Source organism: Paenibacillus caseinilyticus, assembly GCF_027533645.1.
Classification (GTDB): Bacteria; Bacillota; Bacilli; order Paenibacillales; family NBRC-103111; genus Paenibacillus_G; species Paenibacillus_G caseinilyticus.
Map to the genome: position 1 here is coordinate 630,928 of NZ_JAQAGY010000001.1, position 56,311 is coordinate 687,238.

At 53.2% G+C, this 56,311-nt stretch carries 62 protein-coding genes and 2 pseudogenes (2 of these 64 running past the window's edge); 32 read left to right on the forward strand and 32 right to left on the reverse strand.

What is annotated here, in order from left to right; translation table 11 throughout:
* Positions 1–164, forward strand: partial view of a hypothetical protein gene (locus O9H32_RS02570; protein WP_269864209.1) — the end only. The gene continues 346 nt to the left of window position 1, outside the view; 164 of the gene's 510 nt are visible here — the last part of the coding sequence; its start codon lies beyond the left edge, outside the window; it ends in the stop codon at positions 162–164.
* Between the two features lie 103 nt (positions 165–267).
* Positions 268–558: a YtpI family protein gene (locus O9H32_RS02575; protein ID WP_269864211.1), complete on the forward strand. Its 291-nt coding sequence runs from the start codon at positions 268–270 to the stop codon at positions 556–558.
* 229 nt (positions 559–787) lie between these two features.
* On the opposite strand, the gene O9H32_RS02580 is transcribed toward O9H32_RS02575, so the two are convergent.
* Positions 788–2,134, reverse strand: coding sequence for a DRTGG domain-containing protein (locus tag O9H32_RS02580; protein ID WP_269864214.1), 1,347 nt, complete (start codon positions 2,132–2,134; stop codon positions 788–790).
* Between the two features lie 83 nt (positions 2,135–2,217).
* On the opposite strand from O9H32_RS02580, the gene O9H32_RS02585 reads away from it, so the two are divergent.
* Complete coding sequence (locus O9H32_RS02585) at positions 2,218–3,129, forward strand: phosphotransferase (RefSeq protein ID WP_269864215.1); 912 nt, start codon at positions 2,218–2,220, stop codon at positions 3,127–3,129.
* Positions 3,130–3,237: 108 nt separating this feature from the next.
* Positions 3,238–3,564 carry a hypothetical protein gene (locus tag O9H32_RS02590; protein ID WP_269864217.1) on the forward strand — a complete coding sequence of 109 codons (327 nt, stop codon included), beginning with the start codon at positions 3,238–3,240 and terminating at the stop codon, positions 3,562–3,564.
* Between the two features lie 392 nt (positions 3,565–3,956).
* Here O9H32_RS02590 and O9H32_RS02595 read toward each other — a convergent pair whose 3' ends face one another.
* The gene (locus O9H32_RS02595; protein WP_269864219.1) at positions 3,957–4,238 is read right to left on the reverse strand and encodes a hypothetical protein; all 282 of its coding nucleotides are present in this window, start codon (positions 4,236–4,238) and stop codon (positions 3,957–3,959) included.
* 240 nt (positions 4,239–4,478) lie between these two features.
* Between O9H32_RS02595 and O9H32_RS02600 the strand changes: the two genes are divergently transcribed.
* The 4 genes from O9H32_RS02600 to O9H32_RS02615 all read left to right on the forward strand — a co-directional run bounded on the left by O9H32_RS02600 (position 4,479) and on the right by O9H32_RS02615 (position 8,279).
* Entirely contained in the window at positions 4,479–5,255 is a 777-nt protein-coding gene (locus O9H32_RS02600; protein ID WP_269864317.1) for a DeoR/GlpR family DNA-binding transcription regulator, read from the forward strand.
* On the forward strand, positions 5,252–6,082 hold the full coding sequence (locus O9H32_RS02605; protein WP_269864220.1) for an HAD family hydrolase: 831 nt from the start codon (positions 5,252–5,254) through the stop codon (positions 6,080–6,082). Before O9H32_RS02600 ends, O9H32_RS02605 begins: the two co-directional genes overlap by 4 nt.
* Positions 6,083–6,444: 362 nt before the next feature.
* Positions 6,445–6,903, forward strand: a complete 459-nt coding sequence (locus tag O9H32_RS02610; protein ID WP_269864221.1) for a MarR family winged helix-turn-helix transcriptional regulator — start codon at positions 6,445–6,447, stop codon at positions 6,901–6,903.
* Entirely contained in the window at positions 6,900–8,279 is a 1,380-nt protein-coding gene (locus O9H32_RS02615; protein WP_269864223.1) for an MFS transporter, read from the forward strand. The genes O9H32_RS02610 and O9H32_RS02615 overlap by 4 nt, the downstream gene beginning before the upstream one ends.
* A gap of 163 nt (positions 8,280–8,442) precedes the next feature.
* Here the strand turns inward: O9H32_RS02615 and O9H32_RS02620 are convergent, their stop codons facing one another.
* Positions 8,443–9,657, reverse strand: coding sequence for an FAD-dependent oxidoreductase (locus O9H32_RS02620; protein WP_269864225.1), 1,215 nt, complete (start codon positions 9,655–9,657; stop codon positions 8,443–8,445).
* A 263-nt stretch (positions 9,658–9,920) separates the two neighbouring features.
* Here O9H32_RS02620 and O9H32_RS02625 point away from each other — a divergent pair, with 263 nt between their 5' ends.
* The 6 genes from O9H32_RS02625 (at position 9,921) to O9H32_RS02650 (ending at position 17,668) form a co-directional block, all read left to right on the forward strand.
* Positions 9,921–10,529 (forward strand): TetR/AcrR family transcriptional regulator, encoded by a 609-nt coding sequence (locus O9H32_RS02625; protein WP_269864227.1) that lies wholly within the window; start codon positions 9,921–9,923, stop codon positions 10,527–10,529.
* A gap of 465 nt (positions 10,530–10,994) precedes the next feature.
* Complete coding sequence (locus O9H32_RS02630) at positions 10,995–12,362, forward strand: YheC/YheD family endospore coat-associated protein (RefSeq protein ID WP_269864228.1); 1,368 nt, start codon at positions 10,995–10,997, stop codon at positions 12,360–12,362.
* Positions 12,363–12,422: 60 nt separating this feature from the next.
* On the forward strand, positions 12,423–13,691 hold the full coding sequence (locus O9H32_RS02635) for a YheC/YheD family endospore coat-associated protein (RefSeq protein ID WP_269864230.1): 1,269 nt from the start codon (positions 12,423–12,425) through the stop codon (positions 13,689–13,691).
* A 296-nt stretch (positions 13,692–13,987) separates the two neighbouring features.
* Positions 13,988–15,355, forward strand: coding sequence for a YheC/YheD family endospore coat-associated protein (locus O9H32_RS02640; RefSeq protein ID WP_269864232.1), 1,368 nt, complete (start codon positions 13,988–13,990; stop codon positions 15,353–15,355).
* Positions 15,356–16,558 carry a YheC/YheD family endospore coat-associated protein gene (locus O9H32_RS02645; RefSeq protein WP_269864234.1) on the forward strand — a complete coding sequence of 401 codons (1,203 nt, stop codon included), beginning with the start codon at positions 15,356–15,358 and terminating at the stop codon, positions 16,556–16,558. It abuts the gene before it with no gap.
* A 6-nt stretch (positions 16,559–16,564) separates the two neighbouring features.
* Positions 16,565–17,668 (forward strand): YheC/YheD family endospore coat-associated protein, encoded by a 1,104-nt coding sequence (locus O9H32_RS02650; RefSeq protein ID WP_269864236.1) that lies wholly within the window; start codon positions 16,565–16,567, stop codon positions 17,666–17,668.
* Positions 17,669–17,716: 48 nt separating this feature from the next.
* Here O9H32_RS02650 and O9H32_RS02655 read toward each other — a convergent pair whose 3' ends face one another.
* Positions 17,717–18,436: an HAD family hydrolase gene (locus tag O9H32_RS02655; protein WP_269864237.1), complete on the reverse strand. Its 720-nt coding sequence runs from the start codon at positions 18,434–18,436 to the stop codon at positions 17,717–17,719.
* 89 nt (positions 18,437–18,525) lie between these two features.
* Positions 18,526–18,981 (reverse strand): CBO0543 family protein, encoded by a 456-nt coding sequence (locus tag O9H32_RS02660; protein ID WP_269864238.1) that lies wholly within the window; start codon positions 18,979–18,981, stop codon positions 18,526–18,528.
* Positions 18,982–20,055: 1,074 nt separating this feature from the next.
* On the opposite strand from O9H32_RS02660, the gene O9H32_RS02665 reads away from it, so the two are divergent.
* Together O9H32_RS02665 and O9H32_RS02670 are read left to right on the forward strand one after the other, a co-directional pair.
* On the forward strand, positions 20,056–20,526 hold the full coding sequence (locus O9H32_RS02665; RefSeq protein WP_269864239.1) for a CBO0543 family protein: 471 nt from the start codon (positions 20,056–20,058) through the stop codon (positions 20,524–20,526).
* Positions 20,527–20,620: 94 nt separating this feature from the next.
* Positions 20,621–21,625 carry a DUF3231 family protein gene (locus O9H32_RS02670; RefSeq protein ID WP_269864240.1) on the forward strand — a complete coding sequence of 335 codons (1,005 nt, stop codon included), beginning with the start codon at positions 20,621–20,623 and terminating at the stop codon, positions 21,623–21,625.
* Between the two features lie 68 nt (positions 21,626–21,693).
* Here O9H32_RS02670 and O9H32_RS02675 read toward each other — a convergent pair whose 3' ends face one another.
* Positions 21,694–22,791, reverse strand: coding sequence for a DUF3231 family protein (locus O9H32_RS02675; protein ID WP_269864241.1), 1,098 nt, complete (start codon positions 22,789–22,791; stop codon positions 21,694–21,696).
* Positions 22,792–23,086: 295 nt separating this feature from the next.
* Entirely contained in the window at positions 23,087–23,992 is a 906-nt protein-coding gene (locus tag O9H32_RS02680; protein ID WP_269864243.1) for a DMT family transporter, read from the reverse strand.
* A gap of 102 nt (positions 23,993–24,094) precedes the next feature.
* Between O9H32_RS02680 and O9H32_RS02685 the strand changes: the two genes are divergently transcribed.
* Both O9H32_RS02685 and O9H32_RS02690 read left to right on the forward strand, forming a co-directional pair.
* On the forward strand, positions 24,095–24,787 hold the full coding sequence (locus O9H32_RS02685; RefSeq protein WP_269864318.1) for an ArsR/SmtB family transcription factor: 693 nt from the start codon (positions 24,095–24,097) through the stop codon (positions 24,785–24,787).
* A gap of 212 nt (positions 24,788–24,999) precedes the next feature.
* Positions 25,000–25,476 (forward strand): CBO0543 family protein, encoded by a 477-nt coding sequence (locus O9H32_RS02690; RefSeq protein ID WP_269864244.1) that lies wholly within the window; start codon positions 25,000–25,002, stop codon positions 25,474–25,476.
* A 66-nt stretch (positions 25,477–25,542) separates the two neighbouring features.
* Here O9H32_RS02690 and O9H32_RS02695 read toward each other — a convergent pair whose 3' ends face one another.
* The 4 genes and pseudogenes from O9H32_RS02695 to O9H32_RS02710 all read right to left on the reverse strand — a co-directional run.
* A complete protein-coding gene (locus O9H32_RS02695; RefSeq protein ID WP_269864245.1) occupies positions 25,543–25,734 on the reverse strand; it encodes a hypothetical protein in 192 nt (63 codons plus the stop codon).
* 138 nt (positions 25,735–25,872) lie between these two features.
* Positions 25,873–26,097, reverse strand: a complete 225-nt coding sequence (locus O9H32_RS02700; protein WP_269864246.1) for a DUF975 family protein — start codon at positions 26,095–26,097, stop codon at positions 25,873–25,875.
* Positions 26,098–26,116: 19 nt separating this feature from the next.
* Positions 26,117–26,266, reverse strand: a complete 150-nt coding sequence (locus O9H32_RS02705) for a hypothetical protein (RefSeq protein WP_269864247.1) — start codon at positions 26,264–26,266, stop codon at positions 26,117–26,119.
* 244 nt (positions 26,267–26,510) lie between these two features.
* Positions 26,511–26,895 (reverse strand): annotated as a pseudogene (locus tag O9H32_RS02710) (manganese catalase family protein); the annotation flags it as partial.
* Positions 26,896–27,323: 428 nt separating this feature from the next.
* Here O9H32_RS02710 and O9H32_RS02715 point away from each other — a divergent pair.
* Entirely contained in the window at positions 27,324–28,874 is a 1,551-nt protein-coding gene (locus O9H32_RS02715) for an RICIN domain-containing protein (protein ID WP_269864249.1), read from the forward strand.
* A gap of 496 nt (positions 28,875–29,370) precedes the next feature.
* Here O9H32_RS02715 and O9H32_RS02720 read toward each other — a convergent pair whose 3' ends face one another.
* Positions 29,371–29,667 (reverse strand): abortive infection family protein, encoded by a 297-nt coding sequence (locus tag O9H32_RS02720; protein WP_269864250.1) that lies wholly within the window; start codon positions 29,665–29,667, stop codon positions 29,371–29,373.
* A gap of 68 nt (positions 29,668–29,735) precedes the next feature.
* Between O9H32_RS02720 and O9H32_RS02725 the strand changes: the two genes are divergently transcribed.
* The 3 genes and pseudogenes from O9H32_RS02725 to O9H32_RS02735 all read left to right on the forward strand — a co-directional run.
* Positions 29,736–29,912: a transposase gene (locus O9H32_RS02725; RefSeq protein WP_406627241.1), complete on the forward strand. Its 177-nt coding sequence runs from the start codon at positions 29,736–29,738 to the stop codon at positions 29,910–29,912.
* 177 nt (positions 29,913–30,089) lie between these two features.
* Positions 30,090–30,752, forward strand: a complete 663-nt coding sequence (locus tag O9H32_RS02730; protein ID WP_269864251.1) for a copper amine oxidase N-terminal domain-containing protein — start codon at positions 30,090–30,092, stop codon at positions 30,750–30,752.
* A 65-nt stretch (positions 30,753–30,817) separates the two neighbouring features.
* Positions 30,818–31,288 (forward strand): annotated as a pseudogene (locus O9H32_RS02735) (IS30 family transposase); the annotation flags it as partial.
* A 93-nt stretch (positions 31,289–31,381) separates the two neighbouring features.
* Here the strand turns inward: O9H32_RS02735 and O9H32_RS02740 are convergent.
* The 4 genes from O9H32_RS02740 to O9H32_RS32845 all read right to left on the reverse strand — a co-directional run bounded on the left by O9H32_RS02740 (position 31,382) and on the right by O9H32_RS32845 (position 32,941).
* Entirely contained in the window at positions 31,382–31,894 is a 513-nt protein-coding gene (locus O9H32_RS02740) for a hypothetical protein (RefSeq protein WP_269864252.1), read from the reverse strand.
* Between the two features lie 182 nt (positions 31,895–32,076).
* Positions 32,077–32,586, reverse strand: coding sequence for a hypothetical protein (locus O9H32_RS02745; protein ID WP_269864253.1), 510 nt, complete (start codon positions 32,584–32,586; stop codon positions 32,077–32,079).
* Between the two features lie 71 nt (positions 32,587–32,657).
* On the reverse strand, positions 32,658–32,810 hold the full coding sequence (locus O9H32_RS02750) for a hypothetical protein (RefSeq protein WP_269864254.1): 153 nt from the start codon (positions 32,808–32,810) through the stop codon (positions 32,658–32,660).
* Positions 32,811–32,830: 20 nt separating this feature from the next.
* Complete coding sequence (locus O9H32_RS32845; RefSeq protein WP_406627247.1) at positions 32,831–32,941, reverse strand: HNH endonuclease; 111 nt, start codon at positions 32,939–32,941, stop codon at positions 32,831–32,833.
* Positions 32,942–33,551: 610 nt separating this feature from the next.
* On the opposite strand from O9H32_RS32845, the gene O9H32_RS02760 reads away from it, so the two are divergent.
* Positions 33,552–34,220: a hypothetical protein gene (locus O9H32_RS02760; protein ID WP_269864256.1), complete on the forward strand. Its 669-nt coding sequence runs from the start codon at positions 33,552–33,554 to the stop codon at positions 34,218–34,220.
* 1,095 nt (positions 34,221–35,315) lie between these two features.
* Here O9H32_RS02760 and O9H32_RS02765 read toward each other — a convergent pair.
* Together O9H32_RS02765 and O9H32_RS02770 are read right to left on the reverse strand one after the other, a co-directional pair.
* A complete protein-coding gene (locus tag O9H32_RS02765; RefSeq protein ID WP_269864257.1) occupies positions 35,316–36,077 on the reverse strand; it encodes a DNA adenine methylase in 762 nt (253 codons plus the stop codon).
* Complete coding sequence (locus tag O9H32_RS02770; protein ID WP_269864319.1) at positions 36,074–36,517, reverse strand: tyrosine-type recombinase/integrase; 444 nt, start codon at positions 36,515–36,517, stop codon at positions 36,074–36,076. The genes O9H32_RS02765 and O9H32_RS02770 overlap by 4 nt, the downstream gene beginning before the upstream one ends.
* A gap of 116 nt (positions 36,518–36,633) precedes the next feature.
* Here O9H32_RS02770 and O9H32_RS02775 point away from each other — a divergent pair, with 116 nt between their 5' ends.
* The 4 genes from O9H32_RS02775 to O9H32_RS02790 all read left to right on the forward strand — a co-directional run bounded on the left by O9H32_RS02775 (position 36,634) and on the right by O9H32_RS02790 (position 38,728).
* Entirely contained in the window at positions 36,634–36,936 is a 303-nt protein-coding gene (locus tag O9H32_RS02775) for a hypothetical protein (RefSeq protein ID WP_269864258.1), read from the forward strand.
* 59 nt (positions 36,937–36,995) lie between these two features.
* On the forward strand, positions 36,996–37,226 hold the full coding sequence (locus O9H32_RS02780) for a hypothetical protein (protein WP_269864259.1): 231 nt from the start codon (positions 36,996–36,998) through the stop codon (positions 37,224–37,226).
* Positions 37,227–37,843: 617 nt separating this feature from the next.
* A complete protein-coding gene (locus tag O9H32_RS02785) occupies positions 37,844–38,011 on the forward strand; it encodes a recombinase family protein (RefSeq protein WP_269864260.1) in 168 nt (55 codons plus the stop codon).
* 63 nt (positions 38,012–38,074) lie between these two features.
* Positions 38,075–38,728 carry a hypothetical protein gene (locus tag O9H32_RS02790; RefSeq protein ID WP_269864261.1) on the forward strand — a complete coding sequence of 218 codons (654 nt, stop codon included), beginning with the start codon at positions 38,075–38,077 and terminating at the stop codon, positions 38,726–38,728.
* A 254-nt stretch (positions 38,729–38,982) separates the two neighbouring features.
* Here O9H32_RS02790 and O9H32_RS02795 read toward each other — a convergent pair whose 3' ends face one another.
* The 7 genes from O9H32_RS02795 to O9H32_RS02825 all read right to left on the reverse strand — a co-directional run bounded on the left by O9H32_RS02795 (position 38,983) and on the right by O9H32_RS02825 (position 43,018).
* Positions 38,983–39,435, reverse strand: a complete 453-nt coding sequence (locus O9H32_RS02795; RefSeq protein ID WP_269864262.1) for a hypothetical protein — start codon at positions 39,433–39,435, stop codon at positions 38,983–38,985.
* A 99-nt stretch (positions 39,436–39,534) separates the two neighbouring features.
* Positions 39,535–40,008, reverse strand: a complete 474-nt coding sequence (locus tag O9H32_RS02800; RefSeq protein ID WP_269864263.1) for a hypothetical protein — start codon at positions 40,006–40,008, stop codon at positions 39,535–39,537.
* Between the two features lie 822 nt (positions 40,009–40,830).
* A complete protein-coding gene (locus O9H32_RS02805; RefSeq protein ID WP_269864264.1) occupies positions 40,831–41,145 on the reverse strand; it encodes a hypothetical protein in 315 nt (104 codons plus the stop codon).
* A gap of 162 nt (positions 41,146–41,307) precedes the next feature.
* The gene (locus tag O9H32_RS02810; protein WP_269864266.1) at positions 41,308–41,904 is read right to left on the reverse strand and encodes a DUF975 family protein; all 597 of its coding nucleotides are present in this window, start codon (positions 41,902–41,904) and stop codon (positions 41,308–41,310) included.
* An 18-nt stretch (positions 41,905–41,922) separates the two neighbouring features.
* Positions 41,923–42,492 carry a manganese catalase family protein gene (locus O9H32_RS02815; protein WP_269864267.1) on the reverse strand — a complete coding sequence of 190 codons (570 nt, stop codon included), beginning with the start codon at positions 42,490–42,492 and terminating at the stop codon, positions 41,923–41,925.
* Between the two features lie 34 nt (positions 42,493–42,526).
* Positions 42,527–42,793: a spore coat protein CotJB gene (locus O9H32_RS02820; protein WP_269864268.1), complete on the reverse strand. Its 267-nt coding sequence runs from the start codon at positions 42,791–42,793 to the stop codon at positions 42,527–42,529.
* Positions 42,794–42,814: 21 nt separating this feature from the next.
* Positions 42,815–43,018, reverse strand: coding sequence for a spore coat associated protein CotJA (locus O9H32_RS02825; RefSeq protein WP_269864269.1), 204 nt, complete (start codon positions 43,016–43,018; stop codon positions 42,815–42,817).
* A 147-nt stretch (positions 43,019–43,165) separates the two neighbouring features.
* Between O9H32_RS02825 and O9H32_RS02830 the strand changes: the two genes are divergently transcribed.
* Positions 43,166–43,846: a C40 family peptidase gene (locus tag O9H32_RS02830; protein WP_269864270.1), complete on the forward strand. Its 681-nt coding sequence runs from the start codon at positions 43,166–43,168 to the stop codon at positions 43,844–43,846.
* Positions 43,847–43,927: 81 nt separating this feature from the next.
* Here O9H32_RS02830 and O9H32_RS02835 read toward each other — a convergent pair whose 3' ends face one another.
* The 6 genes from O9H32_RS02835 to O9H32_RS02860 form a co-directional block, all read right to left on the reverse strand.
* A complete protein-coding gene (locus tag O9H32_RS02835; protein WP_269864271.1) occupies positions 43,928–44,812 on the reverse strand; it encodes a YitT family protein in 885 nt (294 codons plus the stop codon).
* A gap of 128 nt (positions 44,813–44,940) precedes the next feature.
* A complete protein-coding gene (gene ytvI / locus O9H32_RS02840; RefSeq protein ID WP_269864272.1) occupies positions 44,941–45,990 on the reverse strand; it encodes a sporulation integral membrane protein YtvI in 1,050 nt (349 codons plus the stop codon).
* A gap of 21 nt (positions 45,991–46,011) precedes the next feature.
* On the reverse strand, positions 46,012–47,400 hold the full coding sequence (locus tag O9H32_RS02845; protein ID WP_269864273.1) for a hemolysin family protein: 1,389 nt from the start codon (positions 47,398–47,400) through the stop codon (positions 46,012–46,014).
* A gap of 47 nt (positions 47,401–47,447) precedes the next feature.
* Entirely contained in the window at positions 47,448–48,584 is a 1,137-nt protein-coding gene (gene yfkAB / locus O9H32_RS02850; protein ID WP_269864274.1) for a radical SAM/CxCxxxxC motif protein YfkAB, read from the reverse strand.
* Positions 48,585–48,800: 216 nt separating this feature from the next.
* Positions 48,801–50,258, reverse strand: coding sequence for a bifunctional metallophosphatase/5'-nucleotidase (locus O9H32_RS02855; RefSeq protein ID WP_269864275.1), 1,458 nt, complete (start codon positions 50,256–50,258; stop codon positions 48,801–48,803).
* Positions 50,259–50,301: 43 nt separating this feature from the next.
* On the reverse strand, positions 50,302–50,769 hold the full coding sequence (locus O9H32_RS02860; protein WP_269864276.1) for a molybdopterin-binding protein: 468 nt from the start codon (positions 50,767–50,769) through the stop codon (positions 50,302–50,304).
* Between the two features lie 173 nt (positions 50,770–50,942).
* On the opposite strand from O9H32_RS02860, the gene O9H32_RS02865 reads away from it, so the two are divergent.
* From O9H32_RS02865 to O9H32_RS02875, 3 genes are all read left to right on the forward strand, one after another.
* A complete protein-coding gene (locus O9H32_RS02865; RefSeq protein ID WP_269864277.1) occupies positions 50,943–51,662 on the forward strand; it encodes a molybdenum cofactor biosynthesis protein in 720 nt (239 codons plus the stop codon).
* Positions 51,659–52,738, forward strand: a complete 1,080-nt coding sequence (locus tag O9H32_RS02870) for a ThiF family adenylyltransferase (RefSeq protein WP_269864278.1) — start codon at positions 51,659–51,661, stop codon at positions 52,736–52,738. The genes O9H32_RS02865 and O9H32_RS02870 overlap by 4 nt, the downstream gene beginning before the upstream one ends.
* A 93-nt stretch (positions 52,739–52,831) precedes the next feature.
* Positions 52,832–53,902 carry an HD-GYP domain-containing protein gene (locus O9H32_RS02875; RefSeq protein WP_269864279.1) on the forward strand — a complete coding sequence of 357 codons (1,071 nt, stop codon included), beginning with the start codon at positions 52,832–52,834 and terminating at the stop codon, positions 53,900–53,902.
* A 123-nt stretch (positions 53,903–54,025) separates the two neighbouring features.
* Here the strand turns inward: O9H32_RS02875 and O9H32_RS02880 are convergent, their stop codons facing one another.
* Complete coding sequence (locus tag O9H32_RS02880; RefSeq protein WP_269864280.1) at positions 54,026–55,159, reverse strand: C40 family peptidase; 1,134 nt, start codon at positions 55,157–55,159, stop codon at positions 54,026–54,028.
* A 399-nt stretch (positions 55,160–55,558) separates the two neighbouring features.
* On the opposite strand from O9H32_RS02880, the gene O9H32_RS02885 reads away from it, so the two are divergent.
* Positions 55,559–56,311 carry the 5' portion of an MSCRAMM family protein gene (locus tag O9H32_RS02885; RefSeq protein WP_269864281.1) on the forward strand. The gene runs 108 nt beyond the window's last position, so the window shows 753 of its 861 coding nt (coding positions 1–753); the start codon lies at positions 55,559–55,561; its stop codon lies beyond the right edge, outside the window.

A 56,311-nucleotide genomic window follows, 5' to 3' on the forward strand; every position in this document is an offset into this window, starting at 1 on the left:
CCGCCATGCCCGAGGTGTATGAGAGCATCCTGACCGAGAAACCGTATCTCGGCGTGCTCGACAGGGATTACATGGTCCTCGGAGTCCGGTGGATCGTGCTGACCCAGACGGAGCTCAAGGTGTGGGTAACCTTGAAGGAATGGAAACGCCTGCCTACGCCATGACGGCGCTCTCCCTGTTGATTTTGCAGGCCGAAATCGCTAAAGTGGAGAATGACTTCCCCCAAAAGGGGGACAATCCATCTCCCTTAAGGATGTGCTTCCCTCCATGCTTGCGAATATCCAGCTGGCGCTCAGCACGCTGATCGTCATCGCTCTGGCCTTCTCCGTCTATTACAGCTTCCGTTACCGCAGGGAGGCGGATCCCCGGCTCCGCGGCCTGTATTCTTCCCGGATGAATATCGCCATGGGCATCATGCTCGTCATCCTGGCCGTTACCCAGCTGTTCTTCCTGCATGATTCCGTCATGCGGCGTATCTTCGGAACCGTCTGCCTCCTGCTCGGCGTATTCAATCTTTTTGCCGGCATACGCAATCATATCCACTTCAGCCGGCTCTAATGCCCGTGATCCGTGCTGCTCCCTCCCGAACGTCGTTCACTTGGAGGAATACCAAACGGAACACCTGCTGCCTTGGAGCTGCTACCGGCACGCCGGAAACAAGCCAAAGAGCCCTTCCTCCGGGAAGGGCTCTTTGGCTTGGCGACTAACGGCTCGCGGCAGCGGGCAGCTGCAGGCACGCCGGCGTGCGGTACCGGAACTCAGGGAAAACACAGCAGACTCTCCGGCCCTAGGACTGGTCGAACACCTGCGCCGTCAGCATCGCCTTGGCTACGAGCACGCCGGCGTGGAACATCTCCACATCGATTTTGCCGAACTTGCGGGACACCTCGATGATCCGCGGCCGCAGCTCCACCTGGGAATCGATCTGCACCGGCCTTACGAAGTAAGAGGACATATTATCGAGCACGAGATCGCCCTTCTTCACGTCCTGTACGGCATGGTAAGCCGCCTGCGTCATCAGTACCGCGAGCACCCCTTCGGATACCGTGCCGAGACGGTTGGTCATCTGCGGGGTGATCGTGCCGCGGAAGAGAAGCTGTCCGGAGCGGTCCCGCTCCTCGGCGAATCCGGACCAGATCAGGTCCTCGAACGTCTCGCCGTGCTGGGGCTGGCGCTGGATGTGCTGCATCGCTTTGAGCACATCCTTGCGCGAGACGACAGCCATCACCTTGCGCCCCGCATCGACGATCGGCAGCAGCTCGATGCCCTCCCACACCATCATATGGGCCGCCGAAGCGACCGAAGTGCCGGGATGGGCCGTGACCGGATTCCGGGTCATCACCTTATCGACCGTCTGCCCCGGCTCCGCCCCGATGAGATCCTTGGAGGTGATCATCCCGATCACCCGGTTCCACTCGTCCACAACCGGAAACCGGCTGTTGCCGGTCTCCTCGTGCATCTTCTGCCAGTCGCGGAGCGTGTGGTGCGCCTTCAGGACATAGACCTGCATCGGGGATGGCACGATGTCCTCGATCAGCAGAATCTTCTTCTTGATGAGCCGGTCATAGATCGCCCGGTTGATCAGCGAGGCGACGGTGAACGTGTCGTACGAAGAGGAGATGATCGGCAGCTCCAGCCGGTCCGCCAGCTCCTTCACCTCCGGACTCGTTCCGAAGCCGCCTGTAATCAGCACGCCCGCTCCCTGTTCCAGGGCGCACATATGGGCTTTGGCCCGGTTGCCGACGATGAGCAGGGAACCCGGATCGATGTAGCGCATCATCGCATCCTGCTGCATGGCGCCGATCACGAACTTGTGCAGCGTCTTCTCGAGCCCCCCGCGTCCGCCGAGCAGCTCCCCGTCCACCATGTTGACGACTTCCGCGAACGTCAGCTTGTCCATATGATCGCGCAGTTTTTTCTCCACCCGGACGGTTCCTACGCGCTCTTTGGTAGCGACCAGGCCGATCGTATCCGCCTCCTTGATCGCCCTGTAGGCCGTCCCTTCGCTGACCCCAAGCTTTTCCGCGATTTTGCGGACGGAGATTTTGCTTCCAATCTTGAGGCTTTCGATATACTTTAGAATCTGTTCATGCTTGGTGGCAGCCTCCTGCCATCCCCCTTCATGCTCCGCCATCTGTCTTACCACCCTCATCTTCACTGTAATAGTGCTGTATTACCCCAGTATAACATAGCAGGTACAAAAAAGGAGGCAGCATCATGGCCGCACTCTGGAGCGCCCAACACGTTGCAAGCGAGGAAGAAGCCCGCCGGCTGATCGAAAGGCAGTTCCCGGAGCTGCGGCCGGTGCGGCTGGCCCGGGCGGGTGAAGGCTTCGACAACACGGTCTACCTCGTGAACGGCTCGTATATCTTCCGCTTCCCCCGCAGGGAAATCTCGGCGGAGCTGATCCGCCTGGAGCGGCGGCTGCTCCCTTGGCTCCTCGAAGAGGAGCTTCCTCTCTCGATTCCCGAGCCTCTCTATTACGGGACCCCGGGTGACGCCTACCCTTGGCCGTTCCTCGGATACCGGCTCGTCGAGGGATCCTGCCCCGGGCCGCTCACCCGGGAGCAGCGCATGCGCTCGGCGGAGCCTCTCGCGGCGTTCTTCCGCAAGCTGCACGCCCTGCCTTCCGGCCGGGCGCGGGAGCTCGGCGTGCCGGCCGACGAGCTGCGCCGTCTCGATGTCCCATGGCGCAAGCCGGCGCTGCTCGGGAATATCCGCAAGCTTGCGGAGTCCGGGTTATGGCACGACGAACGTCTGCATGCCTATGCGGAGGCGCTCCAAAGCCCCCGCCCGGAGCCTGGCGGGACAACCGTTCTCGTCCATGGGGATCCGCATATCCGCAATATCATCGTAGGGCCCACCGGCACCTTGAGCGGCGTCATCGATTGGGGCGATGCGCATCTCGGGCATCCCGCCGTGGATCTCTCCTTGGTCTACAGCTTCCTTCCCCCGGAGGGCCGGCAGCGCTTCTATTCGGTCTACGGTCCGGTCGATCCCCATACCGAGATCCTGGCCCGCTTCCGTACGGTGTTCACGCATGTCACCCTGCTGCTGTATGCCCAAGATACCGGGGACCCCCGGCTGATCCGGGCGGCATCCGACAGTCTGTCGCTTGCCCTGAGCTAAGCGGGTTCGCGGGGCCCGGACGCCTTTTACGAATAAAATGTACAAGAAAGACCGGACTGCCGCATAGGATGGTAACAGCTTTTACATACCCAGGAGGTGTCTTCCCCTATGCCGACGAGTGCCCAGCAGCCCCAGGCCATCTATGAAGCCGACACGACGGTCATCGATACGCTGCACAAATGCCGCGAACAAATCCACAGCATCTGCACGCAGCATCTGCACAAACCCGTCCGGGTGCATACGACCCACGGACAGTATCATGAGGGTGTGATCGTCCATATCGACGCTTATCACATCTATTTGCAGCTTCCTCCAGAACACAGCCGCGCCCTCTTTCCCGGGCCGTACGGTTACCCGCCATTCAATCCGTATTACAATAACGTGATTCTTCCCTTGGCGCTGTTCGATCTCCTGACGATCGCCCTGCTCGTGTAGCCCCGGAAGCTTCTACTACCCATAGAGCGGCGGCTGGCTTCCTTCGCTTATAAGAAAAACCGTCCGGATGCCCGGACGGTCCTTTCGAGTGCTTGTCCAAACGTTTGTGCGTGGGGAAAGACGGGTATGGGTTCCAGCAGCTGTTATTTACTCATCTATGCGTAACCCCACAATTTTATAAATTCTATAATAGCAAAAAAGCCCGCAGCGTCCTTTTTCCATAGGGACGGGCGGGCTTTTGGGGCTCCTGCGGACCCCTCTTGACCGGGTCCCGCCTCCCTTATTTGCGCACATGGGCTCCATGCAAGGATCCCCACCCCCGCGTCTCGGGCGCAGCGCGGATGGTCCCGGACGCATCCTTCCTTACGTGCCGCATGCAGCGCACACCCCCCTTACTTCTTAACCTGCAGCAGCTTGCGGCGCCCCTGCACCGCTTGTTCGAGCTGCCAGCGCTTCATCCGTTTGACCTTCAGCAGTTCGCGCTTCGTCTCCTCTTCCACCCCGAGCAGCTCGTGCAGATGCGCAGCCACGAGCAGCAGCGCGAAGGCGCACCACACTACGCCGAACACCGAAGGCAGCGACCATCCGCCGCCAAAATCGAGTCTCGGCACGGCAAACAGCAACATGCCGAGCGACAATCCCAGATACAGCAGGCTTCTCGTCCCTCTTCCCATCCTCATATCCCCTTCCACACGCAACTTGTACACTTATGCATATGCCGGCGGGCTGACGAATAGCACTGAAAGCACTGCAGGCAGGGAAGGTACGGAAGACTACGGAGGACACTGGTTCCAACTGACCCTCATGAATACTTACAAATACTTAATATTACTTAATTTCACTTGCAACAATTAAGCAATCGTGCATATAATGAGAACATGAACCGGAAACTCCCCCATAAGAAAGGAGCCTCCATGTACCAGGAAGAACGACTGCTTGCCATTCTGCAGCATATGCAGCACCATCACCGCATCTCGGTGGAGGACATCTGCGAGCTGTTCCAAGTCTCCCGCGACACGGCACGGCGCGATATCGTCAAGCTCGAGGAACAAGGGCAGATTCTCCGCACGCGCGGCGGCGCGCTTCTGCCCACCCTGAACAAGGATGTCCCCCGGTTCGACGACCGTCTCCATTCGGAGAAAGAGGTGAAGGAAGAGATCGGCCGCACCGCCGCTTCGCTCATCCAGAACGGGGATTATCTCTTCATGGATTCCTCCACCACCGTCCTGCAGGCCGCAGACCGTATCACAAGCAGCGACCATGTGATTGTCACGAATTCGATCGACATCGCGGGCGCCCTCTCGCAGCGGCAGGGCATGACGGTCCATCTGCTCGGCGGCGTCGTCCATCCGCGGCACCGGTTTATCTACGGCCCCCGCACCCTCGAGATGCTGAGGGACTACCAGGTGGACAAGCTGCTCATCGGCACCTCCGGCATTACGGAGAGCGGGCTGACGAACCCTTATGAAGAAGAAGGCTATGTCATGAAAGAAATGATGCGGCGCGCCGACCAGATTATCGTGCTCGCCGACCACACGAAGTTCGGGCAGCGCCAATTCTACCGGATTGCCGGGCTGGAGGCGATCGACATCTTGATCACCGACCGCGAGCCCGAGGCCTCCATGAAGCAGGCGCTGCTCGAACACGACATTCATATCATCCTTACGAATGAAGGAGCGGATCCCTTATGATCAAACTCATTGTCAGCGACCTGGACGGCACGATGCTGCTCCACGAAGAGCGCAAGGCGCGCCAGGAAGATCTGGACGCGCTCAAAGAAGCGGCGGCCAGCGGCCTCGTCATTGCTTTTGCATCGGGACGGATGCACCCTGAGATTCAGGCGGTCATGGAGCTCTTCGGCCTCCGCACCCACAGCATCTCCCAGAACGGCGCCTACGTCCATACGTCGGACGGCCGCCTGGTGCAGAGCAGCGCATTCGACACCGCTCTGGTCCGGGAGCTCGCGGAAGCTGCGGCAGGCACCTCGCTGCTGACCGTGCTGGCCGCCCCCGAGAGCTACGTCGTCAAGGAGTGGAGCGAGGCGGCGGAAGCGCTGAAGCCCCGTCTGATGGCGCCGCTGGTAGCCATGCCGGAGCTGCACGAGAAGCTCGGCCGGGAGCTTGTCTGCGGCAAGCTGTCTTACATGGGCGAGCTCGCGGAACTCAAGGAGCTGCAGGGCAGGCTGCTGGCGCGCTACGGCGACATGATTGATGCTTATATCTCGGACGTGGATTGTCTCGACGTCATGCCGCGCACGACTTCCAAAGGTACGGGACTGCAGGCCCTCCTCGCCGAGCTAGGACTGAAGCCCGAGGAGGCCGTCTGCTTCGGGGACTCCTTCAATGACCTGCCGATGTTCGCGGCTACTCCGCACAGCTTCGCGATGGGCTCCGCCCACCCGGACGTGCAGGCGAAGGCCGTTCGCACCGTGCCGTTCGTGGCTGACGCGCTGCAGTGGGTGAAGACGTACAACGCCTCGGCGGCGGGGCATCCGGTCCCCGCCGCTCCGCAGGATTGACCGGAGCGGCGGCAAGCGGCATTCCCGCTGCCCCGAAGGACGGCCTCCCGTCCGTCCCGAGCTATCCGGGAAAGCTAGCTGGAAGTTCGCGTATGCAGCCCGCAGCTAGGCTCCGCTTTGCATTAAGCCATAGCCTGCCCTCAGGCAAGAACCTACCTCTATCTCCAACCCGTGGTATCCGCGGGTTTGGAGTTTTTTTTCATTATAGGGCGGTCCGCAGCCTGGCCGCCCTCCCCCTCCGCTTCCTCCTTCGCTGCCGCTGAAGCCTAACGCTGGAACGCCCTGTTCTTCATCATATTTTTACTTGTTGTAACAACCATTCTGTAGTAAACTGTACAAACGTTTGAAGCCAGGAGGCCATCATGGACTACAAGGAATACCAGCTATCCGACTCCCTCGGCTATCTCCTCGGGAACGCCTCGCGCCTGATGAGCTGCCGGCTTGGCGCCCGGTTCCGGGAGCAGCATTATGATGTTACGTTCGAGCAGTGGACCCTGCTCGTGCAGCTGTGGAACGAAGACGGGCTGACCCAGTCGAAGCTCGCCGCCTTGACCCGCAGAGACCAGCCCGGGGTGTCCCGTCTGGTCGACAACATGATCAAGAGGGATCTTGTCATCCGTGAATCCCACCCGGAGGACCGGCGCAAGAACCGCATCTATTTGACCGCCAAGGGGGCGCAGCTGCAGAGGAAGCTGGTCGTCGAAGCGATGGCCAACAACGCCGATGCCGTCGGCGGGGTCTCCCCCCAAGAGCTCGCTGTATTCCGCAGCGTCCTGGACCGGATCATCGATAATATGCAACAGCCTAAGGAGGAAGTATGAATCAAGCGCAAACAGGAGAAAAACTAATCAAGGTGCTCGCCTTCACGATGGTGCTCAGCGTCATGAACGCCACCATGTTCAATGTGGCGCTGCCGACACTCAGCAAGGAATTCGCGCTCAGCGCTTCCCAGGTCTCCTGGGTCGTCACCGCTTATATCATCGTCTACGCTATCGGGTCGGTCACCTACGGCAAGCTCGCCGACAAATACCGCCTGAAGGATCTGCTTACCGTCGGCCTCTCGTTCTTCGCCGTGGGTTCCATCCTCGGCTTCGTGGCGACCGAGTACTGGATGATCATCCTTGCCCGCGTCCTCCAGTCCGTGGGTGCTTCCGTCATCCCGGCGGCGGCCATGATCATTCCCGTAAGGTACTTTCCGCCGGAAACCCGCGGCCGGGCGCTCGGTACCACATCGGCCGGGCTTGCGTTCGGTACGGCCATCGGGCCGATCATCGCCGGCTTCGTCACCAGCACCTTATCCTGGCGCTACCTGTTCTTCCTGTCGGTCATCTCCCTGCTGACGCTGCCGTTCTACCGCAAATACCTTGATGACAACCGGGGCACTGCGGGACGCACCGATCTGCTGGGCGGGGGGCTGCTGGCCGTCACGATCGCCATGCTGCTGCTCTCCATCACGAATTCGGCATGGATCTACTTCGGTCTCGCCGTGCTCTTCTTCGCCTTGTTCCTGGTGCGGATCCGGCGCGATGCGAATCCGTTCATCCAACCGTCCCTGCTCCAGAACCGCAAGTATGCCGCCGGACTGCTCGTCTCCTTCATCGCGAGCGGGCTCTCCTTCGGCATCCCGTTCTTGGCGCCGCAGATGCTGACGCAGCTCAACGGGCTGAATCCGGCCGTCATCGGCTTCGTGATGTTCCCCGGGGCGATCATCGCCTCCCTGCTCGGCAAGACCGGAGGCCGTCTCGCAGACCAGAAGGGCAACGTCTACCTGATCTTCTTGGCTATCGCCGCCCAGTTCCTGTCCTTCTTCCTGCTGTCGGTGACGGCGGGGATCGGCCCAAGCCTGCTGTGGATCTTCCTGATCTTCGGCAATATCGGCCAAATGTTCATGCAGATCGGACTGTCGAACACGGTATCCCGCACGCTGGCCAAAGAACAGACCGGCGTAGGCATGGGCTTGTTCATGATGGTGAACTTCATCGCGGGCGCCATCGCCACTTCCGTCATCGGCAAGGTGCTTGATGCCGGCAGAGCGCATGCCCAGCATGGGCTGAACCCGCTGCTTCTCGTGGCGGACGCCGGGGTATACAGCAATATTTTCCTGGTGCTCGCCCTGCTCGTGCTGATCAATACCGTGCTCTTCTACTTCTTCTTCGGCGAGCGGGCTGCCCGCCGCCGGGGCGAATCGCTCGGCTGAACCGGGTCACAGCGCTGCCGGATCATCAGCAGTCAGACAACGGCTCCAAGCCTCCAATCCACTTCCGTGGACTGGAGGCTTGTTTTCGTCAACTTATCGTGTCAATAGCAGATACTGCCGGATCCCCTGCACTCCTGAACCCCCGCTTACCCAACCTTCTACTCTAGCCCGCAGCCTGTCCTCCGGGACCTTGGGAGAAGTCGGTCTTGAAGGCCGGATTGACCGACATCTCGAGAATCGGATACGCATATCCCCGCATCGCCTCTTCATAGCCGGCGACCGCCTGCAGCAGAGAGAGCTCTCCGTGCTCCGCCTGGATCAGCCTCGCTGCCAGCTCTCCCGCATCCTTCAGCGCCAGATTCGCCCCGGCTCCGAAGGTCGGCGGCATGGCGTGGATCGCATCCCCCAGCAGCGTCACACGGCCTGTATCCCACGGGGCGGCTGGCTTCAGCACGCGGACGGACTGGGGGAAGATCGACGGAACCTCGACGCGCTCGATCAATCCCCGGAGCGGCACCGCCCAGCCTTCGGTCAGCTCGAGCATCAGCGCATGGAGCCGCTCCACAGACGCTTCCCGGAGCTCGCTGTCGGATAAGGGCAGGGGACCGAAGCCCCGGCTCAAGGCGATCATCATATACGGATCCACGGGATCGATCACACTGCCCGGCGCAAGCTCTGCAGCCGCTTCAGCAATGGGGCGCCGGGGCACGAACGCGCCGATCCCGGCGAAGGTGCCTGTAGGGTCTGTGGCGCCGATAAAACCGTCGAACAGCACCTCCGGCAGCGAAGCGGCAATCTCCTCGGTCAGAGGCGATTTGGCATAGATCGTCCGCATGCCCGTATCCGCCGGTTCGAGCTCCGGCATCAGCTGCCGGCGGACGGCCGAGTTGATACCGTCCGCCGCCACGAGAAGATCCCCCTCGGCGATGCTGCCGTCCGAGAGATGCAGCCGGACCCCCTGGCCGTCCTGCTCGAAGCGGACGGCTGCCGTGCCGAAGCGCACCTTCTCCTCCATCCCGCTGAGCAGAATCTGGCGCAGCGTCCTGCGGTTGACCGCCGTATGCGGGCGGATCGGATCGTTCGGTGGGCCGATGTGCGGACGGGCCGCCTTCTCCACCGCCTGGCTGTCGATCATGACAGCGAGCTCCCGGCGGGGATTCTTCCGTGACGTCTGCCTATACAGCTCATACAAGGACTCGGGCAGGCACGCGCGCAGCGCATTCCCCCCGTCCCCGTTCATGTGAAGACGATAGCCGGACTGCAGCACCCCCGCTTCCTTTTCGAACACTTCGCAATCGATTCCGGCTCCCGTGAGGCCTTGGGCCAGACAGAGGCCGCCGAGGCCGCCGCCGGCAATCAGCACTTTCAGCTTGGACATCTTATTTCCCTCCCGTGATGATATTGTGGGACTGCAGTCTCCACTACATTAACCAACACCTTGTATGATAAAATACATGATGTCAAAACCCATTATAAACCTGCTGCTGGAAGATTCAACCATCAAATTAGCCATACTTGTCAGCTAATCGACACCTGGATGCCAAACGTTGGATAACACAGGCAGAATGCCCGGTTGTCAGGTAGACGAGTCTTCTGCGAGCTCCCTATGCGGCATTTCCATACCATGAAGGAGGAGTTCCCATGAACGAGGAACGCATGGACCGCAGGGTCCGCAAAACCAGACTGGCCATTCAGCAAGCCTTCCTTTCCCTAATGAAGGAGAAGGGCCTGCAGGCCGTCACGGTCGGCGACATTACCGCGCGTGCCGATATAAACCGGGCCACCTTCTATGCGCATTACCGGGATAAGCAGGATCTGATCAGCCAGGCCATCGCGGAAGTGCTGGACGAATGGGTGCAGGAGGAAGAAGCAAGGTTGTCCGGCGAGGCTTCGGCGTTCGACTTCGAGCGGCTGCTCCCGATCTTCGTCCGCATGTTCGAGAATATCGCGAAGCACGCCGAATTCTACAGGGTGATGCTGGGTCCGGACGGATATCCGGGTTTCGCTGAACGTCTCGGTGCCCTGATGCAAAGACTCATTAAGGAGGGGCACAGCAGCGTACTGAGGCTGAGCGGGGCGCAGCCTCTCGTCGAGCCCGACATTTACCTCAGCTACGTCACCTCCGCCCAGCTCGGCGTCATCACCTACTGGCTCAAGGAGGGAGCTCGCTATTCGCCGGAATATATGGCGGGGCAGCTCATGCTCCTGTACCGGCTCGGCGCCGTTCAAGCCGCCGACTATTCGGGATAGGTGCCTGCCGCAGCCCCCACGGAACCCCCTCCCAGCCGGAGCCCTCGCCATGTCTGTTCTGCCCTTCAGGCGCCGGCAGACTGGATCCCAAGCCCGGGCCCTTACCTATTCAGCCGTTCCCTCGTCCCGGGGGACAGGACTAATCCAGCCGCCCGCGTGGCGCTTCCTTCCATGATAACTCCCTCCCCCTCGCCGGCAGGAGGTTCTGCCCTCCCTTCCCACGCCAGGCCGTCCTGTACCCCCTTCGCTGCCGCCATCCCTTCCAGCTCTTCCTCCATCTGCCGGAAGGGCTCTTTGCCATGGACCCCCAGACCCTCCCCCACCACCCGGCGTATATCTCCCGCACCCCGCAGTTTCTTTTCACCAAGGGATAAACGCCCTCATATGATGAAGTAGTTCGTTTGTTAATGTTCCAGGCGACTCGGGCAAAAGTAGGACTCCCGGGTGCCGGGAAGGAGTTCCGTCATGAAAAGAACAAAGGTAAAGATCCAAATCCAGAACTCCGGCCTATCCTCGGACGGCTCCGTAGTGATGCTCAGCGAAGCGGTTGCTAAAAAGTGGAAAATCCCTTTCCAGCAGACGCTGCAGGTGCGCTTCGGGTCGAGCCGGCAGGAGGTGCGAGTCGTACCTTTGTCACAGGCAGGTGCGCTTCGTCTATCGGGTGCGCTCGCTGCCAAATGGGGGCTGTTCAAAGACGATCAACTGTGCCTCCAGTATAAAGCGTCCTCCCGCACGCTCACCCTGGGTCCCCTTATCGGGGTGATGGTATCCCGGGTGTACGCAAGCTCTCCCGACAAGCCGTTCGGTGTCAACACGGCATTCTGCCGGGAGCTGACCGACGCCTGCAGGCTCTACGGCGCTTCCGTTTTCTTCAGCACCCCGGACGATCTGCAAGGCCAAGGGGATACGGTGCAAGGGTGGCGGTTCACCGGCACCTGGGAGAAGCTGACGTTCCCTATGCCGAACGTCCTCTACAACCGCCTCACCTCCCGGAAGCTCGAGAATCGGGAGAATGTACAGGGGTTCGTCAGCCATGCCAAAAACCGGCACGGCGCGGTGATGTTCAACGAGAAATACCTTAACAAGACCGAAGTGTTCGACGCTCTCCGCAAGGAGAACGGCCTGGGAACGTATTTGCCGGAGTCGCATCTGCTCCGCAGCTTCACTATGCTCAAATCCATGTGCGCCAAACATCCTACCGTATTCCTCAAGCCGATCACCGGCTCGCTTGGCAAGGGCATCATCCGGGTCCGCCGGCAGCCCACCGGCTCCTATCTCTGCCATTTCACCCACTTGAATGGAGCCCGCAAGCAGTCATTCGCCTCGCTCTCCCAGCTGTTCGCAACCATCGCCGGGAAGGTCAAGACGCAGAAGTATCAGATCCAGCAGGGCCTTACCCTGCTCACGGTCGGAGGCCGGCCGGTCGACTTCCGTGCCCTGGTCCAGCGGGGAGAGTCCGGTGAGTGGGGCATCACCTCCATCGTCGCCCGGATCGCCGGAGGGCAGCACTTTGTCTCCAACCTGGCCCGGGGCGGCTCGCTGTCGACGGTGAAGGAAGCGCTGGCGCGCAGCGGCTCTGCCGCCGCCTCCAGCGGGTTGCCGAAGCTGCGGAAGGCGGCCTTGAGTATCGCTAGAGGCATCGAGGCCCAGGTGCCGGGGCATTTTGCAGAGCTCGGCATTGACCTGGCTATCGATACCGGCGGAAAGGTATGGCTGCTCGAAGTGAACTCGAAGCCGTCCAAGGACGATAACACGCCGCTGGATACCGAACGCAAGATCCGGCCGTCCGTGAAAGGGCTGGTCCAGTACGCCAGGTTCGCCGCCAAGTTCTAGCCCGCTTCTGCCTGTGACAAGTGACGATGGACCGCACTATGGAGAGATGAGGTGAGGCTAATGCAGGATACGTATCTCCCAGGCTCCGTCCGCCGCTTCGTCGGCATCTTGACTTCCCGCACGGAGGGACTCCCGCCCTTCGAGAACCAGGGTTTCTACCGCCGGTTGATCCAGGCCGGACAGCCGCTCGGACTCTCCGTCTTCGTCTTCACGCCTCAGGATCTGCCGGAGGGCGGCGACGGCGTCACCGGTTACAGCTATAACGCGGCCGGCCAGCGTTGGGAGCGGATGGATTATCCGCTGCCGGGGGTCGTCTACGACCGCTGCTTCAGCCTGACCCGCGGAGCGTCCGCTCTCTACCGTGCCGCGCTCCGGAAGCTGCAGGCGGCACCCGGCGTACGGCTGCTCGGTACGCCGCTGCCGGGCAAGTGGGCCGTCCACCGGCTCCTGGAGCGGGACGGCCGCTTCACGGCGCTGCTTCCCCGCACGGAGCCGCTGAGCCTGAAGACCTTGGCCGCAGGGCTCCGGGAGCACGGTGAAGTGCTCCTGAAGCCGGAGGCCGGCTCGCAGGGCCGCGGCGTGCTGCATGTACGCCGAACGCCTCCCGGCACGAGAGGAGCTGCGGCCTTCTCCGTGCGCGGGCGGGATGCGGGCGGGCGCGCGGTATCGCGCGGCTTCGCGGATGCGGCCGCGCTGGGACAGTGGCTGCGCGGCTTCATCCGCGGCCGGCGGTATCTGCTGCAGCAGTACCTGCAGCTGCAGACGGAAGCGGGCGCCGCATTCGACGTGCGCGCCCTGGTCCAGAAGGACGGCAGCGGCCGCTGGCAGCTGACCGGTACTGCCGTGCGGCAGGCACCCGCGGGCAGCGTGACGTCGAACCTGCATGGCGGCGGGACTGCCGCAGTGGCCCAGACGTTCCTCGCCGCAGCCTTCGGCGCGGAGCGCGGCGCGGCGCTGCACCGCGGGCTGTGCCGGATCGCCGGCGAGCTCGCGGAAGCCGTCGAGGCGGGCCATGGCCGGCTCGCGGAGCTCGGCATCGACTTCGGTGTCGACCGGGACGGACGCCTCTGGGTGCTCGAGGTGAACTCGAAGCCCGGGCGAAGCGTGTTCTCCCGCCTCCACGATACGGGAGCGGCCGCCGCCGCCGTACGCCGGCCGCTCCAGTATGCAGCCTGCCTGCTGGAGACGGCAGCGGACCGTCGCCCTGATCTCAGCTTGCTATCCCGCGGCACCGGCGCAAGGCCCGCACCGCGGAACGCCGCTCCCACGTCCTCTCCCTGGATGGCGGACGGTATCCTCGGCCCAGGCGACCCGGCCGAAAGGCATTGAACGCGGACTCCATGATGCGTCTTTTCTTTGCCTCCGGCAAAGTTTGAATAGAAGGGGCACGGTCTGCACCTTCCCCTGTAATATAGGGCCAGGAACCAACCTCCCCCTGCCTGCTTGATCCCAGTTTTCTGACAGAAGCACGCCTGCAGCGCCCTCTCCGCATTCATGGCGGCATGCCGCGCAGCGCGGCTTACGATGGCTATCCCAGCGAAGTCCCGGTTTGCCTATGGCAAACCCCATGCGCTTATCTTTACGACGCCAGTTTTGCCGACGGCAAAACTCCCAGGAGGTTCAACATGAGCTTGACAACCTGCACGATTCATGTCACCCAGCGGCAGGAACGGGCCGTATATTTGACGAGCGAACTGGCACGGGAACTGAAACTGTCCAAAACCCGGACCGTGACTGTGAAACTCGGCAGCAAGAGCGTCTCCTTAAGCCTTAAGCTGCTCAAAAAAAGCGGCCATCACCTGTATTTGACCCCATCGGTATACAGCCAATTGAAGCTTCCCCGCAATGGTTCGGCGATGGCGACCAGCGCCACCGGCAAAGAGATCCGCCTCGGCCCGATGATCGGCATTCTCACCAACGTGGTCAAGAGCAGCAGCGCCCCTTTTGGCTCGCGTACGGAATTCATCCGCCAATTCATGCGCGTGGGCTCCGACAAGGCGTTCTACTTCGGCTTCTCGCCCCACGACGTCAACTGGTCGCAGGAGACGGTCAACGCTATTGTGCCGCAGAGCGAAGGAGGCTGGACGCGCAAGGTGCTCCCGCTGCCCGACGTCGTCTATAACCGGCTCCCGAGCCGCAAAGCCGAGAAGCTGGCTTCCATGAACGCCTTCAAGCAGCGCTTCATCCGCCGGGGCATCCCCCTGTTCAACTGGAGCTTCTTCGACAAGTGGGATGTCTACCATCTGCTCGAGGGGACCGAGGCGTTCCGGTATGTGCCGGAATCCAAGATCAATCCGAACAGCCTGCAAGTGAAGGAGATGCTCGAGAAGCACAAATTCCTCTATCTGAAACCGACCGCCGGTTCCCTCGGCATCGGCATCTACCGTTTAACTTATAATCCGAAGCGCGGCTATTATGCACGTTTCCGCAAAGGCGGCCGCAATGTGCTCCTGCGCTTCAGCAAATTCGAATCGCTCATGGCACTTGTCAACCGCCACAGCGGCAATATGAACGGCTACGTCATCCAACAGGGTATCCGGCTCATTGAGATCGATACGTGCCCGATCGACTTCCGTTTCCATATGACGAAGAACAGCAGCAACCAGTGGGTCGTTGCGGCGATCGGCGCCAAGAAAGCCGGCAAAGGCAGCGTGACCACCCACGTGCGGACCGGCGGCATGCTGATGACCCCCGAGCAGGTGCTGAAGCAGATCTTCGGTTCGCGGGCAGATACCGTGCTCTCGAACGCCAAGGAATCGGCGATCAAGCTCGCAGAAGACATTGAGACCAAACACCGGCATACGCTCGGGGAGCTCGGCTTTGATATCGGGATCGACCAGAGCGAGCGGATCTGGATGTTCGAGGCGAACTCCAAGCCGGGCCGTTCGATCTTCAAGCATCCGGCCCTGAAGGACCAAGGGAGGGCGTCCCTGCAGTATATCTATGACTATTGCCTCTACTTGAGCCGATTTCGGTCAAGGAGGGATTCCTGAGTGGACGCATTCCTACAGCAGAAGAAAGAGCGGAGGCCTACGATGGCCATCCTCACTCACGCGGATGAAAAAAGAATTTTTCGCGGGAATCGGGAAAATTTTGTCGATCTGATCCGCAAGGGAGAGGAGTCCGGCGTGCTCGTCTATGTCATGACGACCACCGACTTCAAACTCAGCGGCGGCAAGGCCATCGGCTATACGTACCATTCCGCCAAGAAGAAGTGGCAGCGTGAGGAACTCCCCCTCCCGCACGTGATTTACAACCGGATTCCTTACCGCAAGTTCGAGCTGATCCCCGAGGTGCAGCAGGTGCTCCAGACCTGCCTGCGCCATGGGCAGATCCACTTTTTCAACCCGTCCTTCTTCAACAAGTGGACGCTCTTCGAATGGCTGAACAAATCGAAGGAAACCCGGAGCGTCATCCCCGCCACGCTCCGTCTGTCCTCCGGGGGCGAAGAGATCGAGAAGCTGCTGGGCACCTACCCGATCCTCTACCTGAAGCCGATCCGAGGCAAGGCCGGCAAAGGGATCATGAAGGTAAGCCGGTCGGGCACCAGCAACCAATCCCGGATGTTCGAGCTGAGCATTCAGGAGAAAACCAAGAGCCATATCTCCCGGTACCCGACGGCCCGCCAGCTGTGGACCGAGCTGGAGCCGATGGTCGGCACCCAGGATTACATCGTGCAGCAGGGCATTACGTTATCCCACTATAAGCAGCGGCCCTTCGACCTGCGTGTCCTCGTACAGAAGAACGGCAAAGGACTGTGGACCGTCGCGGGCATCGGTGCCCGGCTCGCCGGCAAAATGAGCATCACGACGCATGTGCCCCGGGGAGGGTCGATCGACGATCCCGCCAAGCTGCTCGCCTACTCCTTCGGGACTACGACGGCGAAGCGCATCCTGATTCGGGCGAAGAAAACCGCCCTCACGGTCGCGAAGCGGATCGAGTATGCCAGCGGCCATGTCCTGGGGGAGATGTCGATGGACCTCGGGGTGGACAGCGATGGGCACATCTGGTTCTTCGAGGCGAATTCCAAGCCGATGAAGTTCGATGAACCGCCGATCCGCCAGAAATCGCTGGAGAATCTGATCCAATACTGCATCCATCTCTCCAAGATCAAACGGAGTGCGGCTGCCGGTGAGTCAGCCGCCTCCCTGAATCAACTGACAGGGGGCCGCCAGCCCAAACGGCGGAGGGGGTAATCTCTCATGAGCAAACAACTTGGCATCCTCACCATGTATTTGTCGGGACGCAAAATGGAGGAACTGTCGTTCTTCCGCAAGCTCTGTGTCACCGGCAGGAAGCTGGGGCTCGAGGTGCTGGTCTTTACACCCGATGATGTGGATGAGGACCGGACCCGTGTTCAAGCCATGACCTATGACGCCCAGCAGGGATGGGTGCGGCGGTGGTGTCCGTTTCCCCCGCTGATCTACGACCGCTGCCGCTACCATGGCGTTGATAACTTCCGCAAGCTGACCCGCTTCCGCAAACGGCATACGGCGCTGAGGTATCTCAGCCGCCCTCTGGCCAACAAATGGACCATGCACCAGACGCTCTCCGAGCATGAGCAGATCGCTCCGCATATGCCGGCAACCGTCCGTTACCGGAGCGTGAAGGATGTGCAGGATTTCCTGAAGGGGCACAGCGTCGTCTATATGAAGCCGAAGAGCGGAACGGGAGGACGCGGCATCGTCCGCCTGCAGCGGATGCAGGGCGGCGAAGCGGTCCTGCTGCAGGGAAGGGATCCGAACCGCCGGATACTGCCCTCGCAGAAAATCCTGGTCCGCCAGCTGCCGGTGAAGCTCAGCGGGTGGAAGCTGGAGGAGAAATACATCATCCAGCAGGGCATTCCCCTGACCCTGAAGGATGGGCGCGTGCACGACTTCCGGATGCTCGTCCAGAAGGACGGCGAAGGCTCCTGGCAGGTTACCGGGTGCGCCGGACGGATCGGACCGAGGCGGTCGGTCACCTCGAATCTGCACGGCGGAGGCACCGCCATTCCGATGGAGACGCTGCTCAAGAACCGGTTCGGCAACGACGAGAAGGTTGCCTCCATCAAGAAGACGGCCTACGCTTTGGGCCTGCATGTCGTGGAGCATCTGGAGAAGCAGTTCGGGATGCTGTGCGAGGTCGGCATCGATCTCGCGGTGGATCCCAAGGGCCAGGTGTGGCTGCTCGAAGTGAATCCGAAGCCTTCGCGCGAGGTCTTCTCGCGTATCGGCGAACGCGAGACCTACCGCCTCGCGATCACCAGGCCCCTGGAATTCGCACTATGGCTCTACAAACAAAAAATCAGCGGGGTTACCCGCTGATTTTTCTTGTCTCTTGCCTGTATTGTTATGCCGCTCATGCTGTCAGCCTTACTCCTGCAGCCCTTGCTTCTGCAGTCCCTGCTCCTGCTGCTGTCCCGGCAGCAAACCTACAATCTCCCGGAAATCGCGGATGCGCACATCCGCTTCGTCCAGCTCGCCTTCCTGGCGGAAGCCCGCATAATCGCAGCCGACCACGAACAATCCGTTCGTATGGCCGGCTTCCACGTCGGACGAGCGGTCTCCGACCATCCATGCGCTCGAGATGCCGTATTGATCCAGCAGCTTACGGACCAGATCTACCTTGGACCGCGTGCCGTGCTCGCCGGCACTGAACAAGCCTCCGGTCTCGAAGAGAGGCTCGAGGCCGCGGGCGCGAACCACGCCCTTGACGTAGCCTTCGAGTCCGTTGCTGGCGGTGAAGAGCCGGATGCCGCGGGCCCGCAGCGCCTTCAGGGTCTCCTCGACCCCTTCATACAGCAGCCCTTCGCCCCTCGCCATGCCTTCTACCTGGAATTGCAGCAGCAGCTCGTCGGCCCGGCGGTGTACCGCCGCGTCGGACTCCGGGATGACCTTCAGCCAGATATGCTCCAGCAGCATGCCGAGGCTCCCGAGGATAGATTCCTCCGGCGGCGTCTCTCCCTCATACAAGCCTTCGCTCCGAAGGCGGTCAAATGTGGCGTGATAGGCTGGAAGCAGCAAGGTTTCTGTTTGGAATAAAGTACCGTCGACATCGAAGATCATCGCTTCCGGCATCGTTCTCGCCGTCATTCATACGTCCCCCTCGTAGGTTAGTCGGCTCGCGAAACAACCCCCTGCAAGCACTCAACCTTCATAGAACCATGAGGAGAGGGGGCTTGTCAATGTAACCAGCGGGGCCCGCCGATCGTCGCACTGTCAAAATGCATCAGTCCGGCAAGGGGCACACGGAACAAAATCAGGAGGAGGGTCGTGATTCCTACCGACAGGACATACGCCAGCACCGGACGCCGCGAGTGCAGCCAAAGCATCGGAAACATCATCAGATCGAACCCGAAGGACCACCACCAGCTCCATCCGTGACCATAGGCAATATGTCCGGTATAGGCATACAACGCTTCGGGGACCGCGAAGTAGGCGACCCATTTGAGGTATTGCCTCAGAGGCAGCCCCCCCTCCTCCGGACAGCCTCTCAAAAAGAGAACGACGGAACAAGGGAAGACGATCAAGGTGTATAAGAGCTCGGTGTGGATAGGATAAAGCGGCACATCGGGCACGAAGGCCCAGAGCAAGTAATCCGTCGTGAACACGAAATATAGCACGTTTCCGCAGATCATATAAAGGACGGTTGGATGATATCTCTCTCCCTGTTCCCATCCCCGGACCTTGAGAAAGCAGGCCAGCGTCACCAAAGCAACCGCAATATGAATAAGCCGTTCCCCTCCTTTCCGAGCCGACGCAGAATAACACTGATCCCTACTAGGATAAACAATTTTTGTAAATTTTATATAAAAAAATCTTTAAAATTCCCGGACCCCGTACAAAACGTCTTCCGGGGGGATGTGGAACATCTTCATACCCCCTTGGAGGCGATGATGTGAACAATGTCCGCGAATGTATACAACCCGTCATCGCATACCATCGAAAGTAGGAAATAGCCCCAAAGGAGTGATTGTTATGGTTTTTGATCCTCAGTGGCCCCCGCAGCCGTGGCTTCAGCCATATTATCTGCAGCCCCCTTGGCAGCCCTGGCCTCAGCAGCGTTACCCGCTGCAGCCTTATTCATACCAACCTTGGCCGGAGCCTCCATACCCGGAACAGCCTTGGGAAGAGTGGCCGCGCCCTCAGGGGATGCCGGGCCATCATCCTGGACACCATCAGTTCGAGTCTTGGCTGTATCTTCCGGGTTTCCCTCCCCAGCACGGTTTTCCCCAACATCCCGGCTTTCCTGGAGAGAAGCATTGCCATGTGAGGACCATCGGCTATCCACCTGCGAACACTCCTCAGATTGTTGCACCGAACCCGCCTCATTCTGTTCATGATCTGCATCTGGGATGGCAGCATCTCTGGTTAAATCCACCCCACCCCGGGCACTCCGGCCCTCACGGCTGGATTTATGTAACCCATTTGGATCCACATTTTGATGCCGTTATTGGGTGTATCTACGTAGGAAGCAACCATTACCGGAGAGTATGGATTCCTAGAAAAAGCATCCATGCTCATTTCCGGTTTCATAGAGAACCCGAAGAGACCGCTGCAACGGAATAATAAGCGGGCCCTGTGAGAACAGGGCTTTTTGTGCGGTGTCTGAACCGTTATTGGGCCGCAAGAAAAAGCCTCACGGAATGAAATCGGTATACGTTGTTACGGACAGGGGGAATCTATAACCAAAAGAAGGGGGAATGGTGCGAATGGGGGTGTGGCTTCACTTGATCGCTTCGATTATTGTATTCAATGTCACTGCTTTCTTGATTCCCAAAACACTATCCAACTCGGAGAATTACGTAACCTCCCTCTTCTCCTTGCTGCTTGTGCTGGTTACAGATGTAACCCTGAACTTGAAGTATGATCTTTACGGTTACTTTAATGAAGGCGTAGACGGTGGAGGCTTCATCGCTATTTATGGAATCTACCCGGCCATAAATATTCTGTTCTTGAACCTTTTCCCTTACGAGAAAGGACTGATCGGCAGGAGCTTGTACTTTTTGTCCTGGTGGTTTTTTGCAGTCATTTACGAGTACTATGCCGTGAAAGTTGGTTGGTTTTATTATCATGGATGGAGACTGGAGTATTCCATCTTTGTTTACCCCCTTCTTTATCTTCTGCTGCTCTGGAGCCTACAGGTGGCTCGTTCTTTAAATCGAAATACCATTAAGGGATGATCGCCGTCACATGAATCGGAAACCACAAAAACTTATAGAATCAGAGCGATATTACAAATAATAAAAAAAACTAAATCCTTACGGGAGCTAAACTATGGACAATAAAAATTTAAAATTAACCTCAGCAGAAATTGGCACATTATGGGCGGAGTTTGTTAACGGAACTTCGGTTCATGTTATAAACAAATATATGTACAGCATCATTGAGGATCAAAAAATAAAAATATTATTTGAAGATGCCATAACAATTTTTGAACAACAAAAACAAGAAATATCAACTTTTATTAAGAATGAAGGATTCCCAGTACCCATTGGTTTCAGCGACCTTGACCTTAACGATGGGACCAAACGATTATTTTCGGACACCTTCTGTTTGTATTACTTGCATATCATGACACTTCACGGAATGTTAGGGCATGTCTCTTCACTCTCTGCTTCAGTCAGAAAAGATTTGCGCCAATTTTATGACAAATGTGATGATGACGGAAAGAAAATGCACGATAAAACGGTTGATCTATTACTAGACATGGGGCTTTTTCAAAGAGATCCCTACTTTTTCCCTGAAGAAAATCCCGAGTATGTTCTAGGGAAAAAATTTCTTGAAGGCTTTATGGGAGACAAACGCCCTTTAGCCGCTACCGAGGTTATAAGCCTCTCATTCAATATAAAGAAGAAAATTCTCGAGAAAACCCTCTCAATTGCGTTCAGTCAAGTTACCCGCTCAGAAAATGTGAAAAAGTTCTTAACCTCAGCACAACGGATCTCCGATGAACAGATTCAGAACTTAAGCGACATCTTACGCGAAGATAACTTGCCTGTACCCACATCGTGGGAAACGGAAATTACGACTTCAACCGATTCCCCTTTCTCAGATAAACTAATGCTGTACCACATGGGCTTTTTGGTTCAGACGGCACAGGCCTATCATGGAGTAGGATTAGCTTCAGCGATGCGAACAGACCTTGTTGTTCTATATGAAAAGATCATAACCAAAAACCTGGCCGTTACAAAAGATTGGTTTGATGTAATGACAGAAAATAAATGGTTAGAGCAACCCCCGCTTGCACCCAATCGTAAGAACATAGCAAATATTAAATAATACGACGATTACAGGGTTTCCCTAATGAAAAAAGCTGCCGGGTCCTTCCGGCAGCCATCAACTTTACTTCAGCTTCTAAGCGCTACACGATCAGGTGCTTGTGGTGGTTGTTCAAGCCAGTGGTTTTTTATCATGATTTTTGCACCGTCATCTGCATAGTTAAGAACTTCTGTCATGAGCCGATTATATGTAACTCCCAAATCTCTACGGAGGCTGCCAGCAATAGATGCTCCATAATTAGCAATACTTGTGGCATTCAAAACGCTCACGTGAAACATCATCAGCTTGTCGGAGAATGGCGGTTTGGTTGACGGACTGATTGTAGAATCCCAAGTACTTGGCAAGGGGATGTCATCATTCAATAATACTTCCCGAAATACACCCTCATGTTTTTCTGCAATCTCCTTTCCCCTCGCCATAAAATTCTTAACTTCTGAAGATCGAGCCACTTGGGCAAAACCTAATATAAATGTTCTCCCCATTGAATTTGTCTCTAAAGATTTGGAGATATGAGCCAGTTCGATGGAGGTGACCGGTCTATGGCGTCCCCATATTCCGGATAGGAAGGATTCCTCTTTTACATACTCCGTTTTCTCAGGAATGGGTATAATCGGGGAACGAATATACGCCCCCTTTTGCAATAGAAGCTCTGAAGCTTGATTAAATAAGGTAACAAGTAATTCTAAGGCCTTTGTAAAAAATTGTCTTGTATCCGCTCTTGCAGATAATTCAAGGGATACTGCGCAGTTTGCTGTACCCATAGCCGCCATGTATTTCATATATCGCAAGGCAAAAAGATCCGAGTAGATCCTTGGGGCATCCGAATGGTAATCATCCTCAGTAAATCCATCAGGAATAGGAATGTTATCCGTAGAGAAAATTTGTCGAACCCCCTCTACTATGAAGCTGATACTGCCTAAACCATTTTTTAAAACAGGATCCATTAATTTGTCCTCGTTCACTTTTTGAAAATGGTTCACAATACATCCCGACATGGTGTTTTGCATATATGCATTCCATAATACGGCGATTTCAGACGCGGTTAGCTTTGAGTTATGTTCCATTAGTTCCTCTCCTGCTTTTAAGAGTAGTTTGTTTATAATTTCTTCAATTAATAATAAATTTATCCTACCTGTGGCAGCTTTTATGCCAATAACTTTTCCCATTAACAAAACGTCCGGGCTTTTTGTGGCTGCGGTTGGCCAGCGCGAATAATAGGTAAACAGAGATGACTATCCGTAACCGTATAAGTGGCAGCCGCTTGTCATACAACTCCTTGCTTCTCAGCTACCGTTCTTTGTTCGCTACTCAAAAAATGGCTACTCTCCATCACAGTGTACATTGGAGAGCAGCCATTTTTTATTGTCACTACGAGGACTCGCTCAAGCGGGCGATCTTAAAACGCTAGAACTAAATTAGCTGCTAAAATCGTCGCTAAAGTCGTTCCCAATCACGAACGACTTACCCATTCGGCTTCGGCTGTAACCTTCCTTCTTCCTCATGATGCTGTTGCTTTTTACCGTAAGTAGTCCAATTCACAAGAAATATTCCAATGCAAATGCAAAATCCCCCTAAATACACATACGAATGTATTGTCTCGTTATGGATTATGAATCCCGAAAGTACACCGAAGAACGGGGCTAAGAACAGAAAGGCGCTTGTCTTCCCGGGATCGCCATGACTGAGCAGGTAATACCATGTCGCAAATTGCACAATCGAACCTAAGATTGCTAAGTATAATACAACCGACACAGAAGTTAGATTGGTCGTAAGTTGTGGCGATTCCATAGCGACACTAAACAATAACAGAAGGAGACCGCCAAATAACATTTGGTAAGCCGACATTACCCATGAATTAAATTGCGAACCCCACTTTTTCACCAAAATCGTGGCAATAGCCCAAGAAAGCGCGGATCCCAGCCCCAACCAGGTCCCTGTCGTTAACTGTAAATGAGATCCAAGCGATAAAAATACACCTGCAAATCCTATGAATACCCCAAGCCACTGAGTCATTCGATATTTCAAGCCTAGGAACCATGTTCCCAAAAATACGACTAGAAGCGGATTAACAAAGGTCAGTATAGAGGTCTCCCCCGACGGAATGGTACGCATGCTTAGGAAGATACATCCCATAACTCCAGTTGTCTGAAATAGTCCTATAATGAACAATTTCGACCAACTTTGAATAGATGTAGGCAACCGTTTCGTCCTGACGAATACGGCCATGATTAATCCAGCCATCGTAAATCGAATTCCCACAAGCAACAAAGGTGAGATATAGGATAATCCGATTTTTCCAATCGCAAAGGAAGATCCCATTAGAGAAGTGGCAAGTACAACAAGCAGTCCGAATATAAAACGATTCATGATTTCTCCTCTTTCTAAAGTTTGTAAGCATATGGTAGCATGAGAATACTTCGGTGGTCATCGAATCATAAGTGTAAGGGGGGAATAGTCCGAAAGATGAATATAAATTTGAAGCCGAACATCGTACAGGCTGCTAATTTAATTGGTGATCCGTCACGTCTTGCGATGCTAATTGCTTTGCTTGGAGGAAAGGCTTTACCCGCTACTGATTTAGCTCATGCTGCACGAATTTCACCACAGACTGCCAGTTCACATTTATCCAAGATGGTAGAAGGCGGCCTACTGATTCATGATTCATACGGGCGGCATAAATACTTTCGGCTTGCCAGCCCTGAGGTAGCACATGCGCTCGAATCCCTTCTAGCCATTTCGCCGCCCAAATCCGTAAGTTCGCTCCGCGAATCCGATGAACTTAAATCATTGCGTCATGCTCGAACTTGCTACGACCACCTGGCTGGAAAGATTGGCGTAGATCTAACCGATCGATTACTTAATATGAAGTATTTAGAGGAACATGGAAAAGATTATGTTATAACCGAAGAGGGTAAGGAGATGTTGCAGAATTTTGGCGTAGAGGTTAATGCGGAAACCAGAAAACGTCGGCATTATGCTCGCCAATGCTTGGACTGGAGCGAACGACGTCATCACTTAGCCGGAAGCTTGGGAGCCGCGATGACCAAAAGGTTGTTCGAATTAAATTGGATAGAACGTCTACCTAACGGCCGGGCTGTTCGAGTAACGGATGCAGGGAAAATAGGATTAACCAACAGTTTTGGGCTTACCTTTGAGCGTTAATAACGCTTACTGTCCCTAACTCTTGAACTAACCTCCCGTTAGCTTAATGAAGACAGGGAGCATATCATCCGATAGGGTGACTCATTCTGTAGTTGTCCGACACGTGCTCATGATATGAATTGATATTCGTATTCGACCGTCTCATATTAGTTTGAATATTGGTCATTTAGGATAGATTGACTAGTACTGAGTGATAAGGGGAGTTGCACTGAATGACCATAGATAAAATCACTTTGATCTTAATATGGAGCGCCACAATCATTTTGTTAATCGCATGCATCCCAAAAGATAAAGTCCGTGACGCCCATGTTATATTTCTATTCAAGCAGGTTTTAACCTGGCTCATTGGTCTACTCGTAGTAGAAAAGGGCTTAATTGAGTATCCAAACCGTGAGTTCCCGCACGCTTCAGGAACCAGCTTCTCATTTGAATACTTTATATTCCCTGCAATTTGTGTAGTGTTTAATCTGAGATATCCAGAGGGTAAGAGCACACTCTTTAAGATTTGCTGGTGGCTGTTTTTCCCTTCATGGATGACAGCTAGTGAAGTTATATTAGAGACTTATACGGACTTAATTCGATACAAAAATTGGACATGGTACTATACATGGATTTCGCTATTGGTGACTTTTTACATATCCAGACGTTATTACAAATGGTTCACCAAGAAGCCATTACCAGAAAATTGAATCAAGACCCTGCTACCCACATGATGAGGAATACTGCAGGAAGAGTTGACCTTAAGCTGCTATCATTTAACCAGCTATCACTGCTGCATTAATGTTAATTTTCTTTTGTAGTTCAACAAGGAATGTTGCGTTCGCTGCTTGTCTCGGCGTCAACCAGCTTTGAAGGCTGCCCATTTGCTTGATGCCCCAGCCATTCTGGCCAACCCATCCTCCTTTGAACAATGTTTCTGCATGAGCGACATCCTCTGTAGACTCCAACAAGTGATGATCTCCGTCAGATGAATCGGAGACCATCCCTTATTCAATATCATTTTCCACTCCCGCTGGATATACCCTTTCGCCCCCATCTGAAGCTGGAATGGAAAGGATAAGCCTCCACCCTGTTTCGTTTCGGCGTCAGCCTCCGGAATCATCCCTCTTGTGATACCCCTGCCCTTGCGACGCCTTCAGGTTCGTGTAGAAGTTGGCGTTCGTCACGGACATGTAAGGGCCAAGCCACAGAAAACCAATCCCTGCCGTCAACACCGCCAGCAGTACCCATCCGAGGAAACTAAGCCCCAGGACAAAATAGCGCCACTTGTGTCCCTTCATCATTTCCTTGCTGCGGCTAAGCGCTTCCATCGCCGTTAGCTCCGGATTGTCAATTCGGATATAATAGGCCATCGAATAGCGCGGCGACGAAGCCTGGAATAATGAGCAGCAGCATCCAGAGCAGCACGAAGAGCGTGGTGAGCAGGAACAGCACCAAGGCCGGCACGAACTTCACAAATCCCTGCAGCAGATCTTCCACGGCAGCCCCTTCTCCGCGATGCACCCGGAGGAAGTAGTAGGCCGAGCCCCAAGCGATCGGCCCCGAGATAACCAGGCTCAGAAGCTAACCGCCCTTCGGTATCCCGGAGACCAGGAGTGAGACGGCAATAGTAATCAGAGTTACCGCAGCTGCCTTCCACCAGTTCCCTCTCAGCTGCTCGAGCGCCCTGGTTTTCAATTCCGGTGATCGTTGCAATCCCTTCCACGTTGTCTCCCCTTCCCCTCTAAAACACTTTCTTCGCTCCCTGCTCCGCTTTGAGAATCTCCACCGCTTCGCGGAACCGCAGCGAATGCACGATCTCCCGCTCCCGCAAAAACTTAAGGGCATCCTGCAGGTCCACATCGTCAGTCAGGTCGATCAGCCACTGGTAGGTGGCCCTGGCCTTCTCTTCCGCCGCAATGTCTTCATACAGGTCTGCGATCGGATCTCCCTTGGCTTGGATATAAGCGGCCGTCCATGGCACCCCGGAAGCGTTCTGATAGAACAGCGCCCGGTCATGGGCCGCGTAGTGGTCATCCAGCCCGGCAGCCTTGAGCTGCTCCACCGTGGCGTCCTTGGTGAGCTTGTAGACCATGGTAGCGATTCATCTCGAGGTGCGCGAATTCCTCCGCACATCATTGATGGACGTAATTAATGAAGCGTATTTTATGATATCAATAATGATCGGTCGAGTTTCGTTACACCTTCAATAACTCCAGTTAAGAAGGACCACATCAAAATGTTCCACAAAAATTGGAGCACAAAGAAAAAACGGCTGGGCCCTTTGAACTCCAAGCCGGGTCAAACATCCTCACCTTCGATTCCAACAAAGTACATTTTCTTTCTATACTTTTTGGAGAGGAGCTGCTACCTATAAAGTACCAAAATGATAGAATCTTAATAAATAAACAATATAGAAAAAAAGGAAATATAATACATTTTGTAGTATGATATATTGTGAAAAATAGAATAAAAAACTGAACTTCTTAGGGGGTGATAAATATCATTTTTTCCAATTAAAAGTAAAAAATACTATGGGAATAAGAAAGGATTAAAGATGAAAAAAATCAAATTACTTTTAATGATTTGTTTTATTGTCGTTTTATTTTTCACTTCCTCTGCTGCTACATTTGCTAGCACTTCTGTAAATATCGGATCAGACGTTATTGTTAACAAATTTAATACAATCGATGTTGATCCTGGAATCTCTGTTGATCCTCAAGGGAATTTGTGGTTTGTGTATTCGGATGGCTCAAGTATATGGCACATCTTCAAGGGAACAACTATGGACAATTTGGTTGAACAATATTCATTTAATGCGCAAAATGCAGTAAGTAATGGATTTAGCAAACCAAATGGGGATGATAGATACTGGCCCTCCGGCTTATGGATAGTTCCTGAAAGCGGGAGATTTTACACAACTGTTCATGTAGAATTTAATTATGGAAGTTGGAGGAACCAAGGATACACTGGACCTATCCAGCATTTTCGTAGAATTGGCGTCGCTTATTCAGATGATCATGGGCGGACTTGGACCTATCAAGGAGATATTATAACAAGTCAGCATCCAACAAATCCTAGTTCGGGAGCCTATCCTGATGATTCCTACAACTATGGAGTTGGAGACCAAAAGCTATTTGTTGACTTAGCTGGAGGGTATTATTACGTCTATTATCAAACGGCATGGTTATCAAAAAATCAGGATAACAGACAATCACAGATAAAAGTCGCCAGAAGTCCTTTAGGGTCAAATATGGCACCCGGATCATGGAAAAAATATTTTAATGGAAGTTGGAATGAGCCAGGTATCGGTGGACAAGATAGCGTTGCTTTACCTGGGAATGTGAATGATAGTGGAGTTGTTGTTTGGAATAGTTATCTTAATAAGTATATGGCTATTACAAACGGTGATGGTGGAGGTAATATAGCAATAGCTAGCGATCTTAATAAGCAAGATTGGAGTTCACTAGGTAGATTTGCCGATAGAAGCAGAATCCAATGGTATAACTTCCCTGTCGATAGTAGCAATGCACGAGATAGAATGATTGTGGGGAAGACATTCAGATTGTATTCAGCACAAAATAATTATGATGGCATTCCTACAAAATATATGGATGTAACAATCGAAAGTGATGACAGAGAACAGAAATTTGAACAAAATGCCTTTTACAGAATTATAAATCAAAATAGCGGAAAAGCATTGGAGCTTTTAAATGGGGCAGGTCAGAATATTATTCAATGGGATATAGGCGGCGACGAAAAATATTATCAACAATGGAAAATACAAGAAACAGGAAAAGGTTTCTATAACATAATTAATAGACAAAGCAACAGAGCAATGGCAGTTGATGGAGGTTACAATAATAATTTTGCAAATGGTAAAGAAGTAATTCAATGGGAGTATGGAAATTGGATTCTTGATCAACAATGGACCATTATGGATATAGGCAGTGGCCGTTATAGACTTATTAATAACAATAGTCAAAAATCTCTAGGCATTGCTGGAAGTTATCCCACAAATTTAAACAATGCTCAACATGCAATTCAGTGGGATAGTGTACCGTGGGCAGGAGACCAACAATGGAGGATCGAAAAAGTACCCAACTAATATTTACTGATGTAATCGAGACTATCGTTGGGCTTGGCAGAAGGGTTTCCAGATGCAACAGGGTGTGAGCTCAATAAATGAGGGGACATATATTATTGTCCCCTTTTTGCTTTAATCAAAATCGCACCTCTTCTCGCGCCACGGTTCACCATACGTGATGCAAAGTAACCATTATTAACTGTATGCCGCGGTGCTTCACCATATCTGTATTCAACCAACGTTTCTCGGTAGTTGAATACAGGTTTTTTACGAAGCTTTGTCTTCTTTTCAAACGAGTAGGCGATACGTATGAGGGTAGATTCGGAAAATGCTTTCCCGCAAAAGTGATGCCAAATGGTCTACCATTCGCTCTATTCCCAGAGGGGATAGCTACTGACGATAACAGCTGTTGCACATAGATCCGTTACATATAAGCTGGGAATATATCACACAAAATAACCCAGACATGACTGAGTCGATCTCAGATGCTGTCTGGGGCTATTACAAGATTGTGAGATCATCCAGAACTGCGATCTCCCACAGCTAAAACGAAGTCAGCCATTGTCATAGCTGAATTTACAAACAACCTGGCATGATGCTCTGCGATTTTTATGCGCTTGGCTCCGATACCATGGGAGTCACTGCCCTTGTTTCTCATTTCAGCAATAGCGGAAAGAATCTTTTCCAGACCTGAGAGTAACCCGTTGATGCGCTTGTCGATTTCCTTGTTCTGATGCATATTATGAAGCTGTTTAACCTGATTGTATAGCTTGCCGATATCCGCTCTCAGTTGGCGTTTCGCCCCTTTTTTCAATCACATAGCAAAAAACTTCTTCCAGCAAAGTTCTGGACTTGGTAATGGCATTATCATAACTTTCATCCATGACATCCTGCATTGCCCGCCAATGGGATAATATTAAGGACCTGCTGCCAGCCGAAAGAAAACCACAAGGAGGGAGACCCCCGAACGACCATCGCCAGATACTGAACGCCATGCTGTGGGTAGGGCGCACCTGTTCGCCCTGGCGGGATTTACCGGAATACTACGGCTCCTGGTAGGTTCATTGATCCTCAACTCCATAAGAACATTTGATCGTATTATATCCAGAAATATGGATCAACACAACTAGATTTCCTTGGACAATTGGAGAACACTCACTAAAGAAAACTTTACTCGTTCAAATTTGAGGGTGCTGATATACTCTCAGTATTCAAACTTAGGGAGAGTGCCAAATAATGAAAAAACTGACCGTCTCACTCGCATTTGCTGCTACAGCACTTGTATCCGCTGCCGTAGGTGCATATGCTGCTTCAGACATCAAACTTATCGTCAATGGAAAACAATCATCCACCGCCGTCGAAATTATTGATGGCTCCAGCTATGTTCCATTGAGATCCGTTGCTGAAATGCTTGGTGCAGATGTTAAGTGGGATGGTGATGCCCGCACAATTACTATTGCAGGTAAGGACTACAAGCCGCAGGAAGCCACTACTCCAGTTAAATCTTACAGTGTAAACGTTGATCTCGCTAGTGGTCCTATGAAGATGAATATTTCCAAAGTCAGCTTGGACCCTGTGTATAAAGAAAATGAGTACTCTACTCCTGTCAAGGCTGTTGTCTTTGAAGTTAAGGTAGAGAACACTTCAAGTGAAACTTTAACCTGGCATGTACAGTTTGGAAAAATTGTAACGAACACAAAGGAGCAGGTTCAGGGAGGTTTTCACTCGGATCAAGTCGGTGGAGAATTCAATGGCAAGGTAATTAAAACGGGGAAAATTGTTTTCGAAGTGAAGGAACTGGAAGGCATCACTAGCCTGAACTACATAACTAGCGGTGCTGTAAATAAAAAATATGATCGCCTCAGTGAAGATATTAAGACTGATATTGTACTTAAATAAGAAAGAGGTCCCCCGCCAGTTATGGTGAGGGACTTTTTCGCTTCAATGGAATTCATTTCCACAAGTTCGGCCACTGGGAGCTGGATACCGCCCTGTCCAGTCGCGGAAAAAGCAAGGCTTGTGCAGCTACGTTCATTGAACGGAAGACGCGAAAGTATATCGCATTAAAAATCCCGGATCGCACTGCATACTCCATGGAGGTTGCATGCGGTTTGGTAGCAAGCCATTACCCACAACCTGCCTTTCTAGGCGCTACCGTAGACCGTGGCAAAGAGTTTGCCTGCTACAGCTCTTTAGAAAACCTGCTCGGCATCAAGGTCTACTTTGCCGCCCCCTATTCGTCCTGGCAACGCGGGTCCAATGAAAACAGCAACGGCCTGCTACGCGAATTCTTTCCCAAAGGTCACGACTTTGCATCCGTAACGGATAATGAACAAGCGGAGGCGGTTCACCTCATTAACCACCGTCCTCGTAAATGCCTCAGGTGGCGTTCAGCTCACGAAGCCTTCATGGATGAGATGTCGCACTTGGCTTGACAATCCGTCTTTTGAAAAAAGTCATGTTTCATTTGAGAAAATAAAAAAGAGCCGTGACGATGATACACCACGACTCCTTGAGAATCCTAAGTATTATCTTCCGGCTGTATCAGAAGCCCAGACAGGATACCAGACACTTTGATCTGTAGTACCTTTTGTATTATAAAGTACTACATTCCCGTCATCTTGAACTATCATGACCTGTCCATAGTATTCAGTACCCTCTGGGTATCGACCACTAGCAATACTCCATTTGTAGTTATCAGAAAACCAACTGAGTGAATTGTAGAAAGAAGACGTGTAGCTTACCACGATTTGGGGCCCTACCTTCAAAGTATTGGCAGGAAACATTAGTTTGTCAGTTTTTACGCTCCAGATAGGAGTGCCGCCATTCTTATAAAGCACCAAATTTCCATCTCTTTGCATTACAAGAGAAAATGTACCATTATTAGATTTTAACGATTGACCAGCCTCTAGAGTACCTCCAATGGATAAAGCGTTTTTGGAGTAATATACAGGATCATTAAGACCTAACGCAAAAGCCGACGAGAGAATGGAGAATTGAAGCATAAACACTGCAGATAAAATTAAAGCTAGTTTCTTCATACAGAGCCTCTTTTCTATATGTATAGTTTAGTTGCTCGTAAATTATATCAAATTTTATTCAATCATAAAGTTAAATTTAGTTGATTTTTGGATATAAAAGAACAAAATGGTTAACATGTTCATTAATAGAACTGTCTAAATAAAGTGCAATTATAACCTGGCGAATACCCGATCCATTATCTTCAACGGATACGATGAGTGACCTTCCAGATGAAGGCGCATGGCCAGGTATCTTTCGTACAACGTTTTTCTGAAGTTTCTTTCATGACTTCATTCAAGCGTTCAATCTCTGTTAATTTCTTATCCATCTTTATCGCCGCCTTAATTACCAACTTAGCGATAGTTAATTTATTAAAGGCGTTTTTTGTGGCTGATCCGGACGAGATCCATCGGTTGCGAGCCTCGCTTCTCCAGGTCTGTAATGACCATCTGTAGCCCCTGTTCCATTCGGATAGGTCCGCCGATATCATCCCCATACAACCCCTGGCTGTGTATACATGACCACCGATATCAACAGCAAACATCTGACCGAGTGCCGATTCGAATGTGTCGAAGCAACGGACGAAAGGGTCTTGGTTCCAGTCCGGCTCCTTTTCGATTAAGGACATGACTTTGGCCGTCCGTGCTTTTCGTGTTCCCCTGCGGTGCAGCTCCCTAGCGATCTTATGTTTCCATACATCGATCTTCTTCACGAGCAACCCTCCTTAAACTCAGACATGCTTTTACTTGATCCAGGACGGTTGCAGCCTCGTTGTACAAAAGCTTATTTCGATGAAAGGACGGCCAAGAGTTCCCTTATGACCAGATAGTTCTTATCAGCCCGTTCGGGAATAACCATGTCGCCTACCTTAATCTCGTGTTTCTTTGCTGCAGCGAGCTCAGCTCGTACAATCTGTCTCACTTCTTCTGGGTTCATTGGTCAACAGACCTTCTAATTTAATGAGTACCGTGTATTCTGTTGTGACAGGCATCGCAGAGACTAACCAGATTATCGAGCTGCAACCGCAATGCCCAAGCTTTACGCACCTCTTTGATGTGGTGAACCATAACCGCCGGGGTGAGGCGCTGTTCCTGCAAGCAGTACTGGCATGAATGATTGTCCCAGATCAGGGCAGCCTGTCTCGTCGATAACCAAGCCGAGGACTTGTAGAAGGACACGAGCTTAGGGTCCCTGGCCTGTTTGTCGTACTGCCTGACGGTTTGTTGTTGGTGATTCTTGCAGTAACGGCCTTCAGTCAACTGAGGGCACAAGGGGTAGCCGCATGGTCTTTTGGCTTCTTACTCATGCCGTTCTCTGTCCAAGATCCGCCATCGTTTGCCCCCCATCTGCTGTCTTGCTGCTTCCATTCGGTGCCGTTTCTCCTCCGACTCAGCGTTAAACCGAGTTATCTCCTTATGAGTTGCAAGGAGCCCGGTCAAGATCCAGTACAAGACAATGCGGCGTAAAATCACACGGATTCCTCCCCTCTAAAATAAAAAAAGGCTTGGAATTCAGATCAGCCATCTTGGCCCCATACCAGCGTAGCTGTCATCAGATGCACACATATAGCAAAAATCGTTAAAAAATATATCAAGATTTGGATAGCCACTATCATTTTAGGGGTGGTAGCATATACTTGTATGCAATGTAGTACAACCCAAATTTAGGAGGTATAGTATGTTACTGAAGAAAACAAAAGCATTTATGTTACTGGCCTTATCCATCGTAGCACTGCATGTATCGCCATCGGATCGTGTGGAGGCTGCTGAAAGTTATGCTTGTGACGGCAGCCCTGGGGTTTATATTTATCAAGATGGTAATTATTCTGGGGCATGTTATCGTGTAGGTGTTGGTGATTACGCAAATGCAGCTTCTTTGGCAATTCTTAACGACTCTGCTTCTTCCATTAGGATGGTACCGTTGAATAATAATACATATTATGAAGCTACTCTTTATGAGAACGCCAACTATACAGGAGCAACAAGTACAATTAGATTTGGGTCCGAGCAATTAGGGCAAGATCGGATCGGTAATGATAGGCTCTCTTCTATGAAAGTAAAAACCATAACTGCCGATGAATATGATGGTGTATATTTATTTGAACATGCCGTTTACCATGGGGATTGGATAAAGCTTACCGCACCTACTCCAGACCTTGCAAAATTAAACTTTAATGATAAGGCCAGCTCCGTTCACATAGTAGGAAGATATTCAGTGGGGTTATATCAGGACGTTAACTTTACGTATAGATCTGCAGGACTCACAATGAGTTGTCCGTATCTAAATGGTCTTTCTCCAAATAATATGAATGATAATGTCAGCTCGGTCCTTATTCAGCGATATTAATAATGCAAACAGGTGTTAATAACGATACGGGGATCCATGAAGCCCGAGGGGAAAGCATCCCTTCGGGTTTTTTCGTGTCTTCAAATAAGCCTACCCTAACAGGAGCTGGTGCCGGACTGCCCGGCCGCGACTCTCCGTATCTCACTAGCCGGGAACCTGAAGGATCCAGCGAACCGGCCCAATACCAGCATAGCTAACACAGGCCGCAAAGTAGGCCAGGGAAAAGTTCCTGAAAGAGCCATTTTAGGAACTTTGGGCATGCATTATAGCCACCGGTTTCCATATGCTTGCACTTGATGATAGCTACGCTGGCACTACCTCATCTTCTTATGGAAGAGTTGGGCACTAGACAATTGCTTTGCCATACTGCCTTGCTCTTCAAGCCACGCCTCAAACTGCTCTTCGTACAACTCTACATCTGTCTCTGGGACCCATTTGATCACTCCTTTTGTTGCTGCTGAGTTACCCATAACTTATATTCTGGGGAACTCGGGAAGGCTGCATTTTCCCAAGTCTGACGTGGTCTCTTTTTTTTATGTTGTTCAATATTCAAACGGTGTTCGTTCCCTCTGTAACCTTTCCACTTTGCAAATCGTTAGTGATTATAAAAACTGTTAAAGGTGGAATTTATACGAAACCAATTCCTCTGTGTATGTTGGGTGTTGCAAGTCTAGCATTTAGCATCGCTGGAAAAGACCTTTTGCAATGGGCTCCAACAATAGGGTGGTCTTTTGCAATTTTCTTTTTCTCAGCAGCAGGCTTTACAGCACTCAAAAATCGAAAGTAGCTACCCATGTATTTGATTATTCAAACTGTCCGTCGGGTAATTCGTAAATCCCTTTTAATCATTCTGCAAATTCTCTGCGTTCCGTCCATTGTGACTTTCCTTCTGCACCGTCTTTCTTGATATGCATCCAGTTTACGTATTGATTTCCGGAACTCCGTGTTTCGATGATGTTCACGCGGCGCTCTACTTGGCGCTTTCCTTCCATTCCCCAATAGGTAACGCCTCTTTTGCACAGTAGCCCTCCCATGTCCTTCGTTACTCAGCGAATGTTCGTCAGAAAAGCGTCATTTGACCGTTGTCAAAATTCATTAGCAGGAGTTCCTCTGCCCCCGTCCGACCCTGTCGCCTCCGACCACTTGCTTGTAAGCATCGAAGCTTTCACGCCACCAGTCGCCGTAGATCAACGGGTCATCGTAGTAGGACAGGACGACTTTACCCTTCACATTTCGGAGGAGCTCTGCCAGCTTCCGGTGATCGTCCTCAGTAAATCCGCCGGCGTAATACTTCTCACGGCCAACATAGGGAGGATCAACGTAAAAGAGCGTATGCTCATCGTCGTATTTCGGGATCAATTCCAGGAAGTCCATTCGCTCAATCATAACGCCCTTCGTACTTCGGCAAAGTCTTCGATTGAGCCCGCAGGCGGTAAGGTAGCCCCCTGCCGGGCTCTGGCCAGACACCGTGGAATGCCTCCAGCCGGTTTGAGGCACTTGCTCCACATTCCCCTTTGAGATGCCGCAGCGGTTCATGTAGAACCATCGTTTCACTCGCTCGTACGGATCCTCCGGCAGGGGCTCGCGCTTCCATCGCTCGTAGAGGCTCCGGCAGTATGGCAGCGCCTCGCATTCTGTAGCTAGCCGTTCCGGATCTAGAATGCTCTGGAGCAAAAAGTTCACGACCACGTCGTCAATAACGTTATACCCCTCATGCGTGACCCTCGGCTTCTGGGCAATCACATGAGCAGCCCCGCCGAACGGCTCGACATACTTCCGATGTGCCGGGAACCGTCTGATGATGTGCGCTGCATATTTAGACTTGCCGCCGAACCATATTAGGGGACTCCTAGTCACAAATGAAAACCTCCCACAACCTCGTCGATGATGTCCTGGTTGATGCCTATATACCGCAGGGTGATCGACGGAGCCGAATGATTGAAAATCTGCTGCAGCAACGCCACGTCCTTATAGCGCTTGTAGAAGTGGTACCCGAACGTCTCCCGCAACGTGTGTGTACCGATTTCGGACAATCCGACTTCCGCGGCCGCCCGGTTGAGTATCCGGTATGCCTGGACCCTCCCGATGTTCTGCTTAGTCCGATAGCTCGGAAAGGGTGGATCGCTGTCCTTCTTTCCCATGATGTACTCGTTGATGATCTCGCGCAGTTCTGCATTGATTGGCAAGCGCCGCATCTTCCCGTCTTCCGTTCCTGAGTCGCGCTCTGACTTCCGCCGGAGCACCGTCTTCATCGTTTCAAGCTTTTCCACACTTCTGATAGGCTGGACAATCTGTATGGCTCACCACTCCTTTCAGGTACGCAGGATATTCATTTTGATACTTTATACAAGCTACCTTCGTCCAAACAAAATTCACGATCTGGAATACATTGTAAGTGGAGGTGTATGTAACGATGGCCAAATATTTGCATACTGGATCGTTTAACTATCCAACTGCTGGTGTGAAAACGTTAGTTGTGGTCCCTATAGGGGTTGACGCAACACTCGCGATTGCTAACAATTCAAACCAGCCCTTTACTATCTTACTGAGTGGGGCCGTTACTGTTGCTGTAAAACCGTATGGGATTGCTCGAATTGGATTTGGCAGTGGAGGCTTTAAAACAACTGTTGCAATAAGAACTAAGGGAGCAAGCAATGGGGCGTTTATTGTTCAACAAACCGCATCCACATTAAGTAGAAGAAAACAAGCACGATGAAAACTATCGACCATTCGCTACCTCTCTGAGGTAGCGTTTTTGATTCTTCAAATACGACCGTGAATACTCAAGCACCACAAGCCCAATCTTTAATTGAAAGAAATGTAAAAGTTGGTGAATCCTTCACTCCCCATGGCTGGGGATACACTTCTAGTCCTCCAGCTGTTTTAGGGTCAATACGCTGGACATATAAAGAAGTCAAAATTACTATATTTCTAGCAGCTGCTCCTGGTGATACGATAATATCTGCACCAGGAAAACCTGACTATCATATTCATGTTACAGAATAATTTAAAATCACACTCTCTCTTGACGTCACAAATAACTCTTCGGCACCTTTAGGGGTGCTTTTTTTATTGGTAAGGAGTTTATAATTACGTCCTTCCTATTCATTTAGTTGTATCAGGAACATCGAACGCCTATATGATCCTCTAGGCATACTGGTACCTTTCGCTTCATGAACATCGTGTGCCCAATCTGCTTTTCGAGCTCGACATACTTGCGGTACAGATCAGGATTCTGTTCTGCGCCATCTGTAAGCCATTAATGCTGCCCATGATGCAGAATAGCAATGACTGTCATTCATTTCTGGTATATGCCCAAAATGGCTGCTGGCCGGCGTTAGCTATGCTCTGGAACACCTGGTCCGTCGTAAGGTTCGAATATCGGCATCCAGTCCCATACATCCCGGTGCCGGCAGCTCTTGTGATCCGGGATAACGGACTTGAGCATGGCGTACATAGCTTGCGAGTCCTTTCCACCTAAGTGCGATACAAAAAATATCGCTCCCTGCTGGATGAGGCTAGCTACTTCATTTGGAATCTTCAGGGGAGCCTTTCTGAACGTTCCGAGATGATTAATCTTCTGGAGGATGTAGAGGCTGGCAAGTGGAAAGGCGTGCTCGTTCGTGAAGGTAGAGCGTCTCGCTCGGGGAAATACCATGGACCAAGGGATCGTCGCACGAACCTTCAAGTATTCGTCCACACTCATTATTACGCCTATGAGGACTTACGATCCTAACAACCTGAACGATGAAGAGTATTTCGAATTCGGCCTGTTCATGAGCCGCCGCTAATTCAAGACAATCAATCGCCGGTTGCAGGGCGGGCGCATCAATTCTATAGAAGAAGGCAAATACGTGGGGAATGTTGCCCCCTATGGCTATCTAAGAAAAAAGCTTCCAGGTAAAGGATGCACCTTGGAACCACATCCGGAGCAAGCACAGATCGTGCAGATTATCTTCTCCCTCCATACAGATCCAAACCCGGACACTCGGTTAGGGACGGCACGTATCACCCGGTATTTGAATGAGGAGCTGAGGATACCGACCCTTAAGAACAGCAAATGCGGATGGATTGTTGCGGCCATAAATGGAATATTACGCAATCCAAAAAATCCAGACTCACTTATTTGCACAACTCATAATTGCAAAAATGTTAGCTCGTATTTTCATAAGGTAGAGGAGAAGCTGCTTCAGGCGTTAAAAATCATATTGTTCGGCATGAAGCAGGCTGCTGAAATCCAAGCCCTTCCCAATGAAAGCGAGGCTGAGAAAAGAAACCTCCAGCTGAAGTTATTAAAAGATCAGGTCAAAGTTTTGGAGAAAACCAAAAATGAGTTAAACTTGCAGAAAGGAAACCTGCATGATCTGGTAGAAACAGGAACTCCAAAAAGAGCAACGCCGTGCCAGCTCCCAAAAGGAGATCATTCCTATTATGGAACATGTGCTGAATGCTTATTCTGTGGCAGAGACACCTGCAGAAAAAAATGCATTATTGAAATCCATCATTAGCCAGATCACTTATCGTAAAGAAAAAGGCGGTAGATGGAGCAGTAAAGCTCAAGATGACTTCACCTTGAAGATATTCCCCGTTACTGAAACAGATAACGCGCCTGCCCGTTAAATGGACAAGCGCGTTAGACGTTCTCAGACCTCTTAATTGGGACAGCCGTTATAATAAAGTGGATACTTGACCGTTACAAAAGGAGCCACAACTTGATGAGGCTCCCTTAAACTATAATCTATATTCTTATCGCCCACCTGTATTACTTAGCCCAGACAGGGTACCAGCCTTTAACAGGGTCTTTGGTGTTATAGAGAACTAGATTCCCATCATCTTGAACTACCAGAGTGTCGCCAGCAAGATTGGCTGGAGGATTGCCTTGATAGTGGGCATTACTCCATGCTTGATTGTTTGACTGCCACAAATATTGACCTGCCCAAATAGACGAGACTTTACCATCTGGAGAAATTTCCAGTCCTTGATACGCACTAGATGTATCAGCTTGCCACAATGTTTTATGCTCAACAGCATCATATAATTCTAGACGAGTTATCATAAAAGCTAGCATGTACCTTCCATTACTCGACTCTAAATATTCATTTCTCCATAAGAATTCACCTTCTCTGAGTACATTTTCACCGTGTTTTGCATAACTAGAAGTACTAAAAGAAAACAACATGGATACAAGTGCAAATAAGAATACCAACTTTTTCATAAGTATACCTCCGTTTTAGATGCTTATGTGGCAAATAAAGTTTTATTGTGACACAAAAGAGCCGCGAATTGATGCGACTCTGCTAAAAATATAATCCTCTTAACGTCCGCCTGTATCACTTGCCCAGACGGGGTAAACATCATTTGGGTTATCAGTGTTATAAATAACAACATTTCCATCACCCTGAACTACTAGAAAATCACCATAATAGTTTGTTCCGGATGGGACCCGACCACTTCTCTCGGTCCAATTATAATTACTTGAGATCCAATTTACACCTTTGTAAAATGGATAATCCCCCTCTAAATATGCCTGTCCATCAAAGCCGAAAGTATTAGCTTCAAACATACTATTATCAGTTTTTACGCTCCAAATCGCCGAACTGTTATCCTGATAAAGTACAAGATTACCATCGTTCTGCATGACGAGGGTGAACCTGCCGTTTTGAGACTGTAGTGATTCACCTGCACGAATTTTTTCACCAGGGAATAATGTGTCCTTTGCAAAAGCCGCAGAGACAAGTGTGAGTTGAAGCATCAAAGCCGCAAATAATAATAATGAAATCTTTTTCATAAAAAACCTCTTTTCTGTATTATTATATTTACTCATTGATTATATCAAATAATTACCTATTAAGTTTATTATTTACTATTATTTAATAGTTAAACTATTATTAAATCATTATGCACGAGCGTGTCAACGTCGCGATCACCGATGCTGTTGATCTCCCGAGCCCACGGTGGCTAAATCGATCCAGCTCAACTGCGACAGCATATTTCTGCAGATGGATCTTATTGAAGAGCCTTGACGGCTTGATCGCTCCACCTCATAAATGATGTTATTTTATTGGATTTAATTCACGTCTAACCATGATGTACTAATTCTTCAGTGCCGATGTCGGTAATATTGTTTGAGGACCTATATAATTGCTTACTATTTTTTTACGGTGATTCCAAGCTTGGAAGACTTGAGTCGAGTACTGATGCGGATTGGTTTATTTTCGAACCTAATCCAAGTACTATCTTCCTTGGAGCTACAGCACTTGTGACTTTGGTTGCACCTAAAGGGTATCCATATAATCTTCGTATTCTGACGAGTACGGGAGCTGCTGTACCGAAGCAAAAGATAAAGTTAAGTGAAAATTTTTCTCAATATATGATTTATTTAGGCCCATGTACTTCCTATAGATTTAGTGTTGAAAGCTGGGATGGTAATAATAATCCTAACTTCGATTACAATCTGTCAGTCCAATAATTCTCCTCCCGATGGTACTACTTTTCGATAGCTTTTATAAAGGATGTTCTCCGCAATAGCGTGAGAATGTCCCTTTTTCTATTCTCACGGATCAGACCTGTTGATTAACCAAATTCTGTTGATTTATTTCTTTGAACCTTATTAAGTACAAGGTTCGATTGAATGACCCAGTTGCTGGGCAGCATATAACTGACCGTACACTGCATTTTGTGTGGTGCCGAAGAGAACAGGTTTCGAGACATTTCCCACGCTCCCCGTCTTGAGTTTGCCATCACAAAGCAAGCCCAGTTCGGCACTGTTGCTATCGTCCGCGTTGGGCGTACATTCAATCGCTGCTTGTCTCGGCGTCAACCAGCTTTGAAGGCTGCCCATTTGCTTGATGCCCCAGCCATTCTGGCCACCCCATCCTCCTTTGAACAATGTTTCTGCATGAGCGACATCCTCTGTAGACTCCAATAAGGGATGATCTCCGTCAGATGAATCGGAGACCATCCCTTATTCAATATCATTTTCCACTCCCGCTGGACTCTTTCGCCCCCATCAGAACCTGGAATGGAAAGGATGAGCCTACACCCTGTTTCGTTTCGGCGTCAGCCTCCGGAATCATCCCCTCTTGTGCTACCCCTGCCCTTGCGACGCCTTCAGGTTCGTGTAGAAGTTGGCGTTCGTCACGGACATGTAAGGGCCAAGCCACAGGAAACCAATCCCTGCCGTCAACACCGCCAGCAGCACCCATCCGAGGAAACTAAGCCCCAGGACAAAATAGCGCCACTTGTGTCCTTTCATCATTTCCTTGCTGCGGCTAAGCGCTTCCATCGCCGTCAGCTCCGGCTCGTCGATCCGGATATAATAGGCCATCGAATAGCTCAGCGCCGCGACAATGCCCGGAATAATCAGCAGCAGCATCCACAGCAGTACGAAGAGCGTGGAGAGCAGGTACAGTACCAAGGCCGGCACGAACTTCACAAACCCCTGAAGCAGATCGTCCACGGCGGCCCCTTCTCCGCGGTGCACCCGGAGGAAGTAGTAGGCCGAGCCCCAAGCGATCGGCCCCGAGATAACCAGGCTCAGCAGCGAACCGCCCTTCGGTATTCCGGAGACCAGGAGTGAGACAGCAATGGTAATCAGCGTTACGGCAGCTGCCTTCCACCAGTTCCCTCTCAGCTGCTGAAGCGCCCTGGTTTTCAATTCGGTGATCGTTGCAATCCCTTCCACGTTGTCTCCCCTTTCCTTCTAAAACACTTTCTTGGCGCCCTGCTCCGCTTTGAGAATCTCCACCGCTTCGCGAAACCGCAGCGAATGCACGACCTCCCGCTCCCGCAAAAACTTAAGACCATCCTGCAGGTCCACATCGTCCGTCAGGTCGATCAGCCACTGGTAGGTGGCCCTGGCCTTCTCTTCCGCCGCAATGTCTTCATACAGGTCTGCGATCGGATCTCCCTTGGCTTGGATATAAGCGGCCGTCCATGGCACCCCGGAAGCGTTCTGATAGAACAGCGCCCGGTCATGGGCCGCGTAATGGTCATCCAGCCCGGCAGCCTTGAGCTGCTCCACCGTGGCGTCCTTGGTGAGCTTGTAGACCATGGTAGCGATCATCTCGAGGTGCGCGAATTCCTCCGTACCGATGTCGGTTAGCAATCCAATGACCTTATCGGGAATCGAATACCGCTGATTGAGATAACGCAGGGCCGCGGCGAGCTCCCCATCCGCTCCGCCGTACTGCTCGAGCAGCAGTCTGGCCATGCGGGGATCGCACTTGCCTACCTTCACCGGATACTGCAGCTTTTTCTCATAGATCCACATGCGCCCTCACTCCTTCCCCCTTGTAAGCTCCATCTCAGACCTGCCAGGGCCACGGAACCTCCACCCATTCCCAAGGCTCTCGGGTAAAGCTGTGCCCGTAGGACATCAGCGGGCCGAACACCTGTTGAAACCGGTGGGCCAGACCCATACGGTGCTGGGCAAATTGGTTGTACTGCGCCAGGGCCTGCGGATCCCCTGGATGGGTATCCAGGTACAGCGTAAGTTCCACGAGCACAAAATCGACGGCCTGCAGCTCCTGAAGCTGGACATAAAACTGCTCAGGCATAGCCTTGCGTTCCATACGCATTCCTCCTGTCCAGAGTTAGGTATTCTTTCGTTCATACGGGCTGTAGAGGGCGGGCCACAGCGTTCCCCGGCATAAGGCCTCGTGGGGCGGGAACTGCGGCAGACCGGGCGGCTGGTAGCGGATATAGAGATTCGGCGGCGTTGCGTAAGTCTTCACCGTGATCGGCGGGCAGGGGTCGCAGGGACCGATATAAGGGAACCAAACTTTGACCTGATCCATAGCGGGGCGGGCCTCCTTTTGCATGCTCCCAACATTTATACATTGTTGGCTTGTCCATTATGCGTATAAAATGACATCGTACCGATATACAAGAGGACAACATTCAAATTCGCTACTTCCAGCGAGGAAAAGGAGACGCCTGCCCTAATGAAGAATGCGATCACCAAGATGATTCTTACGTCCGCCGCCGCCGCTGTCTTCGTTACCGCAAGCCCAGCCTTCGTTCCTCCCGTTCAAGCCGCTGCGGCCGCGTTCACACCCTTGTACCAAGGTATGACTTCGGATGCCGTATCCCAGCTTCAGCGCGACCTCAAGACATTAGGTTATTTTACTTACCCGACCATTACGGGATACTACGGCACGGTAACCGCCGATGCGGTTCGTGCCTTCCAGACGGCCTACAGCCTCCCTGTCACCGGCTCGGTGGACGCTACGACACGTGCACGCATCGACTTTGCGCTGGTCCGTAGATCCATCGTGACGGACTCCTATCAATATATCCGCGTCCCTTACCTGTGGGGCGGTGCAACACCGGCCGGCTTTGACTGCTCCGGCTTCGTCTATTACATGTTCACCACTCATGGCGTACCGATGACGCGCACCACTTCGGCCACGATGGCTACCATGGGCACACCGGTCGACAAAGCCAAGCTCGTCCCGGGCGACCTCGTCTTCTTCACACTGGGTACCCCTGGGATCGTCTCCCATGTGGGCATCTATGTCGGCAACGGCGAATTCATTTCGGCCCTCAGCTCCGTAGGCGTTTACGTCCAGAAGCTGGACAACACGTACTGGGGACCCAAGTACCTGGGCGCCCGCCGCTTCTAATCTCTTAGAAGAACATACAAAAAGCGGGACCGCGATAATCGCGGTCCCGCTTTTTGTATGCCCTCTAAGCCCTCTAATGCTTCAGTGGATGTCCTTCTTCTTGAACCTGCCGCCCTTCACATCGTGAATATTACCGACAGCAAGGAAAGCTGTAGGATCGAGCTCCTCGACGATGGACTTTAGCTTCGCTTCCTCCAGCCGGTTGATCACGCAGAAGATCACACGCCGGCTTCCGCCGGTAAAGCCGCCTTCCCCATTCAAATAGGTAACTCCCCGCCCGAGACGCTGTATAATCGCCTCGCCGATATCGCGGCTGTTCTCGCTGATAATCCACACGGCTTTCGACTCGTCGAAGCCTTCGATGGTGATATCGATCATCTTGAAGGCAATATAGTAGGCAATGAGCGAATACATCGCATGGTCCCAGCCGAAGACGAATCCCGCGCTGCTCAAGATGAACAGATTGAAGAACATGACGATTTCGCCAACGGAGAAGGGCAGCTTTCTGCCGAAGAGAATGGCCAGGATCTCGGTACCGTCTAGCGATCCGCCCGAGCGGATGACCAGGCCAACGCCAATGCCGAGGATAATGCCCCCGAACACCGCAGCAAGCAGCGGGTCCACGGTCAAGGCCTGAACCGGATGCAGCAGCCAGGTCCCGATGGACATCAACGTCACGGCGTAGAGAGTGGATAAGGCGAATGTCTTGCCGATCTGTTTATAACCCATGATCAGAAAAGGCAGGTTATACAGCAGAAGGAAGAGGCCAATCGGAAGCGCGGAGAGATGCGAGGTAATGATCGAGATGCCGACGATGCCCCCGTCGATAATGTCGTTGGGCACCAGGAAGATTTCGAGTCCTACGGAGACCAGAGCGGCTCCGAAGAAGATCAGAACGGCCCGCCGTATGATTTTGGCCAGTGAAGTTTTCGTATGCTGCTTGGCCGCGGGAAGCTGTGCCTCCATCCATTGTCCCCCTTGGTTCGTTACGCCTGCTGCACGGCACCAGCTCCTGTGGGCTGAACTTAACCCCAAGACCAATACCCCGAGCGGCATAACAACACGTCACATAACTTGAGGCTGTGCAGTGATGCCTATCCGTCGAGCTTGATATTGATCTTGAGGAGGCCTACGCGGCGCAGGGCCGAATAGACGATCACCATGACGGGACCGAGGATAAGGCCGATCGCCCCCATGAGCTGGAACCCTACATAGATGCTGATGAGTGCAGCCAGCGCGTTGATGCCTACCGCGTCACCGATAATCTTCGGTTCGATAATGCGGCGGAAGATGAGAATGACAAGGAACAGCACAAGGAGGCCGATGCCTAGGTGCGAATCCCCCACGAGGAAGCTGTATCCCGCCCAAGGGAACAGGACGGCGCTGACGCCGAGCACCGGAAGAATATCGACGAGCACAATCAAGAGTGCGATGGCCATCGGATAGTCGACGCGCAGAATGAGCAGACCGATCAGCGTGACGATATAGGTCAGCAGGGAGATGATGAACTGGGCCAGAATGAACCCGAAGATGGCGCGGCGCAGATCCACAAGTACGGTGGCGACTTTGGAACGCGAGCCCGGGTCGAACAAACCGAGGAACGACTGGTACAGCTTCGGAAGGCTCAATGAGATCAAATACAGGCCGATTACGAAGACCACAAAAAAGATGAACAGGCTCGGAATCGTCTTCGCGACGCCGATGGAATACCGCGACACGCCGGCAAGGATGCTCTTCAGGCTCTCCGTGACCGCACCGACACCTGAACCGAGCCACTTTTGGACCTGTTCCGCCATACCGGCAGGAAGCGCCTCATAGATCAGCTCGGTTTTGGCCGACGTGTCATTGAACAGCGCAACGGCGTTATTGAGATAGTCGGGAGCATTCTTTGAGAGCTGCACGAGCTCCGAGACCATTTTGAAGCCCACAAGGTAGACGAACCCTAGGAATAAACCGGTATACAGGGTGCAGGCGATCACCGCCGCGGGAATCCGTCCGAACTTCAGGTATTTCACCATCGCCGTGATGACCGGTTCGATAAGAATGGCAATCAAGATAGCCAGCAAAAAGGGAAAGCCGGTGGTAAACAGAGCGTAGAGCAGCACGGCGCTTAAAGCGCAGAAAAGCAAAGTACGAAGCGGCATCTAGCGAGTGACCTCCCAGTCCTATTCTTGTTCCTGATTAGTACCTGGCGGCTCCGTCATCAGTATCCGGTCCGGCAGCTTCGGTTCGGTCGTAATCTTGACTCTCAGCACCCGAAGCCGTTCGGTCTCGGTAATCTCATAGACGAAGCCTTCATAGGCATACTTGCGGCCGCGGGCAACGGACCCTTCCAGCTGCTTGAACAGCCAGCCGCCGATGGAGTCGACCTCGTCGTCCACAATGCCGAGTGCGAGCATATCGTCGAGCTCTTCCAGAAGCACCCGGCCGTCTACGGAGTAGCCGTCGCTGAGCTTCTCGATCTCCGGCTTCTCGCCTTCGTCGAATTCGTCGTGCATCTCGCCTACGATTTCTTCGAGAATATCTTCCGCCGTCAGCAGCCCTGCGGTACCGCCGTATTCGTCGATAACCACGGCCAGCTGCGACCGCTTGCGCTGCATGAGCTTCAGCACATGGGAAATTTCCATCGATTCCGGCACCATGAGGACCGGCCTCAGGAAGTCTTTTAATTCGTGCGCTTTGTCGGGCTCCGCCGTCAGCAGATCCGACATATGAACGAATCCGACGATCTCGTCTTTGTCGTTCGTTGCCACCGGATACCGGGTATGCTTCGTTTCGTAGACCATCTTCAGGTTCTCTTCGAAGCTCAGCTCCGTGAACAAGCAGTCCATATCTGTGCGAGGCAGCATAATTTCACGGGCGACCCGGTCGGAGAATTCGAAGATATTATCGAAGAGGGCGAGCTCGTCTTTGTCGATATGCCCGCTGCGTGCACTCTGGTCCATGAGGATACGGATTTCTTCCTCGGTATGAGCCGCTTCGTGTTCGGTGGCAGGCTGGACGCCCACCAGCCGGAGCAGCCGGTTGGCAGCTCCGTTCAGCAGCCAGATTACGGGATAGAATACGCGGTAGAACAGCATCAAGGGGGCCGACAGCCACAGGGAGGTCAGTTCGGATTTCTGGATGGCCAGCGACTTCGGCGCCAGTTCCCCCAGCACAATATGCAGGAACGTAATGGAGGCGAAGGCGATCGCAAAAGCTACGGCATCGGCATACCAAGCGTTCTCGAGCCCGAGCACGGCGAATGCCGGCTCCACGATCAGGTGGGAGATCGCAGGCTCCCCCACCCAGCCGAGGCCGAGCGAAGCGAGCGTAATCCCCAGCTGGGTAGAGGACAGGTACGCGTCAAGCTTGCTCGTGACGGCAAGGGCATAGCGCGCCTTGCCATGGCCCTCGCTCTCCAGCTGCTGAAGACGCGACTGTCTTACTTTGACGAGAGCGAACTCTGCTGCGACGAAGAAACCGTTCAAGAGCACCAAGAATAAGACCAAGAGAAGGTTGAGGGAGATCGCCCCCAAATCAAAACCTGTACTATGACTGTCGAGTGCGTCCAATGACGTCAATCTCCTTTGCGTATATAGGATGAAGGAAGGGGCAGACCTTAGACCACAGCACGCCGGGAACTGAAGTCCACTTCCTTGTAATATGTATCCGCGACCAGCAGATTGGGCCCGCAGCAGCTAGCTGCCGGACAATAGCAGGAGACCGTCCCGTTCAGCGGATGGTCCTTCCAACGGAGGAATACGTCCTCCAGCCTGTCTCTATGTACATTACCCAAAGAAGGCACGTCAGAAAAATCGGTTACATAGACATCCCCCGTAAAGAGATTCACATTCAAGCGATTGCGGCCGTCAGGGTCGTTACGGACCGTCACATTCGGCTCCGTACGCAAACGCCGTACAAGCGCCCTGTCGGCTTCCAGCGGACTGCAGGCGTAGAACGGCAGCGTGCCGAAGAGCATCCAGAGGTCGGCATCACGCCCGTCGAGCAGCTTCGAGATCGCCGCGCGCGTGTCATCCAGCGACAGACGGGGCAGGTGGGAAGCAAAAGCACTCGGGTACATCGGATGCACCTCATGACGCTGGCAGCCCATATCCCGGATCATCCGGTGAATCGGCACGAGTTTGTCGTGTGTCTTGTAGTTGATCATACTCTCCGCCGATACGAACATACCGCCGCGAGTCAGCGCAACCGCGTTCTCCACCATCCGGTCGTACAGCTTGTAGGCGGTCTCCCTGCTGACCGGCCGGGAGGATCGTTCGAACCCGACCCCGTAGAAGTCGTCGCCGTTCAAGTAATTGAATGAAATATGCATGACATCCAGGTACGGCGCCATGGCCTCATAGCGGGACAAATCCAGGGTGATGTTCGAATTAAGCTGGGAGCGCACCCCCCTCTCCCGGGCATACCGGAGAACCGGAACAATATAATCCCTCACCGTAGCTGCATGATAGCTCGGTTCGCCCCCTGTAATGGAGATCGTCTCCAGATGTTCCACCTCATCGAGGCGTTTTAGGATCGACGCTACAGGGATTCGGGGGCCTTCGGTCATGGCCAGGGACTCGCCCACCGCACAATGCTCGCAGCGCATATTGCAAAGATTCGTAACCGTGAGCTCGACGCTCGTCAGCCGGTGCTCCCCGTAGGTACGGAACGAGTGGATCGGCTCCCAAGGGTCATTGCTCGGGGTTATAGGGGGAAGGTCCTTCAAGAGACCTTCCTGGTTAGATTCGGACATGGTTATTCTTCACACCTGACTCTTTCGAAAGTTTCATGGTATAGATATATACTTCCCATTGTAGCGTAATACGAATGTAATGAAAAGAAAAGGAAGCACGGCCTCCGGCATCCAGCTCCGCAGCCTGTCATGTTCCCGGACCAGCGAGCAGCCCGCACTCCTGCAGCGGAGGCGAGCTCACCTTGTTAAGCTGGGCACACCGCGCCGCTTCACAGTTCAGAATGCAGTCTTCCGGGCATCGATAGGGATCCAGCGGGTGCGGACACTGTCCCGGAGTGCGGCTTCATCATGCAGCTGTGCCAGCAGCACATCGCGGAGAAACTCCGGCAAGAAGAACTCCGCCCGGGTGCCCTCCGCGATGGACAGGTAGCCGATGCCGAAGGTAAACATGTCGATGGTGCCCACAGTATAAGACCGGGCCGGCTGGAGCAGCTCGCTCCCAACGCATACGCTGCGGACCGACGCCATCGGCTCGCCATCGGGATCGTATTCTACGGTCAAGCCGTCCAGACATAGGGTTCCCAGTACTTTGCCCCGGAACCCAAAACCGTACAGCGGCTTGTTCATGAACTCCGGCAGCAGCGATTCCTCCAGCGCCCGCAGCAGCTGATCCCCGGTGAGCTCCAGCCGGCAGGGGTTGATCGGGGACGGACACAGCTCGAGCAAACGGCCAGCCGTAACCGAGCCCTCCAGCGGGCCGCCCAGCAGCTGTCCCGCATTGACCAGTCCGATCTCGGCGTCCGTCCAGCGCCGCAGTCCGGCGGCCAGCACATTGCCAAGCTGCGACTCCCCGTACCAATCCACGGCCAGGGGCTGCTCCAGACGGACGAGCTCGCGGTCCAGCACCAAGCGGGCCTGCTCTTGGTAAGTGTCGATAAGCCGGAGGATATCCTCCTCCTGCTCCCCGGTTACCACGGGGAGCACCCGGGACTCCGTTTTGCGGAGCGTCCGGGTGGCCGTATCCAGCTCCAGATCGACGACCCCGACGTATTGGCCGAATTTGCCTGCCGCACAGACGACTGTGCGTCCGATGCGGAGCGGCTCTTCGAGAAGATGGTGCGTGTGCCCGCCGAGGATCAGGTCGATGCCTTCGATCTCGGCAGCCATCCGCTCGTCGCTGCGGATGCCCAGATGGGACAGGACGACCAGTACGTCTACCTGCGGCCTTAGTTCAGCAGCATAGTGGCGTACGGTATCGAACGCATCCCGGGCATCCCAGCCGAGCAGGTTATAGAATTCGGCGAATGGCGCCGTGACCCCGATCAATCCTACGCGAATACCCGATTTAATCACAATATGATAAGGAACAGCCCAGTCCGGGCAGGCTCCGCTCGCAGTCTCGGGCATGTTGGCCAGCACTACGCGGAAGGCCGCTTCCTCTCCGTAGCGCTGCGCAAGCACATCAGGCATGAGCGTAAGCCCTTCATTATTCCCCAGGGTGGCCGCATCATAGCCGGTCGCATTCATCACGGCGATATTCGCCTGTCCTTGCGTTCCTTCACTGGCCGGGTGAACCCGGTCGATATGATCGCCGATATCGAGTGTAACCGTGAGCTCTACCCCCGCCTCGGCCCGCTGTCTGCGGATGATGGAGGCTATGGCTGGCATATGTTCGAAGCGACTGTGGATATCATTGGTATGAAGGATGCGAAGCCTCACGGTTGCGTCGTTCACTCAGGCACCCTCCTTCGGAGTCGATAACTCGATGTCCATCAGGCTAGTTCGCTCCCCGCTTCAGCAGCTGGTCCGGAGATATCTTGTTGCGGAATCCGTAGTCCGCCCCGTCCTGCGCATCGCCTTCATAGCGGAAGCGGATCTCCACCACACTCTTAACGTTGAGGCATTCGCTGCTGCCATCCGGAACATAGAGCCGCAGAGGGAACCCTTTGCGGAGCGGCTGCCCGTCTTCCTGGCGATAGAGCAGCAGAGCTCTGTCCAGCTGCGCCCAGGGAACGGCGGCCTCGAATTCATCGGCTGCCCTCACTTCAAGACGCCTCGGCATCGGGTGCGATTCCCCGCCCTTCCGGGCTCTCCAAGCGGCATACCACTGCAGAAAATCCACCGCCCGGCCGGACGCCCCCTCCACGCGTTCGCCTGCAGACAGATGGAGCGGGCCGATCGCGGCCAGCTCGTCAGCGGACAGCCGCTCCGAACCTATCTTTTCATCATATACCGAGATTTCCATGATTATGCCTCCGTTCCTTGCTTGCTTGATAACCGTTCTATGTTTGCTATTATATCATTTTTTACAGAAAATATGGTATGCTGAATACGCGTGAGAGCCGGGAGACGTCCGATCGACTGCTGCCCGGTCCCCTTCTCGCTTCACGATAACGATCATAAATGGAGTGGTCCCCCTTGAAGCTGAAACTGCTGCTCTTCGCAGGGCTTGCCGAGTCGTTCGGCACCCCCTTGCTGGAGCTCGATATAGCTGCGTCCGGCATCCGTCCTCCGGAACTCAAAGCGCTGCTCGCTGATCGGTACCCCGATTCCGCCTCTCGGCTTGAGGCGGCCTTCGTCGCCGTCAACCAGGCGTACGCGGACGACTCGGCCGTCATTCGCCCGGAAGACGAGGTCGCTCTGATTCCACCCGTATCGGGCGGAGAAGCACCTGCACGAATGGTTATTACACGGGATCCGATCTCCATAGAGGAAGTCACGTCCAAAGTGCTTCATCCCCATCACGGCGCGGCCCTCTCCTTCATCGGCACGACGCGCGAATTCACTCATGGGCAGCGGACGACGCTGCTCGAATACGAAGCTTACGAGCCTATGGCACTGAAGACTATGGAGCAGATCGGCAGCGAGATAGAAGACCGCTGGCCGGGTACACAGTGCGCCATTACCCACCGGCTGGGCCCGGTGCCTGTTGGCGAGACGAGCGTCGTGATCGCCGTCTCCTCTCCCCATAGGGACGCTTCCTATGAGGCGAGCCGCTACGCCATCGAGCGCCTCAAACAGATCGTACCGATCTGGAAGAAGGAAGTCTGGGAAGACGGTTCGGAATGGAAAGGCCACCAGCAGGGGCCTTGGAACCCGCTAACCGCCTCCCAAGCGGAAGGAGTACGCCAAGGATGACAACGAACCATGAGCAAGCCGCAGCCGTCCTCCCTCCTGAAGGACCTGACCGGGAACGATATTCCCGGCAGATGCTCTTCGCTCCCATAGGGTCCGAAGGCCAGACCAAGCTGCTGAACGCCCGTATCGCCATTGTTGGGATGGGGGCACTGGGGACGGTGCTCTCCAACCACATGGTGCGGGGAGGCGTCGGCTTCGTCCGCTTGATCGACCGCGACTTTGTGGAGATGAGCAACCTCCAGCGGCAGATGCTGTACGATGAATCGGATGCGGCCGGTTCCGCACCCAAGGCGGAGGCCGGGGCCGCCCGCTTAAGGGCCGCCAACGGTTCTGTCACGATCGAACCTGTGGTCGCGGACCTGCATCCCGCGAATGCGGAGGAACTGCTGTCGGATGTTCACTTAATCCTCGATGGAACCGATAATTTCTCTGTACGCTTTCTCATCAACGATGTCAGCATCAAGCATCGGATCCCCTGGATCTATGGCGGCGCCGTCAGCTCACGGGGCGTCTCGATGACCGTCATTCCAGGGACCACCCCTTGTCTGCGATGCATGTTCGGAGGTGCGCCTGCCCAAGGGTCAGCCGAAACCTGCGACACCGCCGGTGTCATCGGCCCCATCATCCATACGGTAGCGTCCCATCAAGCGGCGGAAGCCTTCAAGCTTCTGACGGGAGCGGATACGGCCCTGAACCGGCGGATGGTCCATTGGGATCTATGGTATAATCAATACTCGGCGATCGATGTCGCCGGCGCCCGCAAAGAGTCTTGCCCCTGCTGCGGACTGCTGCAATTCGATTACCTGGATGCCTTCCATGAAGAAGAAACCATTCAGACGCTCTGCGGACGCAACTCCGTGCAGATCCAGCCCCTCTCCCCGCAATCCCTTTCCCTGAAGGAGTGGGCACGGCGGCTCGAGAAGACCGGGCGGGTGGAGCTCAATCCGTTTTTGCTCAAGCTCCATCTCGAGAACGAGTTGACGCTCGTGCTGTTCCCGGACGGCCGGATGATCGTGCAGGGGACTGACGATCCGGTCGCGGCCAAGAGTCTGTACAGCCGCTACATCGGCATGTAAGATAAAGCGGTTATTCCATTAACCTATTGACCATTCTATACCTTCATATACTCATCCATTACATCATGCATCTTAACCCGAGGTGACTCCCCTTTGCTGATCCCAACCCATAGCGTCCGTGTCGGCGACAGCCTCAGCACCGATGCTTTTCATGCCAGCGGGCTGCTGGTGCTGTCCGCCGGCACCCTCTTAAGCGAGGCTGACATTGATAAGCTGCAGAGGCTCGGAATCAACGAGGTGGATATCGTGCCGCGCGGCTGGGACACCACGGCTTCGGCTGCCGACTCCTACCCGTTCTCCGCGGAGCCGGAAGAAGCAGAGAGAGAGAAGGCCGCCATCGCCGCATATCAAGAAGCGGTAGACGGCATCAAGTCCACATTCGGACAGGCCCTCGAAGAAGGCTTTATCTCTCCCGAGCAGGTGGAGCAGGGCTTCAACCCCCTGGCCGACCAGGTTCACGAAGAGAAAGATGTCGTCTCCCTGCTTCTCGTGCTGAACAACCGCGACGACTATACATACCAGCACAGCGTACAGGTAGGGATGATCTCGTACTATATCGCCAAGTGGATGGGGCAGCCGGAAGAAGAGGCCCTGCTCGCCGGCCGGGCCGGTTATCTTCACGACATCGGCAAATGCCGCATCGAGGCCGGCATCCTTCAAAAGCCGAGCCGGTTAACCGACGAAGAATACGAGAAAATCAAGAAGCACACGGTGATCGGCTATGAGATCCTGAAGCGGTCCGGATTCCCGGAACCCATCACCATGGCCGCTCTGCAGCATCATGAACGTTTTGACGGCACGGGCTATCCGCTGAAGCTCCGCAAAGAATCGATCCATCCGATGGCCAAGATCGTAGCTGTAGCGGATATTTACAGCGCGATGATTTCTACCCGGGTGTACCAGAAGAAACGAGATCTGCTGTTTGTGCTCCGCGAGCTCTACCGGTGCAGCTTTGGCGAGCTCGATCCGCAGATCACCCAAGTGTTCATCCGCCACATGATTCCGAATTTCATTAATAAAAAACTCCAGTTGATCACCGGAGAGACCGGTGTCATCGTCATGACGAATCCTACCGATTTCTTTCGTCCCCTCGTCAACTTTGACGGCGAGTTCGTGGATTTATCGGAGAGGCAGGATTTGGAGGTCGAACATATTTTCGTCTGAGGGGCGGTGCCATGAGCATTTGCCTCGCTGCCTGCGCCTGAAACACCACTTGCTGACTTTTCCAACCAACAACCCCATGGTCCAGGACCATGGGGTTGTTTTGCCTCAGCTATGCAGGACTTCCTAGTAGACAAACCGTCTTGCGGTCAAGAAGGTCTGTTTCCAATAAGGTTTATTAATACGCGTAATCTGTACCCCGTCCTTAGGCTTAGGTGAAGCGTGGATCATGAGCTGGTTGCCCATGTAGATCGACACATGGCCAACCGTTCTGTTCGTCTTGAACCGGCCTGGCACATAAAAGAACATCAGATCGCCCTTGCGCAGCGATTTGCGGCTGACGGCTGTCCCTTGTCTGGCTTGTGCTCTTGCCGTTCTGTTCAGAGAAACCCCATACTTGCCGAATATATACTGAGTGAACGTAGAGCAGTCAAAGCGGCCTGACTGCGGATAAGGTCTCGCCCCGAAGTCATACTTGACGCCAAGGTAACGCTTCGCTTGGGCGATCAAACCCGGCACATTCACGTTCTTGAGTACCGGAATGGCCTCTTCATTCATGCTTGTGCTTACGCCGTCAGCCTCCAGCGCTCCCATGGTTGGGGAAGCTTCCCCTTCCACACCCTTGAACGGATCGTTCGGGTCGTCCTCAAAGTCGAGCTCCGCTCCCGTATTGGCTTCGTCGGGCCCGTCAATCGAGCCCGTTACATTTTGGTCCGATACTGAGATTACGACATTTTTGCCTTGCTTTTGAATCGAGACTTCATCCTGCATCAGGCTCGTAAGGGACGCTACCGGAAGGTGAACCTGTGAGTTGTGTAAGAGTACCGGCTCATTCATGGAAACCTTCTGATCCTCTTTCTCCGCCTGCGGAGAACCGGCAGTGAACTCGTATGCCGCATCATGGTCACCGAGCTGGAAGACGCCGCGCTCGGCATCCCAGTCAAAATCATAACCAAGGCTCTTCGCAAACTCCGTACCGACCACATAAGCCGTTCCATTCACATCCACCACTGGAACCGTGATTTGCGAACCGCCGGCCCCTTGGACGTTCGTTGCTCCGCCGGTGCCTTGGATCTTCGTCGCTCCGCCGGATCCAAGCTGCTGCACGCCACCGTTGCTTTGCTCGCTCTTCAGCCGGTTGGCGGACTGCCCGCTAGTGCCTGGCACACTCTGCTGTTGGCTCTGCTGCTGCTCCTTGGATAAGTTCGAACCGCACCCTGTGGTTAAAACAAGGGAAGAGGCTACTGCAATTACTGTCATACTACGCCATTGTTTGATCATGTGTGGGCTCCTGCTCCTTCATCTTCTGGTGAATTCCAACCTGATCATAGGATGGGACAGGAGAGGAGGAGCTATGCACATCGGGCACTTGGAAACAAAAAGGTACGGCCTGCCTGTATAGGATAATCACCATGCTGTAGCGGGTCACAAGCTCTACTTCAGCGCCGCAGCTGGCATAGACACCGGAAGCCGCTGGCGGACATGCGCGGCTGAGTATCCGCCCGCTACTTTTCAGTGAAGGACATTTGGTTGGGGAACAACAAAGAAGCCCCTGATCACCAGGAGGTTCTTTGGGTTGTATAGACGTTTAACCGTTTCGGGCTTAGGGTTGGTCATCATAAGATATGGATAGAGCCCCCAACCCGAGGAGGTGGTATCATGGCTATAACCGATCGATATACACTTCATCCCAGTCCGCTGATCTCACTGAGCGGCCGGGATGCGGAAAGCGTAAATATGCTGCTTGAGCCTGCGCCCGATTCTGATTCAGGTAATGTCTCGGGTATAGTGCGCCTTAGCAATGGTGACCCTGTTGATTCTGCAACCGTTATGCTGTACACACAGAGTGGTATACCATTCGAACATACAAACAGTAATGCTGTCGGGCGCTTTATTTTTCCCCGGGTGCCTGTTGGATCCTATTTTATTACTGCGACCGAGCCTTCCTACTTAACACCCAACCGTATATCGCTTTCAGTCATAAGGAACCGATCTACAGAAGTTGACATCATTATGCAGACCGACCCTAATGGACAGAAAAATGCTATCTTCGGGACCTTAAGAGCCACCGTCGGAGGAGCGGCAATCCAGGACGCTACCGTTGAGCTTTACCAAGTCATCGGGACCACTCCACAGCTAGTCGGTATCGTTTCTACAAACGCAGAAGGACAGTATTTAATCGCTGATCTAAATCCGGGTACATTTTTCATAACAGCAAGCAAGGCAGGTTATCTTTCAAGCCAAAGCGCACCATCAACTTTACAGAATAGAGACTATGCTCCCTTGGATCTAATATTGGCAGCAGATCCTGATGCATTAACAGGTACCATTAGTGGTGTGATAGCGGAAAGTGGAACAGGTAGTCCTATCCCCGATGCCATTGTGGCTCTCTACGCAATTAACAATGGATCA

Bases quoted from the DNA above. Each gene is read 5' to 3' on its own strand.
- O9H32_RS02795 (WP_269864262.1), bottom strand. From the start codon at position 39,435: ATGAAAAAGTTGGTATTCTTATTTGCACTTGTATCCATGTTGTTTTCT.
- O9H32_RS02775 (WP_269864258.1), top strand. From the start codon at position 36,634: ATGGCCAAATATTTGCATACTGGATCGTTTAACTATCCAACTGCTGGT.
- O9H32_RS02880 (WP_269864280.1), bottom strand. From the start codon at position 55,159: ATGACAGTAATTGCAGTAGCCTCTTCCCTTGTTTTAACCACAGGGTGC.
- O9H32_RS02750 (WP_269864254.1), bottom strand. From the start codon at position 32,810: ATGAACCCAGAAGAAGTGAGACAGATTGTACGAGCTGAGCTCGCTGCA.
- O9H32_RS02575 (WP_269864211.1), top strand. From the start codon at position 268: ATGCTTGCGAATATCCAGCTGGCGCTCAGCACGCTGATCGTCATCGCT.
- O9H32_RS02670 (WP_269864240.1), top strand. From the start codon at position 20,621: ATGGACAATAAAAATTTAAAATTAACCTCAGCAGAAATTGGCACATTA.
- O9H32_RS32845 (WP_406627247.1), bottom strand. From the start codon at position 32,941: ATGGTTCACCACATCAAAGAGGTGCGTAAAGCTTGGGCATTGCGGTTG.
- O9H32_RS02715 (WP_269864249.1), top strand. From the start codon at position 27,324: ATGAAAAAAATCAAATTACTTTTAATGATTTGTTTTATTGTCGTTTTA.
- O9H32_RS02820 (WP_269864268.1), bottom strand. From the start codon at position 42,793: ATGGAACGCAAGGCTATGCCTGAGCAGTTTTATGTCCAGCTTCAGGAG.
- O9H32_RS02595 (WP_269864219.1), bottom strand. From the start codon at position 4,238: ATGGGAAGAGGGACGAGAAGCCTGCTGTATCTGGGATTGTCGCTCGGC.
- O9H32_RS02660 (WP_269864238.1), bottom strand. From the start codon at position 18,981: ATGATCTGCGGAAACGTGCTATATTTCGTGTTCACGACGGATTACTTG.
- O9H32_RS02690 (WP_269864244.1), top strand. From the start codon at position 25,000: ATGACCATAGATAAAATCACTTTGATCTTAATATGGAGCGCCACAATC.
- O9H32_RS02835 (WP_269864271.1), bottom strand. From the start codon at position 44,812: ATGGAGGCACAGCTTCCCGCGGCCAAGCAGCATACGAAAACTTCACTG.
- O9H32_RS02605 (WP_269864220.1), top strand. From the start codon at position 5,252: ATGATCAAACTCATTGTCAGCGACCTGGACGGCACGATGCTGCTCCAC.
- O9H32_RS02640 (WP_269864232.1), top strand. From the start codon at position 13,988: ATGAGCTTGACAACCTGCACGATTCATGTCACCCAGCGGCAGGAACGG.
- O9H32_RS02815 (WP_269864267.1), bottom strand. From the start codon at position 42,492: ATGTGGATCTATGAGAAAAAGCTGCAGTATCCGGTGAAGGTAGGCAAG.
- yfkAB (WP_269864274.1), bottom strand. From the start codon at position 48,584: ATGTCCGAATCTAACCAGGAAGGTCTCTTGAAGGACCTTCCCCCTATA.
- O9H32_RS02830 (WP_269864270.1), top strand. From the start codon at position 43,166: ATGAAGAATGCGATCACCAAGATGATTCTTACGTCCGCCGCCGCCGCT.
- O9H32_RS02620 (WP_269864225.1), bottom strand. From the start codon at position 9,657: ATGTCCAAGCTGAAAGTGCTGATTGCCGGCGGCGGCCTCGGCGGCCTC.
- O9H32_RS02590 (WP_269864217.1), top strand. From the start codon at position 3,238: ATGCCGACGAGTGCCCAGCAGCCCCAGGCCATCTATGAAGCCGACACG.
- O9H32_RS02655 (WP_269864237.1), bottom strand. From the start codon at position 18,436: ATGACGGCGAGAACGATGCCGGAAGCGATGATCTTCGATGTCGACGGT.
- O9H32_RS02630 (WP_269864228.1), top strand. From the start codon at position 10,995: ATGAAAAGAACAAAGGTAAAGATCCAAATCCAGAACTCCGGCCTATCC.
- O9H32_RS02730 (WP_269864251.1), top strand. From the start codon at position 30,090: ATGAAAAAACTGACCGTCTCACTCGCATTTGCTGCTACAGCACTTGTA.
- O9H32_RS02615 (WP_269864223.1), top strand. From the start codon at position 6,900: ATGAATCAAGCGCAAACAGGAGAAAAACTAATCAAGGTGCTCGCCTTC.
- O9H32_RS02680 (WP_269864243.1), bottom strand. From the start codon at position 23,992: ATGAATCGTTTTATATTCGGACTGCTTGTTGTACTTGCCACTTCTCTA.
- O9H32_RS02580 (WP_269864214.1), bottom strand. From the start codon at position 2,134: ATGGCGGAGCATGAAGGGGGATGGCAGGAGGCTGCCACCAAGCATGAA.
- O9H32_RS02585 (WP_269864215.1), top strand. From the start codon at position 2,218: ATGGCCGCACTCTGGAGCGCCCAACACGTTGCAAGCGAGGAAGAAGCC.
- O9H32_RS02800 (WP_269864263.1), bottom strand. From the start codon at position 40,008: ATGAAAAAGATTTCATTATTATTATTTGCGGCTTTGATGCTTCAACTC.
- O9H32_RS02760 (WP_269864256.1), top strand. From the start codon at position 33,552: ATGTTACTGAAGAAAACAAAAGCATTTATGTTACTGGCCTTATCCATC.
- O9H32_RS02600 (WP_269864317.1), top strand. From the start codon at position 4,479: ATGTACCAGGAAGAACGACTGCTTGCCATTCTGCAGCATATGCAGCAC.
- O9H32_RS02635 (WP_269864230.1), top strand. From the start codon at position 12,423: ATGCAGGATACGTATCTCCCAGGCTCCGTCCGCCGCTTCGTCGGCATC.
- O9H32_RS02610 (WP_269864221.1), top strand. From the start codon at position 6,445: ATGGACTACAAGGAATACCAGCTATCCGACTCCCTCGGCTATCTCCTC.
- O9H32_RS02625 (WP_269864227.1), top strand. From the start codon at position 9,921: ATGAACGAGGAACGCATGGACCGCAGGGTCCGCAAAACCAGACTGGCC.
- O9H32_RS02725 (WP_406627241.1), top strand. From the start codon at position 29,736: ATGACATCCTGCATTGCCCGCCAATGGGATAATATTAAGGACCTGCTG.
- O9H32_RS02665 (WP_269864239.1), top strand. From the start codon at position 20,056: ATGGGGGTGTGGCTTCACTTGATCGCTTCGATTATTGTATTCAATGTC.
- O9H32_RS02870 (WP_269864278.1), top strand. From the start codon at position 51,659: ATGACAACGAACCATGAGCAAGCCGCAGCCGTCCTCCCTCCTGAAGGA.
- O9H32_RS02650 (WP_269864236.1), top strand. From the start codon at position 16,565: ATGAGCAAACAACTTGGCATCCTCACCATGTATTTGTCGGGACGCAAA.
- O9H32_RS02825 (WP_269864269.1), bottom strand. From the start codon at position 43,018: ATGGATCAGGTCAAAGTTTGGTTCCCTTATATCGGTCCCTGCGACCCC.
- O9H32_RS02740 (WP_269864252.1), bottom strand. From the start codon at position 31,894: ATGAAGAAACTAGCTTTAATTTTATCTGCAGTGTTTATGCTTCAATTC.
- O9H32_RS02860 (WP_269864276.1), bottom strand. From the start codon at position 50,769: ATGGAAATCTCGGTATATGATGAAAAGATAGGTTCGGAGCGGCTGTCC.
- ytvI (WP_269864272.1), bottom strand. From the start codon at position 45,990: ATGCCGCTTCGTACTTTGCTTTTCTGCGCTTTAAGCGCCGTGCTGCTC.
- O9H32_RS02675 (WP_269864241.1), bottom strand. From the start codon at position 22,791: ATGGGAAAAGTTATTGGCATAAAAGCTGCCACAGGTAGGATAAATTTA.
- O9H32_RS02700 (WP_269864246.1), bottom strand. From the start codon at position 26,097: ATGGAAGCGCTTAGCCGCAGCAAGGAAATGATGAAGGGACACAAGTGG.